Origin of the sequence: Rothia sp. HMSC071F11 (assembly GCF_001809115.1) — a bacterium.
GTDB lineage: Bacteria > Actinomycetota > Actinomycetes > Actinomycetales > Micrococcaceae > Rothia > Rothia dentocariosa.
In genome coordinates, this window is record NZ_KV795756.1 from 212983 (window position 1) to 270653 (window position 57671).

41 protein-coding genes and 5 tRNA genes (1 of these 46 running past the window's edge) are annotated in these 57671 nt (G+C 52.4%); 30 read left to right on the forward strand and 16 right to left on the reverse strand.

Annotated features, from left to right (window positions below; translation table 11 throughout):
- The 5 genes from HMPREF2554_RS05405 to HMPREF2554_RS05425 form a co-directional block, all read right to left on the reverse strand.
- The coding region (locus tag HMPREF2554_RS05405) for an ABC transporter permease (RefSeq protein WP_141744373.1) at positions 1-923 on the reverse strand (923 nt) is incomplete at its 3' end.
- A gap of 2 nt (positions 924-925) precedes the next feature.
- Positions 926-1687 carry an ABC transporter ATP-binding protein gene (locus HMPREF2554_RS05410; RefSeq protein WP_013399298.1) on the reverse strand — a complete coding sequence of 254 codons (762 nt, stop codon included), beginning with the start codon at positions 1685-1687 and terminating at the stop codon, positions 926-928.
- A gap of 251 nt (positions 1688-1938) precedes the next feature.
- Complete coding sequence (locus tag HMPREF2554_RS05415; RefSeq protein ID WP_013399297.1) at positions 1939-4755, reverse strand: ABC transporter permease; 2817 nt, start codon at positions 4753-4755, stop codon at positions 1939-1941.
- A 149-nt stretch (positions 4756-4904) separates the two neighbouring features.
- Entirely contained in the window at positions 4905-5630 is a 726-nt protein-coding gene (locus tag HMPREF2554_RS05420; protein WP_013399296.1) for a response regulator, read from the reverse strand.
- Positions 5631-5678: 48 nt separating this feature from the next.
- A complete protein-coding gene (locus HMPREF2554_RS05425; protein ID WP_244864739.1) occupies positions 5679-6875 on the reverse strand; it encodes a sensor histidine kinase in 1197 nt (398 codons plus the stop codon).
- 278 nt (positions 6876-7153) lie between these two features.
- On the opposite strand from HMPREF2554_RS05425, the gene HMPREF2554_RS05430 reads away from it, so the two are divergent.
- The 26 genes from HMPREF2554_RS05430 (at position 7154) to HMPREF2554_RS05560 (ending at position 37377) form a co-directional block, all read left to right on the forward strand.
- Positions 7154-8209, forward strand: a complete 1056-nt coding sequence (locus HMPREF2554_RS05430; protein WP_013399294.1) for a 3-isopropylmalate dehydrogenase — start codon at positions 7154-7156, stop codon at positions 8207-8209.
- A gap of 249 nt (positions 8210-8458) precedes the next feature.
- The gene (locus tag HMPREF2554_RS05435; RefSeq protein ID WP_013399292.1) at positions 8459-9556 is read left to right on the forward strand and encodes a branched-chain amino acid aminotransferase; all 1098 of its coding nucleotides are present in this window, start codon (positions 8459-8461) and stop codon (positions 9554-9556) included.
- Positions 9557-9692: 136 nt separating this feature from the next.
- Positions 9693-10448 carry a fumarylacetoacetate hydrolase family protein gene (locus HMPREF2554_RS05440; RefSeq protein ID WP_041322158.1) on the forward strand — a complete coding sequence of 252 codons (756 nt, stop codon included), beginning with the start codon at positions 9693-9695 and terminating at the stop codon, positions 10446-10448.
- A gap of 100 nt (positions 10449-10548) precedes the next feature.
- A complete protein-coding gene (gltX, locus tag HMPREF2554_RS05445) occupies positions 10549-12063 on the forward strand; it encodes a glutamate--tRNA ligase (RefSeq protein WP_013399290.1) in 1515 nt (504 codons plus the stop codon).
- 182 nt (positions 12064-12245) lie between these two features.
- Positions 12246-12557: a hypothetical protein gene (locus HMPREF2554_RS05450; protein ID WP_244864738.1), complete on the forward strand. Its 312-nt coding sequence runs from the start codon at positions 12246-12248 to the stop codon at positions 12555-12557.
- Positions 12554-12919 (forward strand): hypothetical protein, encoded by a 366-nt coding sequence (locus HMPREF2554_RS05455; protein ID WP_013399288.1) that lies wholly within the window; start codon positions 12554-12556, stop codon positions 12917-12919. Before HMPREF2554_RS05450 ends, HMPREF2554_RS05455 begins: the two co-directional genes overlap by 4 nt.
- Positions 12920-13172: 253 nt before the next feature.
- Positions 13173-13245, forward strand: a tRNA-Gly gene (locus tag HMPREF2554_RS05460).
- Between the two features lie 279 nt (positions 13246-13524).
- Entirely contained in the window at positions 13525-15438 is a 1914-nt protein-coding gene (locus HMPREF2554_RS05465) for an S-layer homology domain-containing protein (RefSeq protein WP_070554306.1), read from the forward strand.
- Between the two features lie 273 nt (positions 15439-15711).
- A tRNA-Gln gene (locus HMPREF2554_RS05470) sits at positions 15712-15783 on the forward strand.
- Between the two features lie 20 nt (positions 15784-15803).
- Positions 15804-15876, forward strand: a tRNA-Glu gene (locus tag HMPREF2554_RS05475).
- Between the two features lie 147 nt (positions 15877-16023).
- Positions 16024-16095: transfer RNA gene (locus tag HMPREF2554_RS05480), tRNA-Val, on the forward strand.
- Between the two features lie 82 nt (positions 16096-16177).
- Positions 16178-17062, forward strand: a complete 885-nt coding sequence (locus HMPREF2554_RS05485; RefSeq protein WP_070554307.1) for a cytochrome — start codon at positions 16178-16180, stop codon at positions 17060-17062.
- Positions 17063-17209: 147 nt separating this feature from the next.
- Positions 17210-17782 carry a peptide deformylase gene (gene def / locus HMPREF2554_RS05490; RefSeq protein ID WP_048752380.1) on the forward strand — a complete coding sequence of 191 codons (573 nt, stop codon included), beginning with the start codon at positions 17210-17212 and terminating at the stop codon, positions 17780-17782.
- 35 nt (positions 17783-17817) lie between these two features.
- Positions 17818-18759, forward strand: coding sequence for a methionyl-tRNA formyltransferase (fmt, locus tag HMPREF2554_RS05495; protein ID WP_070554309.1), 942 nt, complete (start codon positions 17818-17820; stop codon positions 18757-18759).
- A complete protein-coding gene (locus HMPREF2554_RS05500) occupies positions 18756-20498 on the forward strand; it encodes an RsmB/NOP family class I SAM-dependent RNA methyltransferase (RefSeq protein WP_070554311.1) in 1743 nt (580 codons plus the stop codon). Before fmt ends, HMPREF2554_RS05500 begins: the two co-directional genes overlap by 4 nt.
- Positions 20499-20579: 81 nt before the next feature.
- Entirely contained in the window at positions 20580-21299 is a 720-nt protein-coding gene (rpe, locus tag HMPREF2554_RS05505) for a ribulose-phosphate 3-epimerase (RefSeq protein ID WP_070524181.1), read from the forward strand.
- A 230-nt stretch (positions 21300-21529) separates the two neighbouring features.
- A complete protein-coding gene (locus tag HMPREF2554_RS05510; RefSeq protein ID WP_013399279.1) occupies positions 21530-22603 on the forward strand; it encodes an ABC transporter substrate-binding protein in 1074 nt (357 codons plus the stop codon).
- Positions 22604-22774: 171 nt separating this feature from the next.
- A complete protein-coding gene (locus HMPREF2554_RS05515) occupies positions 22775-25213 on the forward strand; it encodes a hypothetical protein (protein WP_070554313.1) in 2439 nt (812 codons plus the stop codon).
- Between the two features lie 120 nt (positions 25214-25333).
- Positions 25334-26272, forward strand: a complete 939-nt coding sequence (locus tag HMPREF2554_RS05520) for a hypothetical protein (RefSeq protein ID WP_070554315.1) — start codon at positions 25334-25336, stop codon at positions 26270-26272.
- A gap of 203 nt (positions 26273-26475) precedes the next feature.
- Positions 26476-27537, forward strand: a complete 1062-nt coding sequence (locus HMPREF2554_RS05530; protein ID WP_246826013.1) for a FecCD family ABC transporter permease — start codon at positions 26476-26478, stop codon at positions 27535-27537.
- On the forward strand, positions 27537-28652 hold the full coding sequence (locus HMPREF2554_RS05535) for a FecCD family ABC transporter permease (RefSeq protein ID WP_070554322.1): 1116 nt from the start codon (positions 27537-27539) through the stop codon (positions 28650-28652). The genes HMPREF2554_RS05530 and HMPREF2554_RS05535 overlap by 1 nt, the downstream gene beginning before the upstream one ends.
- The gene (locus HMPREF2554_RS05540) at positions 28652-29503 is read left to right on the forward strand and encodes an ABC transporter ATP-binding protein (RefSeq protein ID WP_048755241.1); all 852 of its coding nucleotides are present in this window, start codon (positions 28652-28654) and stop codon (positions 29501-29503) included. The genes HMPREF2554_RS05535 and HMPREF2554_RS05540 overlap by 1 nt, the downstream gene beginning before the upstream one ends.
- Before the next feature lie 10 nt (positions 29504-29513).
- On the forward strand, positions 29514-30818 hold the full coding sequence (locus tag HMPREF2554_RS05545) for an enterochelin esterase domain-containing protein (protein WP_070554324.1): 1305 nt from the start codon (positions 29514-29516) through the stop codon (positions 30816-30818).
- A 27-nt stretch (positions 30819-30845) separates the two neighbouring features.
- Positions 30846-32561, forward strand: coding sequence for a (2,3-dihydroxybenzoyl)adenylate synthase (locus tag HMPREF2554_RS05550; RefSeq protein ID WP_070554326.1), 1716 nt, complete (start codon positions 30846-30848; stop codon positions 32559-32561).
- A gap of 275 nt (positions 32562-32836) precedes the next feature.
- A complete protein-coding gene (locus HMPREF2554_RS05555) occupies positions 32837-33064 on the forward strand; it encodes a phosphopantetheine-binding protein (protein WP_239662009.1) in 228 nt (75 codons plus the stop codon).
- 80 nt (positions 33065-33144) lie between these two features.
- On the forward strand, positions 33145-37377 hold the full coding sequence (locus HMPREF2554_RS05560) for a non-ribosomal peptide synthetase (protein ID WP_070554329.1): 4233 nt from the start codon (positions 33145-33147) through the stop codon (positions 37375-37377).
- Positions 37378-37469: 92 nt separating this feature from the next.
- Here HMPREF2554_RS05560 and HMPREF2554_RS05565 read toward each other — a convergent pair whose 3' ends face one another.
- The 3 genes from HMPREF2554_RS05565 to aceE all read right to left on the reverse strand — a co-directional run bounded on the left by HMPREF2554_RS05565 (position 37470) and on the right by aceE (position 43755).
- Complete coding sequence (locus HMPREF2554_RS05565; RefSeq protein ID WP_246826014.1) at positions 37470-39086, reverse strand: McrC family protein; 1617 nt, start codon at positions 39084-39086, stop codon at positions 37470-37472.
- The gene (locus HMPREF2554_RS05570) at positions 39079-40782 is read right to left on the reverse strand and encodes an McrB family protein (protein ID WP_048752357.1); all 1704 of its coding nucleotides are present in this window, start codon (positions 40780-40782) and stop codon (positions 39079-39081) included. Before HMPREF2554_RS05570 ends, HMPREF2554_RS05565 begins: the two co-directional genes overlap by 8 nt.
- Before the next feature lie 237 nt (positions 40783-41019).
- A complete protein-coding gene (gene aceE, locus HMPREF2554_RS05575) occupies positions 41020-43755 on the reverse strand; it encodes a pyruvate dehydrogenase (acetyl-transferring), homodimeric type (RefSeq protein ID WP_041321816.1) in 2736 nt (911 codons plus the stop codon).
- A gap of 486 nt (positions 43756-44241) precedes the next feature.
- Between aceE and HMPREF2554_RS05580 the strand changes: the two genes are divergently transcribed.
- Together HMPREF2554_RS05580 and gndA are read left to right on the forward strand one after the other, a co-directional pair.
- Positions 44242-44314 (forward strand) — tRNA-Val (locus HMPREF2554_RS05580).
- 190 nt (positions 44315-44504) lie between these two features.
- A complete protein-coding gene (gene gndA / locus HMPREF2554_RS05585) occupies positions 44505-45977 on the forward strand; it encodes an NADP-dependent phosphogluconate dehydrogenase (RefSeq protein ID WP_070554334.1) in 1473 nt (490 codons plus the stop codon).
- 342 nt (positions 45978-46319) lie between these two features.
- On the opposite strand, the gene epsC is transcribed toward gndA, so the two are convergent.
- The 8 genes from epsC to HMPREF2554_RS05625 all read right to left on the reverse strand — a co-directional run bounded on the left by epsC (position 46320) and on the right by HMPREF2554_RS05625 (position 53868).
- The gene (gene epsC / locus HMPREF2554_RS05590; protein WP_041321815.1) at positions 46320-46904 is read right to left on the reverse strand and encodes a serine O-acetyltransferase EpsC; all 585 of its coding nucleotides are present in this window, start codon (positions 46902-46904) and stop codon (positions 46320-46322) included.
- A 215-nt stretch (positions 46905-47119) separates the two neighbouring features.
- Positions 47120-48055, reverse strand: coding sequence for a cysteine synthase A (cysK, locus tag HMPREF2554_RS05595; RefSeq protein WP_004004913.1), 936 nt, complete (start codon positions 48053-48055; stop codon positions 47120-47122).
- Positions 48056-48316: 261 nt separating this feature from the next.
- Positions 48317-48928, reverse strand: coding sequence for a DUF6318 family protein (locus tag HMPREF2554_RS05600; RefSeq protein ID WP_246826015.1), 612 nt, complete (start codon positions 48926-48928; stop codon positions 48317-48319).
- A gap of 467 nt (positions 48929-49395) precedes the next feature.
- Positions 49396-50145, reverse strand: coding sequence for a DUF6318 family protein (locus HMPREF2554_RS05605; protein WP_070554338.1), 750 nt, complete (start codon positions 50143-50145; stop codon positions 49396-49398).
- A 250-nt stretch (positions 50146-50395) separates the two neighbouring features.
- Positions 50396-51016, reverse strand: a complete 621-nt coding sequence (locus HMPREF2554_RS05610; protein WP_070554340.1) for a DUF6318 family protein — start codon at positions 51014-51016, stop codon at positions 50396-50398.
- 347 nt (positions 51017-51363) lie between these two features.
- Entirely contained in the window at positions 51364-52173 is an 810-nt protein-coding gene (locus HMPREF2554_RS05615; RefSeq protein WP_141744369.1) for a DUF6318 family protein, read from the reverse strand.
- Between the two features lie 121 nt (positions 52174-52294).
- A complete protein-coding gene (locus HMPREF2554_RS05620) occupies positions 52295-53008 on the reverse strand; it encodes a DUF6318 family protein (protein ID WP_246826016.1) in 714 nt (237 codons plus the stop codon).
- A gap of 38 nt (positions 53009-53046) precedes the next feature.
- Positions 53047-53868 (reverse strand): DUF6318 family protein, encoded by an 822-nt coding sequence (locus tag HMPREF2554_RS05625; protein ID WP_246826017.1) that lies wholly within the window; start codon positions 53866-53868, stop codon positions 53047-53049.
- 256 nt (positions 53869-54124) lie between these two features.
- On the opposite strand from HMPREF2554_RS05625, the gene HMPREF2554_RS05630 reads away from it, so the two are divergent.
- Complete coding sequence (locus tag HMPREF2554_RS05630) at positions 54125-56008, forward strand: dynamin family protein (RefSeq protein ID WP_070554342.1); 1884 nt, start codon at positions 54125-54127, stop codon at positions 56006-56008.
- On the forward strand, positions 56005-57671 hold the 5' portion of the coding sequence (locus HMPREF2554_RS05635) for a dynamin family protein (RefSeq protein ID WP_070554344.1). The gene runs 115 nt beyond the window's last position; 1667 of the gene's 1782 nt are visible here — the first part of the coding sequence; it begins with the start codon at positions 56005-56007; its stop codon lies off the right edge, out of view. Before HMPREF2554_RS05630 ends, HMPREF2554_RS05635 begins: the two co-directional genes overlap by 4 nt.

Consider the following 57671-nt stretch of genomic DNA (forward strand, 5'->3'; position numbering starts at 1 on the left):
GCGAAGGTGTTCGAAATGACGAACGAAGAAACCAGCAGCGCTAGTGCGGCAAAGGCGCCTAAGATGACACCGAGGAATGTGAACATCGTGGAGAGCTGTTTCTTCACAACCTCCATGTACTCAGGACCGGACATAACAGAAGGCTCAGTTTTTTTGTCACCCGTGTTGAGTTTCTTCTGCAGCTCTGCGCGAGCAGCAGCGTCGTCCGTTCCTTTGAACTTGACGTATGCCATGCTGGCACCGGGAACGGCGTAGTTTGCAGAAGAAGCACCCCCAGCATTTTTGAGTACCTTGTTAGCTGCCTCCCCATAGGAAGTTCCGCCAATAAACATAGCGTTATTCGTATCGGAGCCTGAGAATCCGACATCAAAAATACCGGTGATGGTGTACTCGCGCGTAGTTCCTGTATTTGGGTCAGAGATCGACGCGACTATATCGGGGGAACTGACCTTAGAATTAAGTTGAAGATTATGCTTTTGTGCAAAATCTTTCGAGATCATCAGCTCGGTGTCTGAGGTCGGCAATTTACCTTCAAAGTCGAAGGGAAAAAGATCTGCACTGTTAGGCGCTTGGGTATAAGAAACTTGAGTTTTATCGGGACCAAACTTACCCCGGCCCTGGTAGACAATCCACGACTGATCGACTGAATCATCATTCTGAATATTTTTGATGCTCTCTTCATCCAGATAGATATTTGCTTCAGTGTTAGAGTTATCGCGCGCATAGGAAGAGACAACAACGTTATCTGCTTTGGAAAGAATGCCATTTACCGATGCATTTAGAGTTCCCTGCAAAGAGCTGACTAATACAATAACGGCAGCAATAAAAAATGAAGAAATTGCGATACCGATTCCAGTAAGAATATATTTTCCTTTAGACGCGCGTAAATTAGCGCGCCCCACCGTATTAAGCGTTGTAGCCAATGTTATTCACCTTCCAACTGTCCCATGGCGTTTAGAACAGCATCGTGGGTGGGTTTGAGCATTTCGCCAGCTATGGCACCGTCTTTGAGGAAGACCACGCGGTCTGCGTAGGATGCTGCGTGTGCATCGTGGGTCACCATGAGGATGGTTTGCTGATGTTCGTTTGCCGCGGTTCGCAGGAGCTTGAGTACTTCGGTACCAGAGTTTGAATCGAGGTTACCGGTGGGCTCGTCGGCGAAGACGACGTCCGGGCGGGAGAGTAGTGCGCGTACGATGGCGACGCGTTGTTGCTGACCACCGGAGAGCTGTTCGGGACGGTGGCTGAGCCGTTTTGTTAGACCCAAAGTCTCCACAAGATAATCGCGCCAAATAGGATCAGGCTTTTTGCCTGCCAGGCCAAGCGGTAAGTCGATATTCTGCCCGGCGGTGAGGGTGGGTACCAGGTTGAAGGCCTGGAAAATAAAGCCGATATGTTCGCGACGAAACTCGGTTAACTCTTTATCCCGCCGACCGTATAGCTCGGTATCGGCAATTTTGATGCTGGTTTTGGGGTTAACATCCGGAGTATCTAGGGTTGCCAAAGTCTGCATAAGGGTAGATTTACCGGAGCCGGAAGGCCCCATAATAGCGGTAAATTTACCCTGTTCGAAAGAAACTGTTACGTTATTGAGGGCATGTACCGTCGCCTCACCTGTGCCGTAAGTCTTGCTCAGGTTTTGGGCGGTAACAGCTGGTTTAACAGAAGTATCTAATGTAGTAGTCATAACACCAATTATCCCAAACTAGAATGAAAACCTGTGGGAGGTTTTATCATACTTTTGGGTGATTTCTGGAGTTCTGTCTCTAAAATAACCGTAACTATTTTCAAGGTAAAGTTAGTGAAAATACAGGCAATATTATAAGTAGAGTACTTTCTCAGGAATGTATGCGAGAATAATATATAAGTAGGAATGTGTTCTATTAAATACTTGGTACAGGTAGTAATTTTTATATGCTGCATAGCATCTGCACAGACTTAATCGTCTCGAAGCGCCTGAACCGGTGAGATTTTTGAAGCGCGTACGGAGGGAACCCACGAAGCTAAGACAGCAATCCCTAAAGCGCCGAAGAAGGCTATACAGTATTCCGTCAGGGGAATTCGGTAGATGATCTCAATGCTATGTGGCGTGATAGCGCGTGTCAGGATAAACCCGGCAAGCGTGCCGCCGATGAGAGCAACCAGCAGCGCTGAGAGCGTGATAAGAATAGCTTCAATCATAATGACTGAACGTAACTGCTGACGCGAAAGCCCCAGAGTGCGGAGGAGTGCGTTTTCGCGGCTTCGTTCATGGGCTGAGAGCACCAAAGTATTACTTACCCCTAACACCGAAATCAGTACCATAAGAGCGATAATAGCCAGAATGGTATACATGATAACGATAAGGGAAATTTCGACAGCAGCGCGCATCTCTAGAATGCCCGCGAGATATAACCCGTGTGTTGTACGGGAAATATCCGTTAGATCATTCCGTAATTCTGTACTTTCATCAGAACTCAATCCCTGTTTGGCGCGCACTACCACATAGGACTCTCCAGTGGAAGAAGAACCTTCAAGAAGCTGGGGATGATCAAGATCCTGTACATTGGCGGCGGTCTCACGTGAGATATAGGGGGTATGGTCATCAGTTTGTGAGTACACCGCAGTAAGTCGTAGGTCTCCACGCGGTCCATGAAGTGTAAAACTAGGTGGCTTATGCCCTTGCAAGGCATGTTGTTCTGAGCGAGGCAGAACCACCACATCACCCTGCAATATCGTTTCGGAGGTACCAGGCAATACTATGTCAATATCCTGGGGTGAAACCGCATAGGCAGCGGGAAGATCAGTATGGTCAGGAGTGCCAGCTGCAGCGCTGGGATTACTGCCTGCTTCATTCACCGGCCCATCTGAAGTTGTGAGAGTATGAGAATCATCATCGCAGGTGAGGTTTCCCGCATATTGTACAAACGCTTCAGACTGTACGGACGGCAGTTCTTGGACCCTGCGCTGCGCATCCTGTGCCTGGTGCATATACCGTTCTGCAGTGGATTCAGAATTCTGAGAATTGCGTGCAGTAGAGGAGTTACCCTCCGTATCCTTGGAGCCATTAAACGTTAGAACCGCTGCCGGATGGTCTGTCTGCTGTATAAAGCTTGTGACAGATGCCTTAAGGGTCACATAACCTGTAAGCACCATAGCTATAAGCATCATTCCTACGAGGAGGGCTCGCCCGGTCGACACCATACGTGCCGGAGAACGCAGCGCATTTTTACACGCGATAGACCCCGTTAGGGTACGCGCTATCAGAGAGGACCAGAACTTCACGAGCGGTGAAAGTATTTTATGGGCTGCCGTCAAAATAGCAAAGCATAAGAGAGCATCAGCAATAATACCCACAATAAGCACTTGAACGCTATGGGTGCCCTCCATGCCATCAGGCACGTGCTCAGAGGATTTACTTATGAAGACTGCATACGCCACAATACCCGCCACAAGCAATAACAGAGCGATAACCCCCTGACGCTTACCGTAGGTAGAAACCTGCTGTACTACGCCATCACGAAGCCCTTGCACAGGCGATACTTTTGATGCTGCATAGGCGGGTTTAAGAGCGGCGATCCAGGTGACGGCAACACACACTGGCAGAGTAACTCCCAAAGGGACCAGGGAAAAAGTGAAAACCAATGTATGAGCGGCCCACGACGTGATAACCGCCCAAAGAGCGTAGGCAAGTGTAATACCTAAAGAAGCTGCGAGAACTCCCAAAACCGTAGATTCTGCCAGCACTATAGTGAGAAGATTGGGGCGGCTGGCTCCTAAAGTACGCAGCAGAGCGAGCTCGCGGGTGCGCTGAGAAAGCAACACGCTAAATGTATTGGTGATAACAAAAGCAGAGACCATGAGGGCTAATGCTGCCAGACCTAAAAGGGCTGCGGTGAGCAGATCATTGGCAAAACCTATGTCCGGTTCTAATTTGTGGGCATATTCATGCGCTGGCACTACATACCCATGATCGTCGTGGTGCGCGGTAAATTCCCGCTTAAAATCTTCAACCGAAACACCCTCACGGAGCTTGACCGCAACTATATGCGCATCATGAACAATATTTGTTTTATGCTCGCGATGAGCAATTTTCGATACCGTTGTCAGCATAGTGCCACCGGCAAAAATTGTTATTGAATCTTCAGACCCCAGGTCCGGAGAGCGGAAAGTACCAGTGATCGTATATTCCTTGGTGGGCAAAGAATCTTCTAAAGATAGTGTGCCGCCCTCAAAATTTGTAATGGACGTGGGAGTGGGCAGCTTTATTGTTGCGACCGGGTCAATGCCGTGAAATTTATCGCCTATGTTGAGATGCAAAGACTCACGAAGCGACTCTGGGAGCAGAATTTCATGATCATTCTGTGGCATTCGCCCCTGTATCTGATAAGGAAACAAATCCGGGTCAGTGGGAGCTTGAGAAATCGCATAGGGCACAGGGTCGCCCGGCGCGTCATGATACATGGCTGAAACTACCGAGTCTTCCCGGATACCAGCCACCTGGGGGCTATTACGGATATCTTCAACTTCCTCAACCGAAAGAGCGCCTGACGAGTTCTCCTTGGCTTGCCCCGAGATGTTGGTAGCAACAACCGCATCGCTGTTACGTACCTGATTGCCGTAGTGCGCCACATATGTGGCGGAAATGATTGTATTGAGAAGAAGCACGGCACTCAGGAAAAAAGCTGCAACCGCAATGCCCAGTCCCGTCAAAATATATTTACGCCAAGATGCGCGCAGATTTGCATATATCAGCGAGAGCAGAGAGGAGATCATGTAAAAAATCCTGTGGCGTATTACATCATAAATATCGGTCTACTATATAACCGTAAATGTTGGCTCGACGGATATTCATCATTCCCAAGAATGATTTTTCAGCCTTTTCACAGGTTCTGTCTTCAACGGTAGATGTAGACACAAGGAGCCTACGAAACGATCCCAGCCTCATAGGCCATAATCACGGCCTGAACCCTATCGCGGGCATCAAGTTTTGACAGAACATGCGAGACGTGGGTCTTAATCGTGGCCTCTGACAGCACGAGCGCGCGGCTGATCTCCACATTGGAAAGACCCTGCGCAATCAGACGAAGTACCTCATGCTCACGCGGCGAAAGAGTCTGCATGAGTTCCTGATGCAGAAGCTGCGGCTCCTCCTGAGGAGTGGGGGCAACACTGGCAGAATCCTGTTCCGAATGAACCTCCAACACCGGAATCATATGTTCCAGCAGGCGGCGTGTAGCGGAAGGGGCGATCACCGCATCACCGCGGTGTATTGTCCGAATCGCCCCCAGAAGTTCTTCGGGAGGCGCATCTTTCAGCAAAAAACCGCTTGCCCCGGCACGTACCGCCGCATAGACATATTCGTCGACGTCGAAGGTAGTCAGCATAATAACCCTGGAATCAGGAACGTTGAGCTCTAGAATACTTTTTGCAGCCTCCAGCCCATCCATAATAGGCATACGAACATCCATAAGAACCACCTGAGGGGCGGTACCTTCTTCAGCCATACGGGCATAGCTATCAACCGCCGCTGCGCCGTCATCAGCTTCGAGAACAACCTGCAGATCAGGTTGCGAATTGATAAGCATCTTCAAACCGCCGCGTACAAGCTGCTGGTCATCAACCAGCATCACGGTAATCTGTTCGTTCATAGGATTTCCTTTAATATGTTCTGTCACTTTTACAATACTGGGTTCCCATTACGTTTCGCGGTACGGCAGCCAGGCCTTCACGCTAAAACCACCCTGCAGATCCGGGCCGTAATGCAGGGTTCCGTCATACATTGTGATGCGCTCGCGCATACCCAAGAGACCGTTACCGCTGCCCGGCACGAAGGAATATGGAGCATCCGAGCTATTGTGATGCGCTGGAGCGCTGTTGTACACGTCCAAATACAGGCCATCTCGTTTCCACACAGCCGAGAGGGTAACGATCTCAGCATCGCGGGCGTGTTTAACGATATTGGTGAGCGCTTCCTGGATTACACGATATGCCGCTAGATCAGCTCCCTGAGGGAGGGCGCCACTTATGGTACCGGTAATACCAGCGAAGTCGATATTAACTCCTGACCTGCGAGCCTGCGCAACCAGAGCGGGAATTTCGTGAATTGTAGGCGCTGGAGCGTACATGGTGTCTTCACCGGTACGAAGAACCCCCAGAAGGGAACGCATCTGCGTGAGAGAATCGCGTGCGGTGACTGCAATAGTTTCAAGCGTCTGTTCCGCGATAGAGGCGTCATGCTCTTGAAGGTTAGTCGTTTCGGCGGGCTGAGTCGTCGTGGTCCGTATCGCGGCTGCGGCATACCTGGCGCCGTCAGCCTGCGTAATGATGCTGGAAAGTGAATGCGCCACAATATCGTGCATTTCGCGGGCGATGCGGGTGCGCTCGTCCTGCGCCGCAAGACGCCGTTCCTGTTCCTGCTCAAATTCGAGGCGCATCGCTCGCTCTCGAAGCTCATCCTGGCGAATAATGCGAGTACGCCTTGAATCACCGATAAACCAGAGCACGGAATAAATCGCACCGCATAAGGTTGTAATGATAATCGAGCTTATAACAGCGGCAAATTGTTCGCCCCGCGGAAGCAGCATGATAAAAAGCTGAGCCCCTACCGCAAAGGCACCAACCCAGCCCGCAATAAACATGCGAACCCGCAGCTTCTTCTTCCAGTGCCTGCCGATATGATAAGCCGCTACGCCTACCGGAAAATACAGATGAACGGGCAAAACATCCGGAATAAATAGAGTGAGAGCGGTGGAGACGAGAACAAACCAGATTGACCCATAAGGATGCCGGTACCGAAAATAAAGGGCGGTCGTATTGATGCATGCAATGAAAAAAGTAATGCCGCTATCCCTATAGGACATTGCAAGAGCTATGAGCAGAACAAACATCTGCATGAAAGCAACTACCGTGATATTAAACCAGCGGTAGTTCCTATCTATGTAGTTGTTAATTCGGCTCGTTAGATCCATGGGTTAAGTGTAACGTTCGCCCTCAAAACAGGTAATCACTCGGAAGGATGAATTTTGTATGTACTCGTGTAGGTCATGAGGCTGCAAAATCTGGAATAAGACCTCTCAAAACTGCGAGATTATGCGGGAATATATATGCCCATACTCTGAGAATCATGGCCTAAAATCTGCGCAATTGTTCGTGCCAGCAGTAGGGTAGAGGTATGACTACTGAACGTTCCATCAACCTTGCCGTGATCGCTGGCGACGGCATCGGACCTGAAATTATTACCGAGGCGCAGCGTGTGCTTCAACGCGCCTGCGAGCTTGATTCTATTCGCGTAGATTCCACCGACTATAAACTTGGCGCCGAGCACTGGCTTAAAACCGGCGAAACCCTGCCCGAGAGTACGATGGAGTCTCTCAAACAGCACGATGCGATTCTTTTCGGCGCTATTGGCGCCGATCCGCGCAGCGGTAAGATTCCCTCAGGGCTGATCGAACGTGAAATGCTTTTGAAGCTGCGCTTCTCTTTCGACCATTACATTAACCTGCGTCCCGCACGGCTGTACCCGGGGGCAGTGTCGCCGCTGAGCAACCCTGGAGAGATCGACTTCGTGGTGGTGCGCGAAGGTACCGAAGGGCCCTACGTGGGTAATGGAGGAACTATTCGCGGCGGTACCGATGCCGAAATCGCAACCGAAGTATCCATCAATACAGCCCACGGTGTTCGTCGGCTGATCCGGTACGCCTTCGAACTGGCACAGTCCCGCCGTAAGAAGCTGACCCTCATCCACAAAACAAATGTACTCGTACACGCTGGTCGTTTGTACACCCGTCTTTTTGAAGAGATCGGGCGCGAATTCCCCGAAGTGCAAACCGATTACCTGCATGTTGATGCGGCAACAATTTTCATGACCACCGATCCCTCGCGTTTCGACGTGATCGTAACCGATAACCTGTTTGGCGACATCCTGACCGATCAGGCGGGTGCAGTGACCGGAGGTATTGGCTACGCAGCCTCAGGCAATATTAACGCGGTAGGGGAGTTCCCCTCAATGTTTGAGCCCGTGCATGGTTCAGCCCCCGACATCGCGGGGCAGAACAAAGCAAACCCGACCGCCGCAATCCTCGCGGGAGCAATGCTTCTGCGGCACCTAGGCTATGAGTTGACGGCGGTCCGTATTGAGGATGCGGTCGAGGCTGATATGCGTGCCAACGGCGCCCGCACCCGAGGCACCGACGAAGTTGGTAACGATGTCTTAGGGTTCCTAAGCTAGTTAAGGCTGAGGCAGCTTACGCCCCGCCTTCGATTTTCACGATATGGGCGGCGGTGGGTTGCGTGTGCGTTGTGCCTATTCATCAGGTACTCTAAAACATGTGCAACGGGCACATCCGCCCCGTCGTCCGCTGGCGTGGTCACAAGCCGCACTGATGAGCTTCGTAAGCGATGCCGCTTCTGCCTCCCACCTTGAGGTTCGCGCCGCCGATGCTATTGGCAGAGAGAATTGACAGAATAGGATTACACCATGGCACTTGAATTTAGCCGTGAAAAGAACCCCGCCCCCGCGAGTGACGAACGCCGAGCCGAGATTCTTGCCGACCCCGGATTTGGCGACTATTTTACGGATCATATGGTCAGCATCGACTGGAACGGTGATTATAAAACCGGCGGTGAATGGTCGAATGCGCGGGTGCACGCCTACGGTCCGCTCAGTTTAGATCCCGCCGCTGCGGTTTTTCACTATGGCCAGGAAATCTTCGAGGGTATTAAAGGCTACCGTCATTCGGATGGGTCAGTGTGGACATTCCGACCTGAGAAGAACGCGGCGCGCCTGAACCGCTCGGCGCATCGTATGGCACTGCCTCAGCTGCCCGAAGAGACCTTTATCGAGTCCCTGAAGCAGCTGGTACAGGCAGACGAAAAATGGGTTCCCAGCGGTGAGGGAGAGGCGTTTTACTTCCGTCCGTTTATGATTGCGACCGAGGCATATCTGGGGGTTCGCCCTGCTCGTCACGTGGAGTATCACGTGATTGGGTCGCCTGCTGGCAACTACTTCGGTACCCCCGAGCCGGTGGACATCTGGCTGTCCACGAAGTATGCTCGCGCTGGTGAAGGCGGTACTGGCACCGCAAAATGCGGCGGTAACTATGCTGCCGCCATGATCGCCCAACTTGAAGGTGAAGAAAACGGCTGTAAACAGGTGATCTTCAAAGACCCGCACCGTAACGATGCTCTTGAAGAGCTGGGCGGCATGAACGTATTCTTCATCTACGGTAAAGAGAATAAGTTGGTAACCCCCGAACTTACCGGAACTATTCTAGAGGGCGTTACCCGTTCCTCGATTTTGCAGCTGGCGAAGGATCGCGGAATGACCGTTGAGGAACGCCCCATCACCCTCAGCGAGTGGCGTGACGGTGTGGCTTCTGGCGATATTACAGAGGTGTGTGCCTGCGGTACCGCAGCGGTTATTGCCCCTATTGGAAAGCTCAAGGCTACTGATTTTGAGATTCCTGCGGCTTCCGAAGGATTTGGCGAGATTTCCAAGAGCCTGCGTGAAGAGCTCGTGGGTATTCAGACCGGTACAGTAGAGGACCGTCATGGCTGGATGACCCGCCTCGTCTAATAACCCCCGGTTACTGCGCCGGGCGCATCCGTGAAACGTGCAGAGAGTGACTTTCCGACGATAAGCTCTACTTTTCAATCGGAAAGTCACTTTTTGCGTATCGAGAGGGGTGTGAATGACTGGTACTCTAGAAGGTATGCGTATTGCACGATTTACCGTAGATAACGATCTTCATTATGGTGTGGTTGAAGGAGGGGACGGCAGCGAAGTTTTGCATGTTCTCGCGGGCGATCCGTTTTACTCCGGTGTTGAAACCACCTCGAAGACTTATCAGCTTGAGGATGTTCGCTTGCTTGCCCCCATCATTCCACGCTCCAAGGTGATTGGTGCTCTTGCTAATTGGGCGGGTACTCCGGCTCCTGCCGCCCCGCAGTTCTTCATCAAGCCAAATACGACGGTGGTCGGCCCTGGTGATCCAGTGACTCTCCCCGAGTATTCCGAAGCGGTCAGCGTTGAAGGCGAACTGGCGGTTATCATCGGTCGTATTGCAAAGTCGGTTCCGCTGGAACGTGTGCATGAGGTTGTTTTTGGATACACTGTAGCCAACGATCTGACGGCACGTGACGTGATGGAGACGGACACACAGTGGACTCGTGCGAAAAGCTTTGACGGCTCAACCCCACTGGGGCCCTGGATCGAAACGGAGCTTGATACCGACTCGCTGAATATCACGAGCTGGGTTGATGGTGACGTGGTGCAGGAAGGCAACACCTCTGATATGCACTACTCGGTGGCGGAGCTCGTGTCCGCAGCATCCGAGATCTTTACCCTTCTTCCCGGAGATATTATCTTGACCGGAACCCCGGCGGGTATCAGCGTCCTTCGTGATGGTCATGAGGTCGAGGTTGAGGTCGAAGGCATTGGGGCCCTGGTAACCCGCATCCGCAGTTAGAGCCTAGTTTAGGCTGAGAGTGCTAAACATAGATTCCTCAGCGCTATAGGCCGCACAGCAGCATGATTTTGAGATACATAAGTTCAGGAGAAAACCTACTATGACCGAATATCCCGGTCCCGATCTGCACGATTCACGCGAAACTCGCGTACGTTTTTGCCCTTCACCGACCGGAACTCCGCATGTGGGCATGGTACGTACAGCCCTGTTTAACTGGGCTTATGCGCGCCATACCGGCGGTAAGCTCATTTTCCGTATTGAGGATACCGATGCGGCACGCGATTCGGAAGAATCGTTCAACCAAGTGCTCGACAGTCTGCACTGGCTGGGCATTAACTGGGACGAAGGTGTGGGCGTAGGCGGCCCCCATGAACCGTATCGTCAGTCTGAACGCAAACGTGAGGACATTTACCAGAAGGTTTTCGAGAAGCTCATTGAGGGCGGGTATGTCTATGAGGATTTCTCGACCCCCGATGAGGTGCGGGAACGCCGTAAAGCAGCGGGGCAGGATCCTCAGCTCGGCTACGATAACTATGATCGTCACCTGAGTGACGAGCAGAAAGAGGCTTTCCGCGCCGAAGGCCGTAAACCCGTATGGCGTTTGCGTATGCCCGATGAGGATATTACGTTCAACGACCTTGTACGTGGTGAGATTACCTTCAAAGCCGGGTCTGTCCCGGACTACGTTGTGGTGCGTTCTAGCGGTGACCCCCTGTATACTTTCGTGAACCCTGTGGACGATGCTTTGATGGGCGTAACCCACGTGCTTCGCGGCGAAGATCTATTGTCTTCAACTCCGCGCCAAATTGCACTGTACCGGGCACTGATTGATACGGGCGTTACCACATTTATCCCCGAGTTTGGGCATCTTCCCTATGTGATGGGGCAGGGTAATAAGAAACTGTCGAAGCGCGATCCCGAATCGAATCTCTTCCTGCTGCGCGATGCCGGATTTATTAAAGAAGGTCTGCTGAATTACCTGTCTCTGCTAGGCTGGTCACTATCCGCAGATCAGGACGTTTTCTCAGTCGATGACCTAGTGGCGCACTTCGACATTCACGATGTGGTAGGCAATCCGGCACGTTTTGACGTCAAGAAGGCAGAGGCTATTAACGGCGATCATATTCGTCGTTTGGAGGCGGACGATTTCCGAAACCGCCTGGTGCCCTATCTGCAGGCCGCTGGCGTTGTTGGTGAGGAACTTTCAGCACATGAAGAGCAGATTCTGACAGAGGCTGCTCCCTTGGTGCAGGAACGTATGCAGCTCTTGGGTGAAGCCCCGAAGCTTCTTGCATTCCTCTTCAAAGCTGATGAAGAGATCACGATTGCCGATGACGCCCGTAAACAGCTTAAAGAATCTGCACCTCAGGTTCTTGCTGCCGCTTTAGAGGCACTTGAAGCCCTCGAAGTCTGGGATGCGGCAAGTATCGAATCTGCCCTGCGCTCCGCTATCGTGGAGGGGCTTGAGATCAAACCGCGTTTGGCATTCGGACCGGTACGTATCGCCGTTTCAGGTGAGCGTATTTCGCCCCCGCTCTTTGAATCCATGGAGATTCTGGGGAAGGAATCTTCTCTCAACCGTGTGCGGGCTTTGGCTGCTGAGCTCGGGGGGTAGCCCGAACGCATAGCTGCATCTTTTCTGAGGGTAACCCGGTGGTTCACGAGTTTGCGCGAGCCACCGGGTTTTTCTGCGCGCAAGAGTCGGATGCAGATATAAGCCTTACACATTGTGCGCTAGAGGAATGTATGGCTCTCGGCTTATGCTGGTTATATGGTTGTGCATCGTGGGAGGTGAAGGTGAACCATAACAAATACATCGTGCGTGCTTTGCGCAAAGGAACCGTGATGGCATTTGCGAATGCATCAATTGTATTGCTTATTGCCACTATTGCGGATGCAGTGAGATCTATCTGGACCATTGTGATAATTGTGTTAGCCAGCGCCTTAGCGTATTTCGCGGCGTATCATGAAGCTAAGTTTGATGATGAACAGATTGCACGTGAACGCGAAGTAGGCGGCCACCAGCCGGGAGGCGAAGCCCTGGTGGGGGACAAACCCATAGAAAACGCCCAAGAGCGGCTGGAAATTGGTGAGGAGGATAAAGCATGACTCGACGCGATGTAACATTCGCCGCCATCATGTCTGCCGTAGCATTGGCAGTTTACATGGGCGTAAAGGTTTGGTTGGGCGGTCACTGGGACTGGGTAACCTTCGTCATTTGGGTTCTGGCCGCGCTTCTCTTTGGGTTTGGCATTATTTATGCGAAGTCGTTCTTGATCCGCATGGTAGATGAGATGACTGAGGATGGCGTAACGCCCAGCGAAGGGGAACGCCGCACTGGGATTGGTACGGGATCCGAACGTAATTCGCATGCGGAATCCATCGCGGATGCAGCCGTTGAGTCTTCTGCTGAGCACGCGCATCACCTGGGACATCAGCATCATCGTCGGCAGGAATCCTCAAACTCGTGAACATCCTGTAGCGTATTGGCGTGCTCTAAGCTTCTGTAAAGGGCATCATGTAGAAAATATACGTGCTTGCTATCATGCCTATAAGCCCTAGTCAGCGTGCTGTAGACATGGGGAAAATAGTGAGCTGGAGAATGTCAAGAAAAGATTTATGCGTGTAAGAGTTGCGGGCCATCAAACGGTACAGTATAGTATTTACTTGTGAGCGCGTCGGAATGAAAGATTCCGGCTCGTTATTTTGTGAAAACAGAATATTGCGGTTGTAGCTCAGTTGGTAGAGCACCACCTTGCCAAGGTGGATGTCGCGAGTTCAAGTCTCGTCAACCGCTCTGCGAAAGCCCTGAAGTAATCTTCAGGGCTTTTTGTGTATGTCGTAAGGAATCGTAAATGTTGGTTTATCTTCCGTGAAAATTCGGAGATTCTGCCGTGCTCCAAGATTTTGATGACGATAAGTCTCTAAGAAAATAAACGTCATAGATGATATTTCTATTGCTTTTTGGGAGGAAAGACGTGAATATAGGGGGTACACCTTCTTAGGTACTCCTACCCTAAGTTTTAACTATAGGGTAACTAATTTTTAGTGTCCGTCATTCTCTTAGGGAGTTTATATGGTTCTTTTGCTCACTAAAGCTCAGCGTAAGCCTTTCAAAGCAGCTACCGTTGGGGCACTTTCGATGTCGCTCATGGGGGCACCTTTTGCAGTGCCCGCGTCCTTTGCGGTAGAGTCTCCTGCCCCGCAGCAGATTACTGCTGCTCAGGCTCAACAGGTGCAGGGGATTCCAGGGCAGTATCAGATTCGCCATTCAAAGAACGGCAAAATCTTCATTGCTGGCTCTAACCGCGATATGTCCGTATCGACTATTGCGCGTCTGGATGAGAAGACTCTCCAGATAGAAGCAATAGCCACCTTACCTATCACCCGAGCCGGTACCGGATACAACGCTGGGTATAAGAATTTGGGTGCCTTTGGTATTGATGTTGACGATGAGAATGGCACCATTTGGGTTACGAATACTCGTGATAACGCTGTGTCTGTGTACGATCAGAATAATCTCAATCTCTTGTGGACCAACTACGGAGCTCAAGAGGGAGATGAAAGTTGGATCGAGCATCCGCGCGAGGTAAAGGTGGATGCTGCCTCCGGCAAAGCATTTGTGACGGGTCGTTACTTCGTATCTGCCATTGATCTGAAGACCCATAAGGTCGAGAAGATCAAAGTGGGTGGAGACGAAGAAGGTAAGCGCTATATCAGTATGAATACCACTATTCATGATGGTAAACTTTACGTTCCCGAGCGCACCACCGGCAAAATCTATGTGATTGACACGAGCACTTTTAAGGTTTTGCAGGAAATTCAGACCCACGCCGATGTCGAAGGCGTTGATGTTCTTCCTTCCGATATTGCCATTGATATTTCTGAACAGGAGATCTACGTCTCTGCACAAGGCAGTTATGACCGTCAGAGCGGCGAGTCTAAGGGTAATTCCGGGGTGACTGTGTATGACCTCAAGACTGGAGAATATAAGAAGTCTATTCCTTTCGGTAAGCAGGCACTTTCGCTTGTCAATGATGAAGATCGTGACCTCGTATACGTTACGGATTTTGCTACCGGTAAGGTTGGCGTGATTGATGGTCGCGCTGATCGTCTTATTGGAGAAGTGCAGTCAGCATCTAAGGGTGCCAACGATATTACCTTGGGTGCTGATGGTGAGGTTTATATCGCTAATAAGGATGGTTTTGCCCCCGATACGACCATTCCCTTCGGTATGGATTACGCCCAGGGAACGCTAACTTCCAAAGAAGAAACTGCTGATTCTATTACCAAGGTGAAGGTTACCCCGGAGAATATGACAGTGGAAAATCCAGAGGTAGAGGTCAAGCAGATCACCCCGCAGCAGGAAACCTTTGCGGGTTACCCTGCCCCTCTGACGGGCGGCGATAACAGGACCCTGACCAACGTGTCGTATAACGATATTGCTGGCAACCTCTTTGAGAACGACATCATCAAGCTGGGGGAGAAGAGCATCACAACCGGTTACCCCGATGGCGGATTCCATCCCTTGGAGAGCATCGAACGTGGAGCAATGGCAGCGTACCTATATCGCCTGGCGGGTTCTCCTGAATTTGAGGCACCCGCGGAATCTCCTTTCAGTGATGTTCCTACAACCCACCCCTTCTATAAGGAAATTGCGTGGCTGAAGGCAACCGGTATTACGACAGGTTGGGAAGACGGTACCTTCCGTCCTGAAGAGTCAATAAACCGCGAGGCTATGGCGGCCTTCTTCTATCGTGCCGCAGGATCCCCGGAAGTTCAGCAGAAAGCAACTTTTACGGATGTTTCGGAGAATCCCTTTGCCAAGGAGATTTCGTGGTTCCAGTTCTCGAAGCTCTCCACCGGTTGGCCCGATAGTACGTTCCGTCCGCATGACTCGGTCAAGCGCGATGCTATGGCAGCCTATATGATGCGTTACATGGGTAATTTTGATTCCGTGAAGGTTTCAGCGCCCGAACCCGCAAAATAGCGTATAGCAGGTGAGATGACTATCGTTGCTTAGCCGGTAAGTTTATATTGCTGCTTGAATAACATGTATGCGTCGGGTGAAGGCATCTCTTGGATGCCTTCACCCGATTGGCGTGTATTCGGAGGTTCTGGAGGCGGGGTATAAATTTTGGGCAGACTTTTGTGACGACCATCTCAAGGTGCGAAGTTGCATGATGCAACAAAGCACCGGTATAGTTATTATTCGTTGCGGCGAAAATCGTTGAGGTTTTACCGGAACAACATAATGAAATAGTGGGGTATGGTGTAATTGGCAACACAACGGTTTCTGGTACCGTCATTCTAGGTTCGAGTCCTGGTACCCCAGCGAGCATCACTCGATGCTATGGCCCCATCGTATAGCGGCCTAGTACTCCGCCCTCTCACGGCGGCAACACCGGTTCAAATCCGGTTGGGGTCACACTAGGAATAATCCTCAGATCACGGAGATCTGGGGATTTTTTGTTGCTTTTAACGGGGCGCCAAATGCCCTTCTGACGCCTCAAATAAGGGCAACAACCCATATTTGACGCGCTATCTCCCCACTCGGTATAGTGTTTACCTGTAGGCGTGATTGGCGCAGTGGTAGCGCGCTTCGTTCACACCGAAGAGGTCACTGGTTCGAACCCAGTATCACGCACGAGCCACCCCCGTTTGTACATCCGCAACGGGGGTTTTTGTATACAGCCCCAATCGCTATCCGCAGATCAAGAAGGTACTCGGTGACAGCACCAGAACTAGCAAATCCAACCGATTACGGCCGCATGTACTCCCGTAAACGCGGCGGAGAGCTGCTAGTTCCTTCCATCACGACCGTTATCGGTCAGTACGCTACCGATATGAGCGGGTGGCACGGCTATATGGCTGCAAAAGCTGCTCTCGAAGACCAGAGAGCTTATCGTGCTGCCGGGTCCTCGGGACTCAAGTACGCTATTATTCGTGACGCGGCGGTCGCATCCGAACGGTACCGAGATGCTGCGGCTGAGCGCGGTGACAGGGTACATAATTACGCCGAGAATATTGCGTTACGCGCCATGGGAGCGGAACACAACGTCGAAGAATGTCGGGAACAGCTTATCCGCAACGGCGAACAAGCCTATGCGGATAGGTTCGATGAATGGTGGGATGCTTTTCGCCCTCAGCCACTCGCCGCGGAAATTACTATTTGGAATAAATCCGTAGGTTACGCCGGAACGCTGGACCTTGTCGCCCAGATCGCCGGACGAACCTGCATTATTGACTATAAAACTAAAGGCACCGACCGGCGAGGGCGTGTTAAACCCCTTGACGACAAGGTGGTTATGCAACTGGTTGCCGGGCTCAAAGCCGAAGAATCGTTGGTAGACCCCGTCGCGGGAACCTGGGAGCCCTGGAAATACGGTGATGCCCCCATCCTGATGGGCGTGGCGCTGGGCGAAACGCAGGTGGTGCCCCATCAGGCAAATCCAAAGATTCTTGAACAGAACTGGTATAAATTCTGTGCATTGCGGAGGGTCTGGGAGTATAACCGTACAGTTCACGAATTTCCGGACGACGCGCTCATGCCGGTAGTTCCGCCTCCCGCGGCAGGTCAACCATCTTCGGGAGATCACACACAGGTAGCCTAGTAAACCCGGTAGAAGAAAAACAAAATAATCACGAGTGTTCTATTTGGACGAATACCTCAGCCGGTACAATAGAATGCTGGTATTTGACAGCCCTTCACCCTATTCGGAGCATATCTGCGTACCATAACAAGCGCATCAGGGAGACATATGACAATTCTGAGTATCCGTACCGTAGGCGACCCCGTTCTTCGCAGCGAATGTGAGCCTATCACCGTTTTTGATCGGGAGCTTGCCAAACTGATCGACGATATGCTTGACACCATGTACGACGTTGAAGGAGTCGGGCTGGCTGGGCCTCAGATTGGTATCTCCAAACAAATTTTTACCTTTGGCGGCATTGACGACCGCGAAGGATATATTATCAATCCCGTACTTGAGACCGGAACGGAGCCTCAAGAGGGAGGGGAAGGATGCCTGTCGGTACCCGGTATGAAATCGGATACTCCGCGCATGAACTGGGCCCGGGTGAGAGGCGTAGACAAGATGGGAAAGCCCCTAGTGCTTGAAGGGGAAGGACTATTCGCGCGTATGCTCCAACACGAAACCGATCATCTTCACGGCAAACTCTTTATCGATCGCCTTGTCGGCGAAGATCGTAAACGGGTTATGCGCGCCATCCGAGCCGCAGACTACAACAAGGTGACAGCACAGACCTCTGCCGAACGAGCAATGCGGGTTGGCGGCAGCTTCGGTGCTTCCCTAGGCAGCTTCAGCGCATAGATATACCGTACTCCACCAGGTTTAAGGAGGCACCCATGACCCTCAAAATTCTTTACGCGGGAACCCCCGAGATCGCTGTGCACCCTCTCGATGCGCTTGTCCAGTCCCCGCGGGTTCAGGTGGTTGGAGTGCTCACGCGCGAGGACGCGCCGGTAGGTCGAAAGCGCATCCTTACCCCCTCGCCCGTAGCACAACGCGCTGAAGAGCTCGGGCTGCCTATCGTTAAAGCGAACCGGTGGTCGCCAGAAACTCAACAGCAGATAGCCCCGCTGGGAGCCGAAGCCGCCGCCGTGGTCGCATATGGCACAATTCTGCCGCAACATGCGCTCGATATGCTTCCTTACGGCTGGGTTAATCTGCACTTTTCGAAGCTGCCCGCGTGGCGAGGGGCCGCACCCGTACAGCGTGCTCTCATGGCGGGAGAAAATGAGATTTTCTCGAATACCTTCCTTCTAGAAGCCGGGTTGGATACTGGCGCGGTCTTCGAAGAAGAATCCACGCTGGTGACGGAAGACGATACTGCCGGGAGCATTCTCACACGTTTGGCGCAAAGCGGGGGAGAGCTGTTGGCGAATACCTTTGTACGGCTTGAGGCAGGCGAGCACGGAACCGCGCAGAACGAGGACGAATCCGTCAGCTACGCGGCAAAGGTGACCAATGCCGATGCGCGCATAGATTTCACCCAAAGCGCCCACAAAATTCTTGCTCAAGTTCGCGCAGTAACCCCGGAACCTGGCGCCTGGTGTGAATTTTCGGGGAACCGACTTAAGATCGGCGGTGTGCGTCTGAGCGATCAGGCCGGTACCTTGGCTCCTGGACAGCTTGAACTTCGTGGTAAAAAACTCTATGTGGGTACGGCGGACGGTGCTTTAGAACTGGTGCGTGTACAACCTGCCGGTAAAAAAATGATGGACGCGCTCGCCTGGGCACGCGGTCTCGGTAGCGGCCTCGCCGAAGGAAAGGTAGTGCTCTCATGACGGAGCGACGTTATAACGACAAAAATGGCTCACGGAATCCGCGAAATCGCGGTGCATCATCAAAACGATTTGACGGTAAGACTAGTGAACAACGCCGAAACGAACGTGCCCAGCGCTCCCACGATGGCATGAAACGCGGCGGAGGTGGTGCTTCCAAACGTAATAAGAGCGGACATGAGCGCAACCGTAAGCAGCTTTCGTCCCGTGAGTTCTCTGCGACTGCGCCCTCACAACGCTCACGCTCTGCAGACCCCGCGCGCCTCGTCGCATTTGAGGTTCTCAACGCGGTAGCGCAAAACGACTCCTACGCAAATCTCGTGTTGCCCGGCACGATTCGTGCCCATCATCTTGACCATCGGGATGCGGGCTTTGCCACCGAACTCACCTACGGAACCCTGCGCAGCCAGGGTACCTACGACGCCATTTTGACGCATTGTGCGGATCGTCCGTTAGAGAAAATCGGTACAACCACGTTGATTGTACTGCGTATGGGCGTTCACCAGCTCTTGAGTATGCGCGTGCCCGCCCATGCAGCTCTTAACCAAAGCGTCGCATTAGCCCGTGCTCAGATCGGCGGTGGTCCCGCAAACTTTGTGAACGCGGTGCTGCGCCGTGTGAGTGAACGCAGCCGTGAGGACTGGTACGCTCGTCTGGAAGCTGATGCCAAGGACGATACTGAAAAACTTGCGCTCGCAAAATCGCATCCAACCTGGATTGTGCGTTCTATGCGCCAAGCGCTTGCAGCTCATGGCAGGTCTCCGGCCGAAATCCAGGAGCTTCTTGATGCCGATAACCAGGCACCTGTGGTAAACCTTATAGCACTTCCTGGGATAGGAGACCTGCAGGAAGCCTTCGAGAAAGGCGCGGTAGAGGGCGAACTGGTGGAGGATTCCGCTTTATATTCTGCTGGCGATTTGGGCAGGTTGGAAAGTGTTCGCGAGGGTACTGTGCGTGCACAGGATGTAGGTTCGCAGCTGGTTACTCGCGCGCTTGCTGCAGCTCCTCTTGAAGGGCAAGACTCTGCGTGGCTTGATTTGTGTGCCGGTCCGGGTGGTAAAGCGGCACTCTTGGCGGCTTTGGGCACACAGCGTGGTGCTCGGGTGGTGGCGAATGAGTCGGCAGCGCATCGTGCAAAACTGGTTTCACAATCTTTACGGCCGCTTTCTCCCGACGAGTACGTTGTTCTTACCGGGGATGGGCGTGAGATATCCCAAACGCTTGCACAAAATGCTGAGCGGTTACCCGCGGGCATCGAGCCGGAACAGAAATTTGACCGTGTTCTGGTTGATGTTCCTTGCTCGGGGCTAGGCGCCCTTCGCAGGCGTCCGGAGGCACGCTGGCGTAAATCCCCGCGTGATATTGCCGATTTGCTTCCTCTGCAGCGTCAGCTTCTGGAAGCTGCGTGTGAAGTTACGCGGCCTGGCGGTGTGATCGCGTACGTAACCTGCTCACCGCATGCTGCTGAGACTCAAAATATTGTTGCGGAGATACTGGAGACTGGAAAAGTACATCTGCTGGATACACAGTCGATACTTCAAAGCGTTGCCCTGCCGAGCGCTGATGGACAAAGCGCTCTTGCGGGCGATAAGGCTCCCGGGTATCGTCCACAGGTGCGCCTTAAAAAATCCTCCTCGGTTCGTCAGGAAGATATTCTTGATGAAGCATCAACGACTGCACAGCTGTGGCCACATATTCATGGTACTGATGCTATGTTCCTCGCACTTTTCCGTAAGAATTAGAATCGCGCAATACAACCGTATTTTTAGTGCGGCGATTATTGTTATCCGAACATCCGTATGTCATGTTGAGGAGGTTTTCTCATGTCTGTTGCTATTAATCCGTCTATACTCTCTGCCGACTTTGCAAATTTACAGCACGAGTTGGAACGCATTTCGACTGCGGATGCGGCACATATTGACGTGATGGATAACCATTTTGTACCAAATCTGACGTGGGGGCCTCCGGTTGTTAAGCGTCTGCGCGAAGTTTCGCCCGTCCCTTTTGACGTGCACTTGATGATTGATGATCCTGATCGTTGGGCTCCCCAGTATGCCGACGTAGGCAGCGAATCGGTAACCTTCCACGCGGAGGCGGCTACCGCACCTATTAAGCTGGCGCGTACTCTGCGAGAATCCGGGGCAAAAGCTGGGTTGGCGTTACGCCCGGCAACTGCCGTAGAACCATACCTCGATCTGCTTACAGAAATAGATATGCTCCTGATTATGACGGTAGAACCAGGCTTCGGCGGGCAGAAATTCCTTGATGTCACTTTGCCTAAAATTCGTCGTGCCGCATCGGCGCTTGAAGGGTCCGGTATCCCGGTGCGGCTTCAGGTTGATGGCGGGATTACGGAGGAAACGATTGTGCGAGCTGCGGAAGCCGGAGCAGACTGTTTCGTCGCAGGCAGTTCGGTGTATGGGGCAGAAGATCCTCAGGCCGCGATTGCTGCTTTGCGTTCTCTAGGGGAGAGGGTGCGAAAGACGTGGAGGTCACATCCTCACACCGGGATAAATCTGTCTGATGGATGCAGTTGTTCTTAAAAATGTGCGCGTATTATGACGATGTAAACGATTAAAGCGTGAAATATTTTTGATGACATAATGTCTTTATAGCTTTATGCAATGACTATAAAAAACCTGTATTTCCAATGAAAAAACCACATATCGGTAAAAAGATTGACGATTCTTAACGTTAACCATGAGAGTTTTTCCTTGAAGTAGGGCATATATGACGGTAAGGTTAGGTAGAGTTTATTTGTCTTAGGAGAAATATGTCTTTTGAACACCCAGCGTCACTAGCTCAATTCATGGTAAATCGCCGTAACTTTCTAGGTATGGCGCTTGCTTCAGGCACTGCATTCACACTTGCAGCATGCAGCCAGGAATCTACGACTTCTGACTCTTCGGAATCTCCCGAAAGTGAGACTCGCGTTGTTAAGAATGTAGATGAGGAAGAAATTACGGTACCTACTAAACCGCAGCGCGTTGTAGTTCTCTCAGAACCTACTTTGGATGCGGTACTCGCACTTGGCGTTAAGCCTGTAGGCGCTATTTCTGGTCGCGGTCAGCAGACTGTGCCTAACTACCTTAAAGATAAGGTAGGAGACGACGTTACACTTGTCGGTTCTGTATCTGAGGTTAACTACGATAAGGTTGCCTCCCTCACGCCCGACCTTATTCTGGCTGATTCCACAGGCGTGGATAAACGTTCAGAGGCATACAAGACTCTGCAGGATATTGCTCCCGTGGTGTACACCGGATACGCCGGCGGTGATTGGACCATCAACTTTGAGCGGGTAGCGGATGCTCTTAACCTGGTAGACCAGGGTAAGAAGGTTGAGGAAGACTACGAAAAACTTACTGAGCAGCTCAAGAAGGAGCTAGAACCTCTGTACGGTGATAAGACCTTCTCGATCGTGCGTTGGGCGGGTAACGGTCCTGCACTGATCTTGAAGGAACTCCCAGCCGGTCAGGTGCTTTCAGATTTGGGGCTGCAGCGTCCCCCGGCACAGGATCGTGAAGGGCAGGGTCACTCAGAGCCGGTCTCTTTGGAGAACCTCTCGGATATTGACGCCGACTACATGTTTATTGGTACTTTGGGCGGCGCAAGCCAGAAGAACCCGAATGTTCAAGGTGATGCTAGTGCCAATGGTGCATCAGAAGTTTTGAAGAAGGCAGAGGCCACATCTGGCTTCACGAATTTGAAAGCCTACCAGAACGAACATATTATTACGGTTGAGGGTTCTAAATGGACCTCAACCGGTGGTCCCCTGTTGATGAACGGTATTGTTGCGGATGTTCGCAGCAAACTACTCGAAAATCAAAACAATAATCAGGGACAGTAGGATTAGATTTTAGACGCGGCACCTCACTTGAGGAGGTGCCGCATCTAGACTCTTGAATACTCAACGACGAATACGCTGAAGATACACAAAATGCTTTTGAAAGACAGCAACATGCCCCTGGGGCTGTCTTGAAAGAGTTTGAAAACCTTATACACGAAACGGAACATAACGATGACACAGCACGCACATCATGCCGCCCGCTACAGTGCCGTGGTAGCGCTTGCGGGTGCTTTGCTTGCACCCGGCGTAACAACCCCCGCAACCGCTCTTGAAGATCCGGGCCAAACTCCGGATGCTACCCCCGCCCAAGCCGGTAATAATGTGCAGGCACAGGATCCTGCTGTGAAGGTTCCGGGTGAAGGCAACGAGAGAATGCCTCAAGGTAAGGTAGAACAACCCGCCGCGAAAGCAAACGATACTGCTACCGTTGCAGGCTCTACGGTTATTAAGAACGGTCAGGGCCTTGAGATTAGTGGCTCGGGGTGGGGTGCCAACGCCGTTATCGCTGTGAAATATGATGACGGTAAGGTTAAACCCACAGAACCGGTGACGCACGATGGTAAGGATCTGTCGGCACGCGGTGTTATAGCGGTTATTAAGGCAGACGAGAACGGTAACTTCACCACAACCATCCCTTTCCCCACTAATGCTAACTGGACCGTCGGTTCAGAACACAAGATTAACTTCCTGAGCGGCAGTTTGCAGAAGGGCGATGAGCAGCACTCAGCAACTCATACAGTAACCGTGGGCGAAGAAGCTCCGGCAGTCGAAACCCCGAAAGCGGAAGAGACTCCAAAGGCGGAGACTCCCGAGCAGCCTCAGGTGAAAGAAACCCCCAAGAATGAGGCCCCTGCAGAAGCTCCAAAGGCTGAAGAAACGCCTGCACAGCAGCCTCAGACTGATGAGGCAGCTAAGAATGAGACTCCTGCTAATACTCCGAAGGTAGAAGAGACTCCTAAGGTAGAAGAGACTCCTAAGGCTGAGGAAACTCCGGTACAGCCCAAAGCTGACGATGCTGCTAAAAACGAAGCAGAGCAGCAACCCAAAGCAGAAGAGAAACCAGCTCCTCAACCCGCAGAAAATACTCCCGCCCCTGCCGCTTTTGAGAACTCGCAGACTGTTAAGTCCAACGGCGTTACCGTGACCGGCGTGAAATACGCGAAAAACGGTCAGGAAATCGAGGTTAGCGGTACCGGCTGGAAGAATGCCGACGGTACCGGTTCTGTGGTCGCCGTGAAGTACGACAAGGGTGAAATTATACCCACGAATCCCGTAACGTATGGCGGTAAGGATTGGGCTGGAAGCGGTGTTGTAGCCGTCGTTACGGCTAATCCTGATGGTACGTTCACCGCAAAGCTGCCGTTCCCGAACGCTGAGAATTCAACCGGGTTTGAGAAGTGGACGGATGGTTCACAGCACGAGATTACTTTCCTAAGCGGCAGTTTGCAAAAGGGCAACGCTGCGAAGCATTCGGTAACTCTCAACGTGACTGTAGGTGATGCTCCTGCCACTGCCGAGGGTCCAAAGGATAACGGTCAGCAGCCAGGTAACCCTTCAGCTAATGACACCCAAAAACCAGAGCCTCAGCCTACCGAACCTCCTGCACAGGATCATCAAAATGACGGTAACATCGATGTTCAGCCTAGCCCAGCAGATAATCAGGGCGGTACTGAGAACCAGGGTGCACAAAATAATGCACCTGCACCTACTGCACCTGCTCCTGTCGTTGAGACTCAGACTGCGTCCGACGGTGATGCTACCGTAACCGGTCCTAAGACTGTGACCCACGGTCAGGGAATCGTCGTTAACGGTTCTGGATGGAGCCCTTATAGCGTTATCGCCGTTAAATACGATGGTGGAGACATTAAACTTGACCACGCCGTGGTTTATAACGGTAAAGACTATGCGTCTCGTGGTGTTGTGGCCATTATTCAGGCTGATGCTGATGGCAAGTTTACCTATACTTTGCCGTTCCCAAATAGCGATAAATGGGGCGTGGGCACCGTTCACGATATCACGTTCCTGACCGGTAGTTTACAGAAGAGCGATGAGCAGCATTCGGTGACGTTGTCCGTTACGATTGCTGGCGCTGACGGCTCCACATTAGCCCCTGTAAGTAGTAATCACGCCTCTAACAATGGTTCAATCGCAGGCGGCTATGATGCCGGGTCGGGTAACAACGGATCAGGATATGGCTCTGTGGCACCTATTCCCACCCAGAGCTCCGGAATCAACTATGCAGCCCGTCAAGGCACCATTACGAAGCAGGCTTCTCTTGGGGCTGCTGCTGAACTGGAAAACGATACGCTCATTAACCGTGTGCAGGCACGCGCTAAAGCTGCCGCAAAGAACGGTAGTAACAGCGGTGCCCACGCCAAGAGCGCACCCAAGAAAACCCGCACGGCCAAGGCCGCGCCCGGTAAAAACGGTACCCAGGGCAATGCAACTACCGCGGCAACACAGTCCGACAGCAATAGTGCCCCCAATATCATTGGCGCTGAGCTTAGCGGCTTCTCGCGCTGGTTCGCGAACAACGCAAATAACGTGTTGCTCTCTATCGCAGGTCTGATTATCTTGGTGCTTGCACTAACCTTCCGCAAGAGGGCGTAATCACCTCTCACACCTGAGGAAATATACACAATAATCTCAAACATCAGGATTCCCTCCCACACCGTCGGTGGGGGAGGGAACCGGTATAAATTACCACTAGTCGCACAGAAGAGGAAACTCATGCGAACCACAAAGACAGTATCAAAGGCGCTCACTGCCTGCGCGGCAATATCCCTTAGTCTTGGCCTGGGGATGGGAGCTGCGAACGCGATCCCACCCGGCGGAGCATCAGAGAACACCCCAGGAACCAGCTCAACTGTAAGTCCTCATGTGACTCCCGGAGGCGTAGTTAACTTCACTTTGACAGGTTTCCCTGAAAACACGCAGGTTACCGTCAAACTAGATGATGACGGCGTCGTGCATAGGCAAACAACGGATAGCAAGGGGAACCTAAACGGTTCATTTGTGCTCTCTAACGCAGGCTCCGGCGACCATACGCTTCGCTTCCTTGCAACGGGAGGAGGCGGAGGTAAAGACGCCAACGGTCGTAATAAAGGTAACACGGGAGGGCGGTATACCAATAAGAGCCCTGTATTTACCGTTGGAGAACCCGATAACGGGGGCGGCAATAATGGCGGCTCGTCAAATAACGGAGGATCCTCTAAGGGCGGCTCCGATTCTTCGTCCAACAATAACGCCGGATCTGACGGTTCGGGTAATAATGGTTCCGAAGGTAACGGCGGTAACTCGGCACAGAACGGTGGTTCATCTGAGCAAGAGACCGTCTATCTTGATGCTGATGGCAACCCTATCTCTAAAGAAGAGTATGATCGTTTGAACGCTGAGGCTGACGAGGGCGGGAATAAAGATTCCTCCGATCAGAAAAACGACCAGAACGCTAACAAGAGCGAACAGAAGAAGACCGCCAGCGCCTCTGCATCCAGCAGTGCGAAGAGCAGCGCGTCGGCCTCTAGCTCCGCAAAGACACAGGCAGATAGCCATAAAACCAGCAACACAACGGTAACGTACGGGCAGGAATTCCCATGGCTGGGCGTATCTGTGCTTGGCGTTGCTATTATCGGTGCTATTGCTGTACTGATTATTCGGAAGCGTCCATAGACAATGGTGATAAGCGCGCGCCGCAGGGGGGATAACGCTCCTTTGCGACGCGCGTTTGGCACTCTTGCTCAGGAGAAGAACCAAAGGTACCCTAACGCCATAGGGATCAAGACACGGTATCGAGATAAGGCGGTCTTAGTTATCTTTACGGTAGCGTTGTTGATAGCACTGTATCTTAGACCACACATAATAAAGGAGTCTCGTTGAGCGTAACCTTGGAACGCACAGGAGCCTCACGAACCATGAAAAGTGGGCGCAACGAAAAAAACGGCCGACGAATAACCTGGCTTATTATTTTTGCGGTTCTGCTCGGCGTGAGTATTCTTGCCTCGCTAACTATTGGGCTAAAATCACTCTCCCCCGAAACCATCGTAGAAACCTTAGCGGGGCAATCAACCCCCGAAAGTCATGCCATTATCTTTGAGCAGCGCATTCCGCGGACACTCATCGGGATAGCCTGCGGGGCGGCCCTCGCAGTTGCCGGATCACTCATGCAGTCACTCACCCGTAACCCACTCGCCGAACCTGGTCTGATGGGTGTCAACGCCGGTGCCGCCGTTGCAGTCATCCTCACTGTTGTACTTTTCGGTGTTCTCGGCATCTGGCAGTATATGATTGCCGCCGCTGTTGGGGGCGCTATAGCCGCCACTGTCGTCTATATCCTCGGGCGTGGTCGAGACGGCTCAATTGTTAAATTAGCTCTCGCCGGTGTGGCTATCTCGGCCGCCCTTGCTGCTGTAGCACAGGGACTTATGCTCTCGAACCAAGATGCTTTTGACGAATTTCGTGTGTGGGTTACCGGGTCTTTAGAAGGGCGCGATATATCAGTTGCACAGGCCGTTGCCCCCGTGATCCTCGTGGGTCTCCTTTTAGCGTTTTTTGTAGCACCCTCGATCAACGCGCTAAGTATGGGTGAAGAAGCCGCTATCTCCTTGGGCGTACGAGTGTATCAAACTCAAAACCTCACACTTCTTGCCGTAACGCTTCTTGCAGGTGCAGCAACCGCTGCTATCGGACCAATCTCCTTCGTCGGTTTGGCAGTTCCCTTTGTAGTGCGTGCCATAATGGGCAATGATGTGCGCTGGGTTAACTATGGCTCCGCACTCTTAGGCCCCGTCTGGCTGCTCATGTCCGATGTCTTAGCCCGTGTTATTATGGCGACCCCGGAGCACCCGCAGGAAACTCAGGTAGGAATTATCGCTACCCTTGCAGGGGCACCCCTCTTCCTATTCCTGATGACTCGTCGTAAGGTGGAAGCTCTCTGATGACAGATACACAGACTAAGGCGACGAACCTCAAGACTCAGAAACAGGAATCTTCGCTCCCTCGAGGCGCACGGCGCGGTCACGATTTGGCTGGCAGGCTTGTTCTTAACTCACGCGGACTCATTCAGGCGCAGGTTCCCTGGCGGGTTTTGACGCTGTACATTGTGCTGATCGCTCTCATCGTGGCACTTAGCCTGTGGGGGCTGCAACAGGGCGACTACAAAGTGACGACGATGGACGTCATCAATGCTCTCGTTGGGCGGGGTAAACGCATCACAGTGGTCTTAGTACAGAAGCGTGAAGCGCGCATCGTGGCAGCTCTGCTTGTGGGCGCAGCTCTGGGGCTTTCAGGGGCGCTGTTCCAGGTAATCTCAGGTAATCCGCTGGGCTCACCGGATATTATCGGCTTTACACACGGTGCTGCAACTGGTGCACTCCTGCAGATTATCGTCTTCGACTCTGGTCCGGTAGAAGTTGCTATTGGTGCCCTCATTGGCGGTATCGCAACATCCATTACGGTGTGGTTACTGACTCGACATACAGGTTTACGCGGGTTCCGCCTAGTGCTTGTGGGTATTGGCGTAGGATCGACTCTTGCGGCGTTCAACTCGCTGTTAGTAGTTCGGGCATCACTGACTCAGGCGCAGACGGCGGCATCCTGGCTTGCCGGTTCTCTCGATGATATGTCGTGGCCGCGTACGATTACACTGATGATTTTTCTGATCGTCACAGTTCCCGCGCTTCTCGCCCTGGTACGCCCTCTCGGGGCCATTCGGTTTGGCGATAGCGTGGCGTCAGGACTAGGCGTGAATGTCAACGCTTATCGGGTGTGTGCGCTCTTCCTCGGTGTGCTTCTCGTATCCCTAGCCACCGCGACTACCGGTCCCATAGCATTCGTGGCACTTGCTGCCCCGCATATCGTGAAAACTCTGGGGCGAAGCGGCGGAGTTACCCTTTTCGGATCTGCCCTCATGGGTGCGTTGATGGTGCTGGCTTCAGATCTTATTGGAAGGTTTGCAATTCCCGGCCGTACCCTACAGGTCGGTGTGGTTACCGGCGCCCTGGGCGGTTTATATCTGATTTACCTGATTTACCTTGAAAGGAAGAAGAGCTAGTGAAGGCTCGTGCAGAGATTAGCGAAAGCCGACTCGCAGGCGAAGACATGGTCGTAGCCTATGGCGACCACACAGTGCTCAGCGGTATAGACTTCAAGGTGCTTGAGGGTGAGCTTACCGTTATTTTGGGTCCTAACGCCTGCGGTAAATCTACCTTGCTCAAAGCTCTGGCGCGTGTGAATCCTCTCAAAGGCGGAAAGGTCTTTCTTGATGGTCTGCCGCTTTCAAAGATGAAATCCCGCTCCATCGCGCAGATTCTCGCCATGCTTCCTCAAACGCCGGAGGCACCCACCGGGTTGACCGTGGCGGATGTTGTGGCACGCGGCCGGTACCCGCATCAATCCCTTCTGCGTTCCTGGTCTGAGAAAGATGAGGCTGCCTGCGTTGAGGCTATGGAAGCCGCGAACGTGTTGGAGCTGGCCGAACGTCCTATTGAGGCGCTTTCCGGCGGTCAGCGTCAGCGCGTGTGGATTGCCATGACCCTTGCCCAGCAGACGCCTTTGATTCTGTTGGACGAGCCAACCACTTACCTGGATATTACCCACCAGATTGAGGTGCTAAACCTTACCAAGAAGCTCCACTCTGAGGGGCATACCGTTGCGGTTGTGCTGCACGATCTGAACCTGGCTTTCCGATACGCCACTCATGCGGTGCTCATGAAGGAAGGTAGGATTATTGCTCAGGGTGATCCGCAGGAAATTGTTACCGCCGAACTGATTCAGGAAGTTTTTGACCTAGAATCTGTTATATGTGATGACCCCTGTACTGGAACACCTCTGGTGGTTCCGGCAGCTCACCAAGAGATTACTATTGCCGCGGACGCAATTGCCGCCGCCCGCGAAGGTCACTAAGGAGCCTTTCATGGGTGATTTTGAGAACCTTCCATGTAAAACTGCACAAAATCTCAAGCCAGAGATCATGGCGCGGCCTATGCCGCCTAAAACCCCGCGCCCAACACCAGCACCGCGCGTACCCAGCCCGCTTATGACGCGCATAGTAAACGAAGCCGTGGACGCGCAAGAACTTAACGCCCGCATCACAGAGATCGTAGCGGAGGGGACTCCGCTTATTGAGCAGGTTTACCATGCTGACGGAACAGCGAATGAGAACGAACGCATTGTCACATTCCTGTATCAGCATGCCACGGCAGAGCAGGTTCTCATTTTTGTCAATAGACTGACAGATGAGAAAAACCTGCCGTTGTCTCTGATGGAACGTATTCCAGGCACCGATTGGTGGGAGTTGAGCTTCCAGATGCGCACCGACTGGCGGGCTTCCTATAACTTTATTCCCACACTGCCAGGGGAACGCCCGATCTGGCTGGGGGAGGACGATCAGGTGACACTGCGCACCGCTCTCGATTCTGGTGAAGGCGACCCGCTTAACCCGAAGACCGTCTGCAACCGTATTGGCCGTTGTATGGGCGTGGTTGAGCTTGCCGATGCGCCGGTTCATGAGTTTCTGCTCACCCAGCAGGAACTCGACAGCCTTCCTGAACCGCGCTGGATGACTACTGCGGACGGACACCAATATTTGTTGGGGCGGGTAGGAAACCCAAGCCCCGATTCTCCGCTCTTTATCCTTTTCGACGGTGAAGTCTGGTACGGGCACGGTATGGAGCATATGCTCAACCGAGCCTGTGCCGCCGGGCGTATTCCGGATATGAATGTCTTCTTTCTGCACTCGGGCGGCCGAGAACGCCGCTGGCAAGAGCTCAATGGAGACAGCCCTATAGCCGACTATATTGTGGAAGAAGCGCTTCCTCATTTGAGGCGTCATCACGGGCTGCGGCCAGAGCCACAGGATATTATCATCAACGGACAATCCTTAGGCGGGCTGTCTTCTCTGCTGGCGGTTTTCTCGCGCCCAGAGTCTTTCGGAGCGGCAATCGCTCAGTCGTCTTCGCTGTGGCAGCCTCAGGTTTTCGACAAACTCTCACAGCTGCGTGAAGCCAATGAACTGCACCGTTTGTCCCACCTTCACCTTGAGGTCGAGGTAGGTGAGCAGGAATGGATTCTGCTGCCGCCGCATCAGCGTTTTGTTCAGGAACTCGAATCTGTGGACACACACCTGAACTACACTGTATTCAACGGCGGCCATGACTACGCCTGCTGGCGTGGAGCTATCATACCCGCGCTGAATCGCATTCTTATGCCTAACCCCTAAAATCTTATAGCTGAGAAAGACATAAACATGACCGAACAGATTGTGGAACGCTCCGAACTGCTCGAAACCCCACTGATTCCTGAGGATTTCGCACGGCGTTACCGTGAAGAAGGGTACTGGATCGATCAGACCATACCCGAGTTTCTGCTTGATGCCTGCCGTGCTAAGCCACATTTTCCGGCGTTAGTGGCACTTTCGCATGCACAGAGCGACGCAGAGGGCAAACCGCAGCAGATCCGACTGAGCTATGGAGAGCTGGAGGCGGCTGCTCGTGCCGCAGCACGTCGCCTAGAGAATGCCGGGGTGCAACCCGGCGATCGTGTGCTTTTACAGTTAGGAAATATCGCCGAATACCTGATATATCTTATGGGTATTTTTTGGGCAGGAGCCTTACCGGTCTTTTGTCTGCCACAGCACCGCACGAGTGAGCTTGTTCATTTTGCAACCCGCACTGATGCCGCTGCGCATATATTTTCCTCGAAAACTCCGGGAGCAGATTTTGCAGCGCTCGCCGACGATGTGGCACAGACGATGCGCGTTGATGGTCTAGAACCGCCTATTGCCCTTGATGCTGCGCTCCCGGTAACTCCGTTGAGCGAGACTGAGCTGGCTGAACCGTTCCATCCCGGTGTTGTGCAGAATACCCAAAATACTCTGGCAAGCGAGCAGATCGCATTTTTGCAGCTTTCCGGCGGTACAACCGGTATGTCAAAGCTAATTCCGCGCACTCACGCAGCCTACTTGTACTCGGTGCGTGGTTCCGCCGATATCTGCAAGCTAAATAACAACACAACCATGTTGGTGGTGCTTCCTGCGGCACATAATTTCACGATGAGTTCGCCTGGAATCCTGGGCGTAATGTGTGTGCAAGGTAAGCTCGTATTTGCTGCCGATCCTAGCCCTCAGACGGCGCTTAATCTGATTCAGATGGAAGGCGTTACCTTCACCTCACTCGTACCGCCCTTGGCGCAGGCCTGGCTGGCGTCTGTAAAGAAACGTGACGTGCAGCTGCCCTCGCTCCGCGTGCTTCAGGTGGGCGGCTCGAAACTTGCTCCGACGGTGGCGGGGGAGCTCGAAACAACCCTAGGCGTGAGCATCCAACAGGTCTTCGGCATGGCGGAAGGCTTGGTGAATTACACTCGTCTGCGCGATGAACCCTATATACGCATGAATACTCAGGGATACCCTATCAGCCCGGCTGATGAAATCCGCGTGGTGGATGAACGGGATAACCCGGTCGAGCTAGGGCAGAGCGGTCACCTTCTCACGCGCGGACCCTATACGATTCGCGGGTATTATCGCGAAGAAAACGCTAATCAGCTCAGCTTTACTGAAGACGGTTTCTACCGCACGGGCGATATCGTGCGTATAGTCGCGGGAAAGTATCTTGAAGTTACTGGACGCGCTAAAGATCAAATTAACCGTAACGGTGAGAAGATCTCGGTGGATGAAATTGAGGAGTTGGCGTTAGAGCATCCGGATATTTTGGATGCGGTAGCCCTTGGTCTGCCCGATGAAACTGTGGGCGAGCGCGTCTGCTTGATAGTTGTACCTCAGGCTGGGAAATCGCTCGGTGAGAATCCGCGCCGTACCATGTATGAGTATTTCACCGAAAAGAAGCTGGCTGATTTTAAGATCCCCGAACGTGTACAGGTATTGAGCTCTCTGCCAACCACAAACGTGGGTAAGATCTCACGCCGTGAACTTCGCGTTAAACTAGTTGAGATGCTGGCTCAGGAGTAAGAGCAACTAAGCTAAGATTAGCGCGGGCTAAATAAGCGTGCGGATACCATAATACCGGGGTAAGAATCTTGAGGTTCTTACCCCGGAAGTTTAACTCAAAAGCAGGTGCTCTGTGAGGCATGCGCAGAGAATAATAGTCACGTATAGGTGGTCAACACCCGCTATATGACGGTGATGTAAAGGTTTACATAGTTTTCATGTAGGGGAACCTCATCTACAATTTATGTGTATATAAATTTTGGCATATATAAGACATGATGCCAGAGAGGAACATAATGTCCGCAGAGACTACTCTTCGCCCCCTGCTTGCTCAGTACATCCACGAGGCGGATTCGCTGGATACCGCCTTTTCCGAGTCTACGACCGACCTTTTTTCTCTGGGGATGGACTCAATGGGCGCTTTTGCCCTGCTCGATGACCTCGCGGGCAAGGGGATTACTATCGAATTCACCGAATTGGTAGAAAACCCGACCGTCGAATTTTTGCTCACTCGTATCAGCTAACTTTGACGAAATCGGTACCTGTATAAGGTCGATACTCACCCAACCAGCACACGACACCGCCTGAAAGAATAGACTGGACTATGAGCATCACCGAGCATAGTGGTCCCAAGCATGACTGGATTCCCCTGACCAAAAGCGCTCAAGGTATTTATCTTGCCGCTATTATCGATCCCAAAAATCCCTGCTATAACACAGCAGAGATCATGGAATGTCCGTCCGAGACGAATCTTGATTACCTGCGTGAGGCATTTATTCAGCTCTATCGTGAAAATGAAGGTTTCCGGGTGCAGACGCGCGTGCAGTCTGGACGCCCCGAGCAACGAGTCATACCACTTGATGAGTTTTTGACTAATCTTGAGGTACTTCCGGTAATTTCCCTCCAGATTCAGGAAGAAACGGAAGAACAGAATCCCGTTCCGGCAGCGGTGCGTGGCTGGGCATCCGAGCTGATCAGCGAACCGTTGAGGACCGATGAGGGTGTTACGGTACGTTCCGCTGCCACATACTATGGGGGTAAACTCTGGGTTTACCACAGCTTTAGCCATGTGGTGGCAGACGGTTTCGCGGCGTTTAACGGTCTATCTCGCGTAGCGGCTATCTATCGTGCATTGAGCGCCGGAAAACCTCTGCCTACCGTTAAACGCGCCTCTCTAATGGAGCTTTTTCAGGCTGACCACGCTGCCGAACATGCCCGAGAAGAGGACCTGGCCCTGTGGACTTCCGGGCAAGCGGAAGTACTTAACCAGCCCGATACATCGCTGGCGGCACGGAGTGCCTCCCCAGCGCCGCAGGCCTTGCGTGAGGTACTGACCCTGCCTGATAAACTACAGCGGGATATGCTGGAAATTGGCAAAATATACGGAACCTCCTGGCCCGTTACTGTAACCGGTGCCGTAGGGTCTTATCTGGCCCGTATTGGTGGGCGTAGAAGCGCTGCTTTTGGCATACCCCAGATGAACCGTATATTTGGGGCTCAGGTTCCCGCAGAAACCCGTGTTCTCGGCAAGACCAGCGCTCAGACTGGAACCACCGCCGTGAATGTGCTTCCGGTACAGGTTTCAGGTATTGGAAGTATTGCACAGGCACTCGATAGCGTAAAGAACCAGTATGCACGGAACGCCGCGCATCCGCTTGCTAGACAAGAAGATCTAGAACGTTTAGCGCAGTCCGATGACAATCGGCTTTTTGGCGCCCAGATCAATGTTATACCGTTTGATGCCGTTTTACCGCTAGGTGCACCTACCGACAACACGCCTGCTTCTGTGGGGTATATTCATAACATATCTGCGGGACCAGTTGCGGATATGACCATTACCCTGCGAGGCATACCCGGGCGCGGTCACACAATTTCTGTAGAGTTCGATGCCAACCCGAACCTGTATACCCGCGAGCGCGTAGAATTTCACGCCCGGCACCTACAAAATTGGTTGGAATCTTGGGCTCAGGCTGCCCTTGAGGAGCGGTCGATGGATACCCTGACGACTGCGTTACCGCATGAAGTAGAGCTGCTGGAATCGTTTAACGCTACCGCGCATCCGATAGAGTATAAAACTTTGCTTCAGCGTTTTCAGGATGCGCTCACACGCTACCCGAACGAACCCGCACTCTACGCCTGCACGCCGGATGAGGACGGTACTCTGTCCCCGCAATCTCCGCAGGCCTATGAGTTTTCGCAGGTACTCACGTATCACGAGCTGGATGTGCGAGCCCGCGCCCTAGCAAAGGCGATGCTGGAAGCTGGCGTGTGCCCTGGAACCGCTGTAGGACTACGCTTTCATCGAGGACTTGAACAATATATCGCCTTATATGCGGCGCTCTATGCAGGGTTTGTCTATGTGCCGATTTTGCCGGATCTGCCCGCCGAACGTGTGAGCTTTATGATGGAAGATACGCAGTGTTCGGCGCTTGTGTATGGCTCCGGGCTGAGTCCTATTGCAGAGGCCGAGTTAAAACCGGCGAATACGCAGAGTTTGTGCGGGCTGCAGCAATTTGAATTTACCGCTCTAACAGCCCCTGTGGGAAAACCTCTAAACCTTACACATGTGCCCGAGGCAAAAACATTCCCGGGTATCGGCACAGCACTGGATGATATCGCGTATATCTTGTTTACCTCGGGTTCGACAGGACGGCCCAAAGGTGTTGCGATTAGTCATCGTTCCATTGATAACCGGTTACGCTGGCAGCAGTCACAGATTCCGGTCGGCGCATCCACACAAGACCGTGCGGGGGACCGCATCTTACATAAAACGCCTATCTCGTTTGATGTTCATGTGTGGGAGCTTTATTGGCCGCTTCAGGAAGGGGCCGCCGTCGTTATCGCCGCTCCTGATGGGCACCGGGATCCGGCCTACCTGGCGCGTGTTATCGCCGAACAGAACGTTACCTGTCTGCATTTCGTACCCACGATGCTTACCGCCTTCTTGGAGGCCCCTTCCGCAAAACGTACCTTAGCCGAAGCAGGTTTTGGGTCGGGGGAGCAGCAACGCCATGTGCGCTATCTTATCTGCTCGGGCGAGGCACTTCAGAAGGATCAGATTCTCAGCGCGCATAATATTATGGGTGTTTACCCTTTAAATCTTTATGGGCCTACGGAAGCCGCCGTCGATGTTACCTTCTGGGATAGCTCCCAAAACCCAGAGTGCAGTACTGTTCCTATCGGCCAGCCCGTTTGGAACACCCAAACTCGTATTCTTGACCAGGCTTTACAGCCGATACCGCCCGGATTCGTAGGGGAACTCTACCTATCGGGTGTACAGCTTGCTGTGGGGTACCAGAACAATCCCGAGGCAACTGCACAAGCCTTTATCCTGGACAACGCTACGGGAGAGCGGCTTTACCGTACTGGCGATCTTGCCGAGTGGAACCTCACCGCCACAAACCAAAAACCTGGCACCTTGGCCAAAAACCTTCGCGGAGTCATCCTCTACCGTGGTCGTGCCGATCACCAAGTAAAACTACATGGGCAACGTCTAGAGCTTGGCGATATCGAAACCACGCTCTCCCACGTTGAGGGAGTCCATAGCGCCGTCGTTTTGCTCTACACGAAGATGCCCGAACCTGCTCTCGCGGCGTTCCTAGAGATAGGTGACGTTTCTGAAACAGAACGCAACCGTATTGTTGCTCAAGCTCGTCAGCATTGTGAGAACACCTTGCCGGACTATATGGTACCGCGCTTATGGCACACCATGGCTCAGTTCCCGGTTAGCCCCTCAGGCAAGATAGATCGCAAAAACCTGGCACAGATCGAGTTTACCTTTGATACCAACACCGCAGACGGCCCCCATGGACTTTTAGAACAGCAAATTAGCGAGATTATCGCGGGCGTGCTGGGACGCTCACAATTCGGTGTAACCGAAGACTTTTTCGCAGCGGGTGGTAACTCCCTTGCGGCACTTTCCGTCATTGCCAAGATTGAAGAAAACCTTGGAAAGACGCTCAGTATTGGTGCCCTCTTCGCTAATCCCACGGTCAAGGGGCTGGCTGCGGTCTTGAACGAGGATTCTACTGATGTCGAATTTGCCCCGGTTCTGCCTCTGCGTGAGGCGGACTCGGTGGACTTCGCAACATCGAAGAATACCGTACCGCTCTTTATCCTGCCGCCCGCAGGCGGTCTGGGATGGTGCTATGCCGCCTATCTGCCCTACATACCCGGGCATCCGTCGGTTTACGCACTGCAACATGAGGCATTCACGAACCCAAATGCTGGCTACGCCCAGAGCCTTCGTGAACTCGCCGAGGGGTATCTTGCGCGTATTCGTGAGACCCTTGAGGAACGTCAGCTTCCATCACAATTTTCCCTGATGGGCTGGTCCGTTGGCGGTACTGCCGCCGTCGAGGTAGCCGCGCTTGCCGAGACTGCCGGTTACGATGTACAACAGGTTACGCTTCTGGATGCATACCCCGTCGAACAGTGGCAGGGGATTCCTGAACCGGACGAGCAAGAGAGCTTTCGTGCCCTCTTACGTATGGGCGGTCTTCCCGAAGTATCGGCGCAGACCGTTCTTGACTTGCCACAGACGCTCGAACGACTGCGAGATGCCGGGTCGGCTATGGGGTATCTACCCGAAGACAAGCTAGAAGTATGTTTGGAATCTATGCGTGCCTCTGCCGCCCTTATGCGCGGCTCGAACCACCTTAACTTTGGCGGAAAAGTCGTATTGATTGGAGTGAACCATGACGATCAACCCTATCTGGATGCGCACGGCTGGGAGCCTCATGTGGGCTCGTTCCGTACCGTCACGTTGAAGAACGGTACCCATCCCGATCTGGTGAACCCGGAGCGCATTCCTGAAATTATTGCAGAAGCCTTCTAAAAGCGCCCTATGGGTATTGGGGGAAGAACAGAGACATCAACAGCACCACGCTAGGAGTTCGGCATAGGTCACGCCTGCGGGCCTTTTGCACTCTATGAAGGCTCAGCAGGAACCTTCCTAAGCACCTTCGCCAAATGCGAGGCATCAGCGGTAGTGCGTCCATCCTCAGGTTGAGGGAAACGCACCCCGCAGGTCGTCACATGATGTTCCGCAGACATAGGTGCCTGAGGATACGCCCCGGGTTCGCCTACCGTCAGGATCCTGCCTAGAGTTCCGTTACCGGCTACCGGATATGCTGTATAACCGTCCGCACCCGTGCGGTACGCGACCGCCAGCATCCGGTACCGTTCATGCTCGGGAAGCTGCATTAAATCTTCACAATACGTGGTGTACCTGCCATCAAGGGTTGCTACCAGAATGCCTCGGGAATACAGCATCATATCTGGTTTCGCAAAGGCCACACCCTGCTGGCGGCCCTCAGCATTGCGGTGATAAAGCATACCAACGGGGCTTTCCACACGCACTTCTAAACCGGTATCCGTGAGGGCACGCACCAACATTTTTCGCCATAATGACGAAGTATCAAATTTAATATTTGCCAGCACACCCGCTTCATACGGGCTATCGCTTAAACCAAAGCCATATTGTTGCGACAAAATAGATTGCGCATAGTGGTAAGCGCGCAAAGTTTGTGCCGACAATCGCATAGCAAAAGCAGGGGAGAGCGTTTCGGTCAGCAGACTACGAATATTCTGCGTGCTCACATCACGCAACACAGACTCGTACCCTATAGCATCGTCGACGACCTCATTATCGGCGGCATGAGTTGCCACCTGCTGTAATCCGGCGCGGATCATTTGCCATAAATGCGTATCCGTCGTCAGAGAATCGAACTCGCAAACAACCCCAATACGTCGGTTAATCCGCCGGTTTACAAGCTCGCGTGGAAGCATACGACCACGCACAAAAAGTAATTCATCCACCTCAGGCTCAAAAACCGGACGACGATGCGCCAAAGCCTGCCCGCTTGAATCAACAAAAACGCGGTACATAGCCTCTTTGAGCGAAGGAATATGCGGAAAAAGTTCGGAACCCTGCGGGGTAATGTCACGATGTCCCTGAATAATTGCCTGTTCCTCATGATGCTCTGCCAGCATGCGCCATAACAAAGAAACCTTCTGCCAGCCAGTACCTTGACCACCTGCCGAAAAGTCCATATTCTCACGGGCTGTAGCCGGTCCTAAAACCCGTCCACAAACCGTAGCAGCCACTGCATAGACAGGCTTTTCAGGGTACTCCAGCGCTGTCCACAGTGGATCTGAGGCACCGCCCTCATTATCATCATCATGCGGCGGCAGGGCAGAGCCCGAAACCGTCTCTAAATACCCAGCCCAAGGCTTCGGAAGCACCAGAATCTCAGTCTCATAGACATAGAGAGATAACGTACCGTCATCGCTATGCTCGTAAAGCGAAGACTCAGGATCCTGCACAGAGGAGAACTGTCCGCCTGCCTCAGGGGCGATTTTCACATTAAAAGGCGCAATAACTTCCGGCTGCTCAGCCGATACCCATTGTTTGCACCAGAGCTTGGGCAACACATGGATAACCAGAGTATGCACGGCACCCGGCTGAGGATGCGTGTGTTTTAGGATCGTAACGCCGACACCGTTACCGCGCGCGCTCGCTTGAAAGTAGCGAACTTCACTCACCACTCGTTACTTCCAACCAGGGAATTTGACCTGCGGGCTTAGGAGCAGAAGGCAGACCGGGACCGCTCCATGAACCAACCACGCGTGGGCGGCTGCCGAGTCGCTGGCCCACCATCTTGACGGATAGCCCATTGATAGAACCGATCTTTTCGAGAATGCCGGAACTGATATTGAAAGTCGCTGCAATTTCCGCAAGCTGGGTTAACAAAGCCCGTGCAATGTCTTCGGGGGTGGAATTTCGAGAGAAGAAATAGGAATGTCCTAGACGTGCATCGGGGCCAACCTCGGATTCAAGAATGGCGTTAATATCCGCATACCGTTCTATAACGATGTCTAATTCTTCAGAAATAGCACCTCGTTCAGCTTCAAGTTCTGTACGCAAATCTGTTTCATTGTGAGGATTCATTTCCATCCAGATAAAGCGACGGCGCAAAGCCAAATCAATGGTACCCACAGAGCGGTCGGTAGAATTCATAGTTCCCAGTATGTGCAGGTTATCTGGAACTACTAAACGGTTATATATTTTACCCTGATAATAAAGCGGAGTTTGCAAAGTCGCATAGGTGAAACCCTGGGGAATATCCGCATCAGCCGCAAATACTGAACCGTAAAGTTTTTCACGATGATCCTGAAGTTTTTTTACGGAAACACGCTTTGACGTTTCAATAACGAGCATAAGGTCGCCGAAAACACGGGAGGTATTGGCGCGGTTAATCTCGTCAATGAAAAGCAGATGTGGTGTCGTGGGGTTCTCAACAGCTTTTCGGCAGGCTTGAAGAAATACACCTTCGTGAGACACAAATTCAGGCTCATCTTCTTGGCGTGAAAAGTTTGGACGCAGACCGCTCACGAACTCTTCGTAACTCGTGGACGGGTGGAAGACTACCGTTGTAATGTTGGCCTTGCCGTACCCAGTATCCTCACGTGAGAGAGTATTGATCTGGTAAGACTTTCCACAGCCCGCGACTCCCTCAAGAACAACACATTTATTTTTAAAAAGAGATTTTGCAACAGGCCCGGTGGGATAAAACCTGCCGCTTTCTTCTTCAACTGCATTGAGGGTATTCTCAAAATCTTTAGGCGTGGGTTTTTTCCGTTGAGTAGGCGGTTTTTCGATTAAAGGTTTAATATGCTGCGAAATGAGATCCTGAAGTTGTACAGGAACTCGGGAATAGGGCATTCCGGCAGAATTTCCAAAATAGATGCAAATACGAATATCGCGGTATATGGAAAACTTTTTTACGGTATCTTGTGAACGTTTATGGGCTTCCTGTACTGCGGTATTAAAAAGAGGAATGCACTCCACAAGCTGGAGTGCAGAAATATTAGGATTTTGATTCTCAGCAGCTTTAATTTGACGATCGATAATACGGTTCATGCCACCCGGAAGCAGGTTGTCATGGCCGTCAAGGATCATACGCAGAGTTTCCCGAAAACCTTGCCAAATATTCTCGTAGAAAGCATGTTCTGTTTGAACAATAGTGTCGTTGTATTTAAAGGAATAATATACCTGCACGCTACCATTAAAAGGTTTACTCGGTAGTATTTGAGTATTCTTTTGTTGTGCGGATTTAATTTTCTCGACAAAAGTATAAAAAGATACAAATTCGGAATCATGGATACTTTCTCCAAAAGCCCACGACGATGTAATCTCCGCGTCTATACTTTTAAAGTTTGCCTGGAGGTTGTTAGACACTGAAGTCCCTTGGTGATTGTGGTGATTCTGACCTTCCAATTATATACCGAGACATGGAGTAAAAAATATCATCAAAGCATATTTATTTGATAAAGCTCCACCTGTGATAGAAGCCCCTCGGAAGTTGTACTGGACGGTTTTCAAGGGTAAAAAGTTCCCTCGCTCTTGCACCGTACAAGAGCGAGGGAACCAGTTAATTTGGCTTTCCGCTGAAAGCCTGGCTAGAACACAATGGAACTAGTCATCGATATGTGTTGCCTGAATTGCGTTAACGTTATTCAGATCGTACTTGGCAAACGCCTTGGCAGCCGCATCGGCGGGCACCTTACCGTCCTTTGCCAACAGCTGCAGGGCACGAACTACCATTGACTGAGCATCAATGTGGAAAAAGCGACGTGCACCGGGGCGGGTATCCGCGAAACCGAAGCCATCGGCTCCCAGAGTTGCAAAATCGTTCGGGAGGAACTGGCGAATCTGGTCAGGCATATCCGATGTGTAATCGGAGGTCGCCACAATAGGACCTTCAGCACCGGCAAGCTTCTGAGTCACGTAGGGTACGCGTGCAGGCTTATCGGGGTTGAGCAAGGTTTCTTCCTCAGCAGCAAGACCTTCGCGGCGCAGCTCGTTCCACGAGGTTACCGACCATACATCAGCCGAAACGCCCCAGTCCTCAGCCAAGAGCTTCTGAGCTTCCAAAGCCCACGGTACAGCAACACCGGAGGCGAGCAGCTGAGTCTTGGGTCCGGAGGTAAGCTCAGAATCCTTGAGCTTGTAGATGCCCTTGAGCAGACCATCAACATCCAGGTTCTCGGGTTCTGCAGGCTGGTGGATCGGCTCGTTGTACACGGTCAGGTAGTACATGACATCGTGATCTTCATCGAGGTTACCGTACATCTGCTCAAGACCACGCTTGACGATGTGCCCGATCTCGTAGCCGTATGCAGGGTCGTAGTGCTTCACGGCAGGGTTGGTGCTTGCCAGGATGGGGGAGTGGCCATCCATATGCTGCAGACCCTCGCCGGAAAGCGTGGTACGACCCGCAGTAGCGCCGATAATAAAGCCTCGTGCCAACTGGTCGGCAGCAGCCCAGAAAGCGTCGCCGGTGCGCTGGAAGCCGAACATCGAGTAGAAGATGTAAATCGGGATCATCGGCTCACCGTGTGTATCGAAGGAGGTACCGGTCGCAATAAATGCAGCGGTCGCGCCAGCCTCGTTAATACCCACGTGCAAAATCTGACCCAGCGGCGACTCCGTGTAGGAGAGCATAAGCTCGTGGTCAACAGGAACGTAGTTCTGTCCGTTCGGGTTGTACAGCTTAGCTGAGGGGAAGAATGCGTCCATACCGAAGGTACGTGCCTCATCGGGAGTAATAGGCACAATACGGTGGCCAAAGCCCTTGACACGCATCAGGTCTTTCATAAGGCGTACGAATGCCATCGTGGATGCGGCAAGCTGCTTGCCTGAACCCTTCTTGGTACCCGCGTAGACCTTGTCGTCCGGCAGCTGAATCTCAGGCTGAGTATTGGGGCGACCGGGGAGGAAACCACCGAGCTCTTCGCGGCGCTTGAGCATATACTGAATTGCCGGGTTGTCCTGACCGGGACGGTAGTACGGTGGATTGTAGAGGTCCTTCTCCAGCTCTTCATCAGAGATCGGGATGTTCAGATGGTCACGGAAGCCCTTGAGCGCTTCCATGGTGAACTTCTTGATCTGGTGGGTCGAGTTACGGGACTCGAAGTAGGGACCAAGAGCGTAACCCTTAATGGACTGTGCCAGAATAACGGTCGGACGTCCCTTAGTCTCCAGCGCTTCTTTGTATGCAGCGTAGATCTTCTTGTAGTCGTGACCGCCGCGGCGAATAGCCCAGATTTCGTCATCGGTCAGATCAGCAACAAGTTCCTTGGTTTCGGGATACTTGCCGTAGAAGTGCTCACGGATGTAACCGCCGTCTTCACCGCGGAAGTTCTGGTAGTCGCCGTCCAAGGTTTCGTTCAGCAGTTGGATGAGCTTACCGCTCTTGTCCTTCGCGAGAAGCTCGTCCATCTCGGAGCCCCAGACAACCTTGATGACATGCCAACCAGCGCCGCGGAAGAATCCTTCGAGCTCCTGGATGATCTTGCCATTACCACGCACGGGACCGTCGAGACGCTGCAGGTTGCAGTTCACTACAAAGGTCAGGTTGTCGAGTTTTTCGTTAGCCGCGAGCTGCAGTGCACCGCGTGACTCGGGCTCATCCATCTCGCCATCGCCGAGGAATGCCCAGACGTGTTGCTGTGAGGTGTCCTTGATACCGCGGTTCTGCAAGTAGCGGTTAAAGGAAGCCTGGTGAATAGCATTGAGGGGGCCTAGACCCATCGATACTGTGGGGAACTGCCAGAACTCAGGCATGCACCGGGGGTGCGGGTAAGAGGGAATGCCGTGCTCGCCCTTGGTCTTCTCCTGACGGAAGCCATCCATATCTTCTTCGTTGAGGCGGCCCTCAACGAAAGCACGCGCATAGTTACCGGGAGAGGCGTGGCCCTGGAAGAATACCTGGTCACCGCCGCCGGGGTGATTGCGTCCGCGGAAGAAGTTGTTGAACCCAACTTCATAAAGATCAGCGATACCTGCATAGGTGGAGATGTGTCCACCAACACCGATGCCCTGTTTCTGTGCGCGCTGCACCATAATGGCAGCGTTCCAGCGAATCCAGTTACGGTATTGTTCTTCAAGATCAGCATCGCCGGGGTATTCAGGCTGCTGGTCGACTGCGATGGTGTTAATGTAGTCGGTCTTGGTTAGAACCGGTACCTCAACGCCTTTCTTGCCTGCTTCCTGAATTAGGGATCGCAGGATGTACTCGGCACGTTCGGTGCCGTGAGTTTTGATGAGGTCCTCAAGGGACTCGGTCCACTCCTGAGTCTCCTCAACGTCGACGTCCTTGAGGCCGTCAAGTAGAGTACTCAGGGAGTGTTCGTTCGGTACGTTAGCCAAACTAATCCAACCTCTCTTCTTATCCAATTGTGAAGGCGCTTGTGGCGCTGGTGCGAGGCACCCTTCGATAAGCATGCGCACAGTGTTCTAGGAGCATACTTCTTTCTCTACTATCTTAGACCTTATTTTGATCTCCGATGACTGTTTTTGAGGTTTTTTCGTTGGAGGCTTTGGGTTATGAATGAAAGTGGGCAGGTTGGTGCGATATTCCGCGGTAAGAATTTTTGCCTAAAATGTGCAAATTTCCCGATATAGGGGCTTTCCCCCTTAAAATTTGACACCTTGAGGCATGTTGTTATTTGTGTTTATGTGGTTTTATGAGGGGTATAGTCATGGGATGAAGGCTTTGAGGACTTTGAGGGCGTAGTAACCACCGTCTAATTTTTATGTGACATATAACATGCACATCTCAGTTGCGAGTACATGAGAAACCCCGTATAGTATTACCTTGTTCGTAGGAAAACAAAGGTTTTTATAGCGAAAATTGGGTCTTTAGCTCAGCTGGTAGAGCGCCACGTTTACACCGTGGATGTCATCGGTTCGATCCCGGTAGGACCCACAAATAAGTCCCGTATCCTGAGTAGAGGATACGGGACTTTTCTATGTCTGCTCTTTGTGGGTTATAGATATACCCTGGAATCCGCAGAAATATTCATCCAGAGACTGCCGAATGTTATTCCTGTCTAATCCAAACGCTTAATTCCTTGGATACACGCGGATAAAACGTAAAACAGCGTATTCTTGTATACATGACTGAAAACAAGAAGGCACAGATTGGTGTTACCGGACTTGCTGTCATGGGTGCTAACCTAGCGCGTAACCTGGCACGTAACGGGTACACCGTAGCACTGCATAACCGCTCCGTTGAGAAGACCGATGCCTTGCTCTCTGAGCACGGCGCAGACGGTGACTTCATCCGCACCGAGTCGCTCCAAGACTTGGTGGACTCGCTCGAATCTCCCCGCCGTATCCTGATTATGGTGAAGGCGGGTGCTCCCGTAGACGCTGTTATTGAGCAGTTAACTCCTCTTCTTGACGAAGGGGACATTATTATTGACGGTGGTAACTCTCATTTCCCCGATACTATCCGCCGTGAACGAGCTCTTGCAGAAAAAGGTCTGCACTTTGTTGGTGTCGGCGTTTCTGGCGGTGAAGAAGGTGCACTCTGGGGACCTTCGATTATGCCGGGAGGCTCGGCTGAATCCTACAAACATGTAGGTCCTATGCTAGAGAAAATCTCCGCAAAAGCGCCGCAAGATGGTTCTCCGTGCTGCGCCTGGATCTCTACCGATGGTTCCGGTCATTTCGTCAAAATGGTGCATAACGGAATTGAATACGCCGATATGCAGGTTATCGGCGAAGCCTACGACATTCTGCGTTCTGTTGCAGGCATTGAACCCGCCGAACAGGCTGAAATCTTCAAGAAATGGAACGAGACTGACCTTAACTCGTATCTGGTTGAGATTACCTCGGAAGTCTTGGCACAGGTTGATGCGAAAACCGGTAAACCGCTGGTAGACGTTATTCTTGACCAGGCCGGTCAGAAAGGTACCGGACGTTGGACCGTTCAGGCTGCTCTTGACTTGGGCGCTCCAGTATCTGCTATCGCCGAATCTGTCTTTGCTCGTGCGCTGTCTTCTTCAGATGTCAAGGCACGTGCACAGGCTCAGCAGGAACTCCCCGCCGGTCTTATTGCGACCACCGGAGTCGGTGCAGGCGATCCCGAATTTGTTGAAGATGTGCGCCGTGCATTGTTCGCATCCAAGCTGGTGGCCTATGCACAGGGCATGGATATGATCGCTCGTGCCGGTCAGGAATACGGCTGGGACCTGCACCTTGACACCATCGCATCGCTCTGGCGGGCTGGATGCATTATTCGTGCGGAGCTTCTAGGCGATATTATGGCGGCTTATGCGGGTGAGGTACCGGCCAATATGCTTCTCGCACCCGCCTTCAAGAATCTGATGGAAGAGCTTGTTCCTTCTTGGCGCCGTGTGGTTGCAAAGGCTACCGCGTTGGGCGTGCCGGTTCCGGTTTTCTCCTCGGCACTTTCTTACTACGATGGACTGCGCCGCGACCGTCTGCCAGCAGCCCTTATTCAGGGGCAGCGTGACTTCTTTGGCGCGCACACCTATGGCCGTGTGGATGCAGAAGGCGCATTTCACACTATGTGGAGCGGTGACCGTTCAGAAGTAAACGCTGCAGATATCCACGTTCACTAGAACCTGGATCTTAAGAACAGCGTCAATAAAAGGGGTGTGGCCGCTTCGTGAGAAAGCAGCCACACCCCTTTTTGTCTGTGTTTTGTCCGTATGCGCGTGATCCAGTGACCGATAGACTGAGAACCTGGAGAACACGCTGCGAGCAATGATGCTCTGTCTGCCCAAAGAAGACCTGGAGTCGTGGGTGGTTCACACGGGTAACACCGGATTATCGGTGGATTTAATGACCTTATTCAGGGTACAGAAACCTTATATCGTAGTAGTTGCACTATTGAGGTTTGCGGCAAGATGCCGTTATAGATAAAACAACACCACAAACCTCATAGAGAGCACCACTCAAGATTAGATCCACATTGCCGGGTCGATATATTCCACAGCATCGACCAGAGGCTTCTTCTTCTCGGGTGTACGCAGACGATGTTTCGCAGGGATACCCGTAATTATGGAATCGCGCGGATGATCGTTCACCACCACGGCATTTGCTCCGATAGCGCTATCTGCCCCAATGACTACTGGACCCAGCACCTTAGCACCAGCACCGATTGTTACTCTGTCTTCGATTGTGGGGTGGCGCTTAATCTTTTCAAGCGAGCGACCGCCGAGAGTAACGCCATGATAGAGCATCACATCATCACCTATTTCGGTGGTCTCACCAATAACGATACCCATGCCATGATCGATAAAAAAACGCCGCCCAATGACGGCCCCTGGATGGATCTCGACACCGGTCAAAAAACGGGTGAGCTGCGAGAGGGTACGAGCTAGAGATTTCGTGCCGTCCTTTTGCCAAAGTTTGTGTGTAAGCCGGTGAGCCCATATCGCATGCATGCCCGAATAGTTAAGCATGATTTCGCCAGCCCCACGCGCCGCTGGATCATGCTCTCGAACATTTTCAATGTCTTCGCGCAGACGGGCAAAAAATCCCATAATCTTCTTTCTGTTACCGTAGATACTTCCCCAAGGTACCAACATCGAAGCCAGTTTTCATATTAGGCGCGCCTGCGCCGCACAATATTGATGTTGACCCTTTATTGCGTACAACTAGAAAAGAATGCTGAAATTCCCTATTCTTCTCTGAGCAGAGGAAACGCCCCACAGCACCGTAGCGAACGGAAGCGTGGGGCGTTGTTTCTTGAGGAAGTTTAGCCACGGATATCTTCGTAGAGTACCGTAGAGATATAGCGTTCACCGAAGTCGGGAACAACTGCAACGATCAGCTTGTCCTTATTTTCGGACTTCTTAGCTTCTTCCAATGCTGCATAGACGGCTGCGCCGGAAGAAATACCACCCAGGATACCCTCCTGGGTTGCTAGTGCGCGGGAAGTACGGATCGCTTCTTCACCAGATACTGCGATGACCGAATCGTAGATTTCGCGGTCGAGAGTATCCGGCACGAAGTTAGCGCCCAAGCCTTGAATCTTGTGCGGACCAACGCGGCCTTCAGACAGGAGCGGTGAATCCTGAGGTTCAACGGCAACGATCTGCAGGTTGGGGTTCTTCTCCTTCAAGTACTTGCCAGCACCGGAGATAGTACCGCCGGTACCGATACCCGATACGAAAATATCAATCTTGCCGTCAGTCGCATCCCAAATTTCAGGGCCGGTGGTCTTGTAGTGAATAGCAGGGTTTGCCTCATTGGAGAACTGCGATGCGAGAATTGCGTTGTCCGTGGTGGCAACGATTTCCTGTGCCTTCTCAACAGCGCCGCGCATGCCGTCGGTGCCGGGAGTGAGAACAATTTTCGCACCGTAAGCGCGAAGCAGTACTCGACGTTCAGCCGACATGGTCTCGGGCATTGTCAAAATAACGTTGTATCCACGTGCTGCACCAACCATTGCAAGGGCAATACCGGTGTTTCCAGAAGTCCCTTCGACAATGGTACCGCCGGGCTTGAGAGCTCCGGCTTCTTCAGCGGCATCAATGATGGCGCGGCCGATGCGGTCTTTCACAGAGCCTGCGGGGTTGTAGAATTCGAGCTTGACGGCTACGTTGCCGGGCAAACCAGCATCGAGGCGGTTGAGTCGAACAAGGGGAGTCTGACCAATAGCATCAACAATGCTGTTTACGATCTCTGCCACAGTATTTAATCCTTTAGTGTGTGGTGAAAAATCCTATTGATTTTCCGGGGAACCTTGGGTACGTGAGAAACTTTACTACGCTGCGGGTAACGGTGTAAGTTTACCCGTCACAGTTCGTAATATGCTACTGAGTTGGGAATAAAAACGCTGGCGGCGGTGTAGCAGACAATAATTTTTCACCCTTAATAGTCCGCGTGCCGTATATATTTCCTATTGGAAAATTATACGGCACGGCGTTCCTTCTCGAGGTTCTAAGCGGTACTAATGGTCGAGTGAAAGAATAATCCAAGAGTTATTCTGGTACTTTGCTTTGATATCGATATCTTGATCTAGATTTAATCTGTTGTTTTGAGTGTCGGTTGCCGTACCGTCGTTAACAGTCCATGCGCCAAAATCGACTTTGAAATGACCCGGCCAGGTATATGTATCACCATCTTTGGTGGGAGAACCAGCTTTGAGGGCGATGGTTACAACGGGGTTATCGGTCCATGTAGTACCCCCGAGAAAAGGGGAGTTAGACATAAAGAATACTTTGGTTCTCTCAGGAATATTGACCTCTTGAAGATAGCTCGTATCTCCAGTGCGCAGTGCATATTGCATGGCAGCGGCGGCAAAAGCGAGGGTTGAGTATAGCCCGCCGGTTGAATCATCGTTGATGTCTTGAGGCTTCTTGGGTTTTGGAACATTCTGCGCTGGATGCTCCTTTGTCGCGGGCTCGTAAGAACCTGCAGATTCGTCATAGGAATCAAGTTTGACTTCGCCTTGGTAATCTTTGCCGCATGCGGTGAGCATTGGAATAACCGCGAGACTCAGTATTCCTAAAGTGGTAAATCTGAGCGTGTTACGGCGGGAAAATACCCCGGAAGTAGGCATGATGAAGTAGTCCTCTCTCATGGGATGGGTTGGTGATGGTTTTAGCTTACCTAAACTTTATTATTTGGTACAAGCTTTTAATGTATTTCGCACAAAGTTAACACGCACTCTAAACGCTTTTGTTCGAGTCGCATTTATACAAGCGTGAAAAGACAGCATTTTGACGAGCAGGTGACTGACTGCCAGCTGCTTGTAGAACTAGAGTTAAGCACAAGAATCGAGAGAGTCGTCGCACACATTCTGATACCCGCGTTGTGTCGTCTGCTGGACTCTTGTTAATTGGTGTCTTTTCGGTACGAAGACTGCTGCTTTGGTGGGTAGGGGGAGCCTCACATAAATATTTTTCTGCCGCACGTATCTTGGTATGCGGTACAGAAAAGAGATTTGAAAAATAATCGAGAAGATATAAAAACACCGTATACTCAACGTTTGTGAGCATACGGTGTTGTGCTGCGGAACGATACCTATTAGTCGATATCCATGTGTAGATCCCACACGTTATTGATGTAGCGGCCTACAGCCTCGCCCTGCATACGTACGTAGCGTTTATCAGAAGGGGTATCTTGCTCTTTACCCTTATTGAAGAGTTTTTCGCCCAAATCAATGGTGAAATCGACGGTCCAGTTATAGGCACCCTGCGCGATAGTAGGCTGCTTGCTGCTAATAACCATTGTGGCCGAAGGCTTTTCGTACCATGTCTTTTCTTCGATACCCTTCATCGTACGATCGGCGTATTTCTGGAGTGCATTCAGAGTATCAGCATCGGTGCTGACCTCCCGAACATACTTCATATCGCCGGTCTGCAGGAGGTAATCGACAGCAGCACCAAAATATGCAAGCGCAGAGGCAAAGCCCGCAACGGTGTTCTGGTGCATTGCTTCGGGAATAACGGGGGTGGGTACGTTCTGCGCGGGAGATTCCGCCGTAGCGGGCTGGTACTCTCCGGGGGTTTCGTACTGCTCTAACTTAGCGACTCCGGAGTAGTCTTTACCGTCGTTGACGAGTTCCGTAGGAGTCGGGGTGGGGGTAGGTGATTCGGAAGCTGAGGGGGTAGTAGAAGCTGAAGAGGAAGCGCTGGAGCTCTTCGTCTGAGAAGTGCTTGCGGAGGCTGAAGAATTAGATTCTTCTTTCTTATCGCTGCCGCACGCCGCTAAGAACGCGACACTTCCCATACTGAGAATCCCCAATGCTGCACGACGATTCAGAGCCGAAGACATCGTTATACCTTTCGTGTGAATGCATTAATCCCGTATAAGTCTAAACGTAAAACAAAACGAGATACTTGATTGTACCGAGGAATGTGACCTAACCCTAACCAAAGGTGAGTAACGTTACCGTATAAGGTAATACCTGGCATGGAGAGGGTATGGGTCTCATACGCACTTAAAACGCCCGGGCAAAGGCTTATTGCCATGCCCAGCGCAGACTTAGAAGTCCCGTATTTTTCTCTAGAGAATCCGGTGAAGACTAGTCAGCAATGTCCCGAATAGCCCATGCGCCATCGGTGTATTTTGCCTTGATTTTTCCTTCACTTGTAACTTTTTGCTCATTTTCTGGAACGTTGATGGTCCTGTGTTGAGCGACCGCCCAGTCGCCCTTGGTGAGTGTGAGCTTTGCAGGCCAAAAGTATTCGTTGTCCTTTTGTTCCGGTTGATCGGTAGTAAGCTCAATCGTAACCGTGGGATTGGAGAGCCAGGTAGAACCATTGGTGATCTCTTCGATGGAATCTACAGTATGTTCTAGCTTGACCTCTTTGAGGTACTGGGCATCGCCCGTAATAAGCCGGTATTGCAGTGCAGCCGCAAAGAACGCGATAGTCGAGTAAAGGCCCGCTACTGAGTTGTCATTCATATTATTAGGCTTGACAGGTTTGGGTACGTTCCGTGCCGGATGCTCGCGTGACGCTAATTCATAAGTTCCGGCAGATGTATCGTAGCTATCAAGCTTAGCCTCGCCCTTATAGCTCGATCTTTCGGCGCTGTTTTGCGACGTATTGCCACACGCAGAGAGTACGGTGATTCCGCCCAGTCCAACAGTACCGAGGGCGGTGGTGCGCAGGAGGATTCGGCGCGAAAAAGTGAAAGACATAAAATGCCCCTTCAACGTTGAAATAGCACTAGCTTCTCAAGTGTAGCTCTACATAGAAGACGCCCTGGCAAGATAGATATAGGGGACCCGCGAAATAGTTATACGTTGCTGTGCAGGAACCCCAATAGTTCACAGGGAAAGTAACACTGCTGCGCAGATAATACCGTATATGCAGGGCTCTCCGACATGTGAGGGAAAATACATATCTAGAGGGTATATGTCGAGACATAAAACCCTTAGTTTGACTTTGAAGAACGCAAGGTGAAGAGCAGGAATTCAAAATACCCAGCCTCCGGGTTCCTGCATCAACAGAACCCCGAAGGCTGGGCAAGGGTAACGAACAGCTATTATTTCTTGGGATTAGCTGCCTGTTCTTCGGTTGCCGCAGGATCTGAGGCTCCACCCGTTGCCGATGCGGCAGGACTTGCTGCCGCATTTCCCGAGCTCTTCGTGCCATAGGATAGATTGAGTTCCCAGGATTTCGTGGTGGGATTGTAACGCCCACGGAAATCACAGTCTTGGGTATAGACTCGCTCTTCTTCCTTAACCGGTTTTATCTCGCCGTTCGTCACGCTTTCAGCACCGTAGTCGAATGTGTAGACGCTCTTGAAGAGTAGATTCCCATCGCTCATAATGGCGGGCTGTGACTCCTTGAGCTCGTACCAGGCAGATGGATCTACATACCAGGTTTTCTGCTCGATCCCTTGAGCGATAGTTTTAGCGAGCGCCTCATTTTCTTCGGCGTCGTTACCCGCAAGTTTGACCTTTTTCACGGCGTCGAGGCTGCCGGTTTTCACCAGGTAATCCCTAGCCGCAGCATAGTAAGCGACGGTTGCATGGAAACCGGTTACGCTATTTTCGTTGGCGTTATCCGGCAGCTTAGGCATAGGGGCGTTTTGTGGGGGATGCTCGGCATTACCTGGTTCGTAGGTATTTCCCGGCTCAAAATTATCAAATGTAATACGCCCGGAGTAGTTATTTCCGTCGTTGCTATATCCGTGTGGGTTTGAGGATTTTGGGCTTGGCGCAGAGCCGTTAGCGTTATTGCCATTTGACGTGTTGGTGGAGCTGTTCGAGGAACAAGCGGCGAGCATAGTGAGTCCGGCACCTGATAAAACAGTTGTAACAGCTTGCCTGCGAGTTAAGTGCTGTGACATGGAAGCCTTTCGATGATTATGAGGGTTAAAGCGCATAGGTACCTTCACCCAGATGCGGTTGGAGAAGAAAATATTATGTCTCTATATTCTCATGCGGAGGTGCCGCTGAGCCTTCTTAGTTCTAGGACGGACTCGCGCCTGCCGTGGACTGCGGGTCACGAACTGTGAGTGTGAGGGACCAGGCTTCTTTCTCGAAGGTGCCTTGGATAGTACCCGCATAGTGGAATTTCTGCTGCTCGGCAGGTATTGCACTGGCCTGAGAGTTGACGACCTGCTGTTCTCCCAAACTGATATCGAGGGTGTATCGCCAATCTTTTCGATAATCGTTCACGGCTGTTGGCATGCGTGAGGTGAGGGAGAGCGTGGCTTGAGGAGAAACATACCAGCTTTTGGCAGCCTGACTCTCACCAGTCTCGTCAGTGAAAAGCAGGAGAGCTTTGGTGAACTCGGGGTTGATCGTGATGACTTCCAGAGGATTGGTGTCACCGGTAGCCAAGAGATAATTGAGCGCCGCATTGAGGTAACCGATGGTGTCGTAAAAACCTGCAATGGAGTTTTTGCCCATATTCTCTGTTTTTATGGGGACCGGAACGTTTTGCGCCGGATGCTCTGCGTTTGCGGGCACATAAGTACCTGCTGAGGTGTTGAAGCTCTCGAAAGCCACCTCACCGCTAAAATCGCTGCGTACATACTGACTTACCGAAGGGTCACTCGTAGCATGAGTTTGCTGGTTTCGAGAGCATGCGGCTATCAAAGTAGAGGCGGCGGTGCCGAATAACCCTGCCCCAACGGTACGTAATACACGGCGTCGGGAATAGGGAGGTGAAGTTACCACGTGGAACCTTTCACGTTGAGAAATAAAGGATTAGGGGTTTAGTAGTCGGCGGGTATAGTACTTACCTTTGGGGTGTAGGTAGAAGTCGGTTGTGGAGCGGGTGTATAGGCTCGTGTGGGCTTTGCCGCTGGGTCAAACTGCTGTGGGGAGATGATGAGCCACCTGTCCTTCACCCATTGCGCGTAGAGAGCCGTAAAATCGCGTATTTCATCCTGCGAAAGCGGTTTCGTCACGTTTGTCGTTTTATTGATGAGCGTTCCGTTTTCCTGGGTAGCGGTGCATTCCCACGAGAATTTGCCGTTATGCTCTGTCGGTTTCTCCGAGACGGAGATTTTCCAGGTACCTCCAACGATCCAACTATTATTAGGTTCGGCGTACAGAGTTTCCCAGGCCTTAAGCCGCTCAAGATCGACGGTGTTTTCGCTGTGTACCACTTTGAGAGCAGGGGTGAGATCTCCAGTCATGCGTGCATAGTTAATACACGCCACATAATAGGCGAAGGTGTTTCGCAGCCCCTGAAAATCCTCTTTGAACATCAGGTCGTCTTCTTGGGGGATGGGAACGTTCTGAGCCTTGTGATCGGCAGTTGCCGGGTCTGCCTGGGGAACCGGAACGACCTTTTCCCCGGTTTCGGGGTTCATACTGGCAGTGACCGGGGTGGCGGAATCGTAACGTTGCCAGAGTAGCTCTCCCGAAAGATTTCCATAGTGCGCACCTGTCTCTGAGGGGGATGCTCCCTCAGCGGTTGCTAAACCAGCGGCAGAATCAGAGGAATCGCTAGAGGCACATGAAACTAATAATGGCGCGGCGGCAACGGTGCTGCCAGTAAAGACGAAGAACTGGCGACGTGAAGGGCGCATAGCAACTCCCAAAATATCGTTATTTCCAGAAAATCTGAAACCCGGGTTTAGTGTGTAAAACCAGACTAGGGCGTGGTGGGTGAAAGCACAAACGTACAGCGACCTAAACCGTGATATTAGGCTAGAGTTACGCAAAATACAGCGCTTCGACTCTGTTTACGGCACCTAAAATTCGTGAGGTAAGCAACTTAAACTCACAGGAAACACTCTAAGTTTCCTCAGCAAGCATGCAATAAAGTGTGAAACAATAGCGCACGTGCAACACACAAACGATGAGCGTGTATATTCTGCACGCAAACTTCTAGATGAGCTCACTCTACCCCTCGATACCGCTGATGTTACCCGGGCGAGGGAACAAGTGCGTTCTCTGAGTAAACAGTACGACGATTACATTCTGCCGCGGCTTACCGCTTTGGAGGCACCCCTTACCGTGGTAGTTGGTGGTTCTACGGGTGCCGGTAAATCGACTTTGGTGAATACCTTGATGGGAACCCCCGTATCCCGTTCCAGTGCGCTTCGCCCCACCACTCGGCAGCCAATCTTGCTTTATCGTGCTGAAGACTCCGAATACCTGACCCCCGAACGTTTTCTGCCTACCCTAGAACGGCAGGAGATGGCATCTATCTCTGAAACTTCACCACGCCGGAGTGACATTTGGGAGCTGCCAGGTGCCGAACATCATCTGCAAGATACGCTTATCAGCGTGCAAACTAGCGCTCTGCCGCGTGGTATCGCCCTGATCGATGCGCCCGATATTGATTCGGTCTCTGACGAGAACCGCAGACTTGCCAACGAGCTCTTATCTGCTGCCGATTTGTGGCTCTTCGTCACAACTGCTAACCGTTATGCGGATGCCGTACCCTGGGATTTGCTGCATCGCGCTGCCCAGCGGAATATTGCTGTAGCAGTCGTTCTCAACCGAGTTCCCAAAGGGGCTGTGGATGAGATCGAGTCCGACCTTATGCGGATGCTCACCGAAGCCGGTATAACACCGGTTATTCTGCATAGTATCCATGAACAGCCGCGGGACGAACAGGGGATGCTGCCCGCAGAAGCGGTAGCGCCTCTAACATCCTGGCTTGAACAGCTTGGTGCGGATGCGCCAGCCCGTGCAGCGATCGCGCGTCGCACCCTGGCGGGCGCTATCACCGGGGCCGGTAACTCTCTACAAGAACTTGCTGATGCACAAACCCGTCAGGTGGAAACATACACCGGATTAGAAACTGCGGTGACCTTAGCCTATGAGGATGCGCTTGTCCGTGTGGAAGATTCCCTCACTGACGGCTCATTGCTTCGCGGCGAGGTTCTGGCACGGTGGCACGATTTTGTGGGGACGGGCGACTTCTTCCGCTCTTTGGAGAACCGCATCGGACGGCTGCGGGACAGGTTTGCCGGAATGCTGACCGGGAAACCGGCAGCGACCACGCGGGTTGAGCAGGCTCTCGAAACGGGTCTGCACGCCGTTGTTCTTGATGCCGCTCAACGTGCGCATGAAACTATCCGTCGAAGCTGGGGAGCGGAACGAGCAGGGCGCGTACTCTTACAGAATATTGACGAGAGCCCGTACCCTCCGCACAGCACCCAGGCTCGTGCGGAGCTTGATGAGACTATCGCCGCAGAAATACGAGCCTGGCAAAGTTCTGTACTTGATATGATCCGTGCTGAAGGCAGCAGCAAACGCCAGCGAGCGCGCGTGCTCTCCCTCGGTGTTAACGCGACAGCGGTGCTGCTCATGATGGTGGCTTTTTCGGCGACTGGCGGACTCACCGGCATCGAAATTGGTATTGCGGGAGGATCTGGGGTCGTTGGATCTAAGCTTCTTGAATCGGTCTTCGGTGAGGATGCTGTGCGCCGCATGGCGACTCGCGCTCGCAGTGATCTAGTGGCACGCCTAGAAACCCTGCTCAAACGGCAATCCGAAGATTACCGGCAGGTGCTTTCTTCCCGTGAACCGCGCATACAGCCGGACGAAATTCGTGTCGCTGCCGAACAGCTTCATGACTTAGGTCAAGAACTAGATCATGATCCCTTGGCTCGGCGTGAAGACTCGCTTCAGAACTCGGGGCTCGTTCAGCACATGCATGACGATACAACACAGCCATTACCTGTTAATAACTCTTGCCAGGAGCACACACGATGAACTCATCTTTAGCATCCGCTACGCCGCGCGGGTCTTTTGAAGAACGTGCGCTTCGCCTTCACGATGCGCTCGGCCTGGGTCTTGACGTTATTCCTGATACCGTGCAGGAGAACGCATCCGCAACGCTGAGCCGTGTCATGGAACGTCGGCAGCTTTCGGCAGAACACACTGTAATTGGTTTTTTCGGGGCCACCGGAAGTGGAAAATCCACCCTTTTCAATACCATTGCTGGGATGCCCCTGGCACGTACCGCCGTTACACGACCGACTACCTCAGAAATTCAGGCGGCGATTTGGGGACGGGACGGAAGCGAAGAGCTTCTGGACTGGCTTAAGATCGAACATAGGGTCTATCCCGAGGAGAACGAATCGATACGCCAGATTCGTACCCAAACACAAAATTCGGCGGCAGATTCTGCAGCACCCCACGAAATCGTAGAGCCCGTTCCTGGCATGTGGAATAAGCTCAAAACGGCGGTTGGGCGCGGGCAGACCCGCACACGATCTGGCGGGCTGATCCTGCTGGATCTGCCCGACCTTGACTCGGTAGCGCATCACCACCGGGAGCAGGTAGAGCGCATGCTCTCCTATGTGGATGTGTTGGTGTGGGTCCTCGACCCCCAAAAGTATGCGGATGCGGCGGTGCACCACGATTTTCTGGCTCCTCTCTCCACTCGTGGACATCGCATGGTATGCGTTCTGAACCAAGCAGATACCCTAGATTCCCATGAGGTTCCACAAGTACTTGATGCGCTCACGGAGCTTTTAGAAGCGGACGGTATTACGCCTCTGCTCATTACAGCCCCATTTGCACTCTCGGCGCATACCGGCGAAGGCGTTTCTGCCCTGCGGTCGTTGTTAGGACGTGTGGCGGCTGAGAAAAATGCGGCGTATGAGCGTACTGAGGCGCAGCTATATGCGATTCGCCGTGATCTTGCAGACTATCAGGGTGGTGAAGCACCTCTTCATGAGCCTGACTACGCCGTTGATGAGCTGACGGAAGGCTGCTTTCAAGCCTGCGGGGCTGTTGAAGTTCTTGATGCTGCAGAAGCCTCGTATCGTCGTCGTGCCGTTGCCAACACAGGATGGATAGCTACGCGGTGGGTTGCTAAGTTCCGTGCCGACCCGCTTAAGCGTCTGCATCTTGGAGACGATACTGCGGGTACTCATAGCGCGAGTGAATCTGCACCACAGAAATCTCCGATGCATCTAACGGCTAGTTCGTTACCGCCGCTTACTGCAGCTCAGCAGGCAGCATTAGCTCAGGCAGCGCGCGGTTATGGTGAGTCTGTAGCCCAAAATATTGAAGCTCCCTGGAAGCAACGTATCCAGAACGCCGCCTTGACCCGAGAACAGGATTTTCCGGAGGCCTTTGAGAGGGCGATCGCGCGTGTAGACTACAACACTACCCAGTCACGTTTCTGGTGGAAGCTACTTAACGCGGTGCAATGGATTGCATTTCTAAGCCTTTTGGGAGGCGTAGCCTGGCTGACTGCAATGGCATTTGCAAGCTACCTGCAGATACCTCTGCCGCCTGCGCCCGTACCCGAAGGATCCCCCGTACCTGTACCCACACTTCTACTTATCTTGGGGGCGCTTTTAGGGATCCTGGGTGCCGTATTGGGTAGGGCACTGGTAAATGTGAGCGCCCGTGTATACCGGCG

Coding starts and splice junctions, on each gene's coding strand:
- HMPREF2554_RS05625 (WP_246826017.1), bottom strand. CDS start 53,868: ATGCGCCCTTCACGTCGCCAGTTCTTCGTCTTTACTGGCAGCACCGTT.
- HMPREF2554_RS05510 (WP_013399279.1), top strand. CDS start 21,530: ATGTCTTTTGAACACCCAGCGTCACTAGCTCAATTCATGGTAAATCGC.
- HMPREF2554_RS05425 (WP_244864739.1), bottom strand. CDS start 6,875: ATGCAGATGTTTGTTCTGCTCATAGCTCTTGCAATGTCCTATAGGGAT.
- def (WP_048752380.1), top strand. CDS start 17,210: ATGACAATTCTGAGTATCCGTACCGTAGGCGACCCCGTTCTTCGCAGC.
- HMPREF2554_RS05600 (WP_246826015.1), bottom strand. CDS start 48,928: ATGCCTACTTCCGGGGTATTTTCCCGCCGTAACACGCTCAGATTTACC.
- HMPREF2554_RS05435 (WP_013399292.1), top strand. CDS start 8,459: ATGGCACTTGAATTTAGCCGTGAAAAGAACCCCGCCCCCGCGAGTGAC.
- HMPREF2554_RS05605 (WP_070554338.1), bottom strand. CDS start 50,145: ATGTCTTCGGCTCTGAATCGTCGTGCAGCATTGGGGATTCTCAGTATG.
- HMPREF2554_RS05430 (WP_013399294.1), top strand. CDS start 7,154: ATGACTACTGAACGTTCCATCAACCTTGCCGTGATCGCTGGCGACGGC.
- HMPREF2554_RS05520 (WP_070554315.1), top strand. CDS start 25,334: ATGCGAACCACAAAGACAGTATCAAAGGCGCTCACTGCCTGCGCGGCA.
- HMPREF2554_RS05550 (WP_070554326.1), top strand. CDS start 30,846: ATGACCGAACAGATTGTGGAACGCTCCGAACTGCTCGAAACCCCACTG.
- HMPREF2554_RS05615 (WP_141744369.1), bottom strand. CDS start 52,173: ATGTCACAGCACTTAACTCGCAGGCAAGCTGTTACAACTGTTTTATCA.
- HMPREF2554_RS05465 (WP_070554306.1), top strand. CDS start 13,525: ATGGTTCTTTTGCTCACTAAAGCTCAGCGTAAGCCTTTCAAAGCAGCT.
- HMPREF2554_RS05440 (WP_041322158.1), top strand. CDS start 9,693: ATGCGTATTGCACGATTTACCGTAGATAACGATCTTCATTATGGTGTG.
- HMPREF2554_RS05535 (WP_070554322.1), top strand. CDS start 27,537: ATGACAGATACACAGACTAAGGCGACGAACCTCAAGACTCAGAAACAG.
- HMPREF2554_RS05410 (WP_013399298.1), bottom strand. CDS start 1,687: ATGACTACTACATTAGATACTTCTGTTAAACCAGCTGTTACCGCCCAA.
- fmt (WP_070554309.1), top strand. CDS start 17,818: ATGACCCTCAAAATTCTTTACGCGGGAACCCCCGAGATCGCTGTGCAC.
- HMPREF2554_RS05455 (WP_013399288.1), top strand. CDS start 12,554: ATGACTCGACGCGATGTAACATTCGCCGCCATCATGTCTGCCGTAGCA.
- HMPREF2554_RS05500 (WP_070554311.1), top strand. CDS start 18,756: ATGACGGAGCGACGTTATAACGACAAAAATGGCTCACGGAATCCGCGA.
- rpe (WP_070524181.1), top strand. CDS start 20,580: ATGTCTGTTGCTATTAATCCGTCTATACTCTCTGCCGACTTTGCAAAT.
- HMPREF2554_RS05420 (WP_013399296.1), bottom strand. CDS start 5,630: ATGAACGAACAGATTACCGTGATGCTGGTTGATGACCAGCAGCTTGTA.
- HMPREF2554_RS05415 (WP_013399297.1), bottom strand. CDS start 4,755: ATGATCTCCTCTCTGCTCTCGCTGATATATGCAAATCTGCGCGCATCT.
- HMPREF2554_RS05560 (WP_070554329.1), top strand. CDS start 33,145: ATGAGCATCACCGAGCATAGTGGTCCCAAGCATGACTGGATTCCCCTG.
- epsC (WP_041321815.1), bottom strand. CDS start 46,904: ATGGGATTTTTTGCCCGTCTGCGCGAAGACATTGAAAATGTTCGAGAG.
- HMPREF2554_RS05555 (WP_239662009.1), top strand. CDS start 32,837: ATGTCCGCAGAGACTACTCTTCGCCCCCTGCTTGCTCAGTACATCCAC.
- HMPREF2554_RS05515 (WP_070554313.1), top strand. CDS start 22,775: ATGACACAGCACGCACATCATGCCGCCCGCTACAGTGCCGTGGTAGCG.
- gndA (WP_070554334.1), top strand. CDS start 44,505: ATGACTGAAAACAAGAAGGCACAGATTGGTGTTACCGGACTTGCTGTC.
- HMPREF2554_RS05545 (WP_070554324.1), top strand. CDS start 29,514: ATGGGTGATTTTGAGAACCTTCCATGTAAAACTGCACAAAATCTCAAG.
- gltX (WP_013399290.1), top strand. CDS start 10,549: ATGACCGAATATCCCGGTCCCGATCTGCACGATTCACGCGAAACTCGC.
- HMPREF2554_RS05610 (WP_070554340.1), bottom strand. CDS start 51,016: ATGTCTTTCACTTTTTCGCGCCGAATCCTCCTGCGCACCACCGCCCTC.